Origin of the sequence: Lysinibacillus sp. NPDC097231 (assembly GCF_044761885.1) — a bacterium.
GTDB lineage: Bacteria > Bacillota > Bacilli > Bacillales_A > Planococcaceae > Lysinibacillus.
Genome location: NZ_JBIWDH010000034.1, coordinates 1 through 54809 on the forward strand (window position 1 = coordinate 1; position 54809 = coordinate 54809).

59 protein-coding genes and 1 other RNA gene are annotated in these 54809 nt (G+C 35.7%); 29 read left to right on the top strand and 31 right to left on the bottom strand.

All coding sequences use genetic code 11. The features are described 5' to 3' along the window. Positions 1 to 543 precede the first annotated feature (543 nt). Positions 544 to 969, top strand: a complete 426-nt coding sequence (locus tag ACIQXF_RS17835; RefSeq protein WP_402785425.1) for a hypothetical protein — start codon at positions 544 to 546, stop codon at positions 967 to 969. Positions 970 to 1021: 52 nt separating this feature from the next. Here ACIQXF_RS17835 and ACIQXF_RS17840 read toward each other — a convergent pair whose 3' ends face one another. After that, the gene (locus tag ACIQXF_RS17840) at positions 1022 to 2701 is read right to left on the bottom strand and encodes a hypothetical protein (RefSeq protein ID WP_402785428.1); all 1680 of its coding nucleotides are present in this window, start codon (positions 2699 to 2701) and stop codon (positions 1022 to 1024) included. 178 nt (positions 2702 to 2879) lie between these two features. Here ACIQXF_RS17840 and ACIQXF_RS17845 point away from each other — a divergent pair, with 178 nt between their 5' ends. The 3 genes from ACIQXF_RS17845 (at position 2880) to ACIQXF_RS17855 (ending at position 6037) form a co-directional block, all read left to right on the top strand. Continuing rightward, entirely contained in the window at positions 2880 to 3539 is a 660-nt protein-coding gene (locus ACIQXF_RS17845; RefSeq protein WP_402785431.1) for a lysoplasmalogenase, read from the top strand. A 160-nt stretch (positions 3540 to 3699) separates the two neighbouring features. Beyond that, positions 3700 to 4929, top strand: coding sequence for a peptidase T (gene pepT / locus ACIQXF_RS17850; RefSeq protein WP_402785434.1), 1230 nt, complete (start codon positions 3700 to 3702; stop codon positions 4927 to 4929). A 130-nt stretch (positions 4930 to 5059) separates the two neighbouring features. Then, positions 5060 to 6037, top strand: a complete 978-nt coding sequence (locus tag ACIQXF_RS17855; protein WP_402785436.1) for a DMT family transporter — start codon at positions 5060 to 5062, stop codon at positions 6035 to 6037. Between the two features lie 1034 nt (positions 6038 to 7071). Here the strand turns inward: ACIQXF_RS17855 and ACIQXF_RS17860 are convergent. Then, positions 7072 to 7503: a DUF4395 domain-containing protein gene (locus tag ACIQXF_RS17860; RefSeq protein ID WP_402785439.1), complete on the bottom strand. Its 432-nt coding sequence runs from the start codon at positions 7501 to 7503 to the stop codon at positions 7072 to 7074. 119 nt (positions 7504 to 7622) lie between these two features. Here ACIQXF_RS17860 and ACIQXF_RS17865 point away from each other — a divergent pair, with 119 nt between their 5' ends. From ACIQXF_RS17865 to ACIQXF_RS17885, 5 genes are all read left to right on the top strand, one after another. Beyond that, positions 7623 to 8330: a Fe-S oxidoreductase gene (locus ACIQXF_RS17865; protein WP_402785442.1), complete on the top strand. Its 708-nt coding sequence runs from the start codon at positions 7623 to 7625 to the stop codon at positions 8328 to 8330. A gap of 483 nt (positions 8331 to 8813) precedes the next feature. Next, a complete protein-coding gene (locus ACIQXF_RS17870; protein WP_402785445.1) occupies positions 8814 to 9116 on the top strand; it encodes an RNA polymerase sigma factor in 303 nt (100 codons plus the stop codon). A 50-nt stretch (positions 9117 to 9166) separates the two neighbouring features. Then, the gene (locus tag ACIQXF_RS17875) at positions 9167 to 9292 is read left to right on the top strand and encodes a sigma factor-like helix-turn-helix DNA-binding protein (protein WP_402785583.1); all 126 of its coding nucleotides are present in this window, start codon (positions 9167 to 9169) and stop codon (positions 9290 to 9292) included. 5 nt (positions 9293 to 9297) lie between these two features. Then, positions 9298 to 9783 carry a hypothetical protein gene (locus ACIQXF_RS17880; protein ID WP_402785448.1) on the top strand — a complete coding sequence of 162 codons (486 nt, stop codon included), beginning with the start codon at positions 9298 to 9300 and terminating at the stop codon, positions 9781 to 9783. Between the two features lie 33 nt (positions 9784 to 9816). Beyond that, a complete protein-coding gene (locus ACIQXF_RS17885; protein ID WP_402785586.1) occupies positions 9817 to 10461 on the top strand; it encodes a YesK family protein in 645 nt (214 codons plus the stop codon). Positions 10462 to 10878: 417 nt separating this feature from the next. On the opposite strand, the gene ACIQXF_RS17890 is transcribed toward ACIQXF_RS17885, so the two are convergent. After that, positions 10879 to 11559, bottom strand: coding sequence for a GNAT family N-acetyltransferase (locus ACIQXF_RS17890; RefSeq protein ID WP_402785451.1), 681 nt, complete (start codon positions 11557 to 11559; stop codon positions 10879 to 10881). Between the two features lie 12 nt (positions 11560 to 11571). Continuing rightward, complete coding sequence (locus ACIQXF_RS17895) at positions 11572 to 12684, bottom strand: mandelate racemase/muconate lactonizing enzyme family protein (protein WP_402785454.1); 1113 nt, start codon at positions 12682 to 12684, stop codon at positions 11572 to 11574. 81 nt (positions 12685 to 12765) lie between these two features. Between ACIQXF_RS17895 and ACIQXF_RS17900 the strand changes: the two genes are divergently transcribed. Further along, positions 12766 to 14007 carry a hypothetical protein gene (locus ACIQXF_RS17900; RefSeq protein WP_402785456.1) on the top strand — a complete coding sequence of 414 codons (1242 nt, stop codon included), beginning with the start codon at positions 12766 to 12768 and terminating at the stop codon, positions 14005 to 14007. Between the two features lie 51 nt (positions 14008 to 14058). On the opposite strand, the gene nhaC is transcribed toward ACIQXF_RS17900, so the two are convergent. The 8 genes from nhaC to ACIQXF_RS17940 form a co-directional block, all read right to left on the bottom strand. Continuing rightward, entirely contained in the window at positions 14059 to 15504 is a 1446-nt protein-coding gene (gene nhaC, locus ACIQXF_RS17905) for a Na+/H+ antiporter NhaC (RefSeq protein ID WP_402785588.1), read from the bottom strand. Positions 15505 to 15780: 276 nt separating this feature from the next. Next, a complete protein-coding gene (locus tag ACIQXF_RS17910) occupies positions 15781 to 16896 on the bottom strand; it encodes an amidohydrolase (protein WP_402785459.1) in 1116 nt (371 codons plus the stop codon). A gap of 227 nt (positions 16897 to 17123) precedes the next feature. Next, a complete protein-coding gene (locus tag ACIQXF_RS17915) occupies positions 17124 to 17267 on the bottom strand; it encodes a hypothetical protein (RefSeq protein ID WP_402785461.1) in 144 nt (47 codons plus the stop codon). A gap of 358 nt (positions 17268 to 17625) precedes the next feature. After that, positions 17626 to 19665, bottom strand: coding sequence for a TRAP transporter permease (locus ACIQXF_RS17920; RefSeq protein ID WP_402785464.1), 2040 nt, complete (start codon positions 19663 to 19665; stop codon positions 17626 to 17628). Then, positions 19662 to 20177 carry a DUF1850 domain-containing protein gene (locus ACIQXF_RS17925; protein ID WP_402785467.1) on the bottom strand — a complete coding sequence of 172 codons (516 nt, stop codon included), beginning with the start codon at positions 20175 to 20177 and terminating at the stop codon, positions 19662 to 19664. The genes ACIQXF_RS17920 and ACIQXF_RS17925 overlap by 4 nt, the downstream gene beginning before the upstream one ends. A 490-nt stretch (positions 20178 to 20667) precedes the next feature. Further along, the gene (locus tag ACIQXF_RS17930) at positions 20668 to 21666 is read right to left on the bottom strand and encodes a TAXI family TRAP transporter solute-binding subunit (protein WP_402785470.1); all 999 of its coding nucleotides are present in this window, start codon (positions 21664 to 21666) and stop codon (positions 20668 to 20670) included. Positions 21667 to 22057: 391 nt separating this feature from the next. Then, a complete protein-coding gene (locus ACIQXF_RS17935) occupies positions 22058 to 22609 on the bottom strand; it encodes a superoxide dismutase family protein (protein WP_402785473.1) in 552 nt (183 codons plus the stop codon). Between the two features lie 231 nt (positions 22610 to 22840). After that, on the bottom strand, positions 22841 to 23593 hold the full coding sequence (locus ACIQXF_RS17940; RefSeq protein WP_402785476.1) for a LysM peptidoglycan-binding and 3D domain-containing protein: 753 nt from the start codon (positions 23591 to 23593) through the stop codon (positions 22841 to 22843). Between the two features lie 292 nt (positions 23594 to 23885). Here ACIQXF_RS17940 and ACIQXF_RS17945 point away from each other — a divergent pair, with 292 nt between their 5' ends. After that, entirely contained in the window at positions 23886 to 24065 is a 180-nt protein-coding gene (locus ACIQXF_RS17945; RefSeq protein WP_402785479.1) for a putative motility protein, read from the top strand. An 85-nt stretch (positions 24066 to 24150) separates the two neighbouring features. Continuing rightward, positions 24151 to 25266 carry a response regulator gene (locus ACIQXF_RS17950; RefSeq protein WP_402785482.1) on the top strand — a complete coding sequence of 372 codons (1116 nt, stop codon included), beginning with the start codon at positions 24151 to 24153 and terminating at the stop codon, positions 25264 to 25266. Positions 25267 to 25406: 140 nt separating this feature from the next. Here the strand turns inward: ACIQXF_RS17950 and ACIQXF_RS17955 are convergent, their stop codons facing one another. Together ACIQXF_RS17955 and ACIQXF_RS17960 are read right to left on the bottom strand one after the other, a co-directional pair. Then, complete coding sequence (locus ACIQXF_RS17955; RefSeq protein ID WP_402785485.1) at positions 25407 to 26432, bottom strand: GGDEF domain-containing protein; 1026 nt, start codon at positions 26430 to 26432, stop codon at positions 25407 to 25409. Between the two features lie 379 nt (positions 26433 to 26811). Further along, positions 26812 to 27252 (bottom strand): hypothetical protein, encoded by a 441-nt coding sequence (locus tag ACIQXF_RS17960; protein WP_402785488.1) that lies wholly within the window; start codon positions 27250 to 27252, stop codon positions 26812 to 26814. A 171-nt stretch (positions 27253 to 27423) separates the two neighbouring features. On the opposite strand from ACIQXF_RS17960, the gene ACIQXF_RS17965 reads away from it, so the two are divergent. After that, positions 27424 to 28062 (top strand): YfbR-like 5'-deoxynucleotidase, encoded by a 639-nt coding sequence (locus ACIQXF_RS17965; protein WP_402785491.1) that lies wholly within the window; start codon positions 27424 to 27426, stop codon positions 28060 to 28062. A 104-nt stretch (positions 28063 to 28166) separates the two neighbouring features. Continuing rightward, positions 28167 to 28691: a zf-HC2 domain-containing protein gene (locus ACIQXF_RS17970; RefSeq protein ID WP_402785493.1), complete on the top strand. Its 525-nt coding sequence runs from the start codon at positions 28167 to 28169 to the stop codon at positions 28689 to 28691. Positions 28692 to 28734: 43 nt separating this feature from the next. Here the strand turns inward: ACIQXF_RS17970 and ACIQXF_RS17975 are convergent, their stop codons facing one another. The 3 genes from ACIQXF_RS17975 to ACIQXF_RS17985 form a co-directional block, all read right to left on the bottom strand. Further along, the gene (locus ACIQXF_RS17975) at positions 28735 to 29730 is read right to left on the bottom strand and encodes an anti-sigma factor (protein WP_402785496.1); all 996 of its coding nucleotides are present in this window, start codon (positions 29728 to 29730) and stop codon (positions 28735 to 28737) included. Continuing rightward, positions 29723 to 30253: a sigma-70 family RNA polymerase sigma factor gene (locus ACIQXF_RS17980; protein ID WP_402785499.1), complete on the bottom strand. Its 531-nt coding sequence runs from the start codon at positions 30251 to 30253 to the stop codon at positions 29723 to 29725. The genes ACIQXF_RS17975 and ACIQXF_RS17980 overlap by 8 nt, the downstream gene beginning before the upstream one ends. 158 nt (positions 30254 to 30411) lie before the next feature. Beyond that, a complete protein-coding gene (locus ACIQXF_RS17985; RefSeq protein WP_402785502.1) occupies positions 30412 to 30750 on the bottom strand; it encodes a zinc ribbon domain-containing protein YjdM in 339 nt (112 codons plus the stop codon). 247 nt (positions 30751 to 30997) lie between these two features. Here ACIQXF_RS17985 and ssrS point away from each other — a divergent pair. Beyond that, positions 30998 to 31190: non-coding RNA, 6S RNA (ssrS, locus tag ACIQXF_RS17990), on the top strand. Between the two features lie 165 nt (positions 31191 to 31355). Here the strand turns inward: ssrS and ACIQXF_RS17995 are convergent. After that, complete coding sequence (locus ACIQXF_RS17995; RefSeq protein ID WP_402785505.1) at positions 31356 to 32537, bottom strand: NupC/NupG family nucleoside CNT transporter; 1182 nt, start codon at positions 32535 to 32537, stop codon at positions 31356 to 31358. 317 nt (positions 32538 to 32854) lie between these two features. After that, positions 32855 to 33064, bottom strand: a complete 210-nt coding sequence (locus ACIQXF_RS18000; protein WP_402785591.1) for an S-layer homology domain-containing protein — start codon at positions 33062 to 33064, stop codon at positions 32855 to 32857. 245 nt (positions 33065 to 33309) lie between these two features. On the opposite strand from ACIQXF_RS18000, the gene ACIQXF_RS18005 reads away from it, so the two are divergent. Further along, complete coding sequence (locus ACIQXF_RS18005; RefSeq protein WP_402785508.1) at positions 33310 to 33765, top strand: hypothetical protein; 456 nt, start codon at positions 33310 to 33312, stop codon at positions 33763 to 33765. A 61-nt stretch (positions 33766 to 33826) separates the two neighbouring features. Here ACIQXF_RS18005 and ytxJ read toward each other — a convergent pair whose 3' ends face one another. The 3 genes from ytxJ to ACIQXF_RS18020 all read right to left on the bottom strand — a co-directional run bounded on the left by ytxJ (position 33827) and on the right by ACIQXF_RS18020 (position 35502). Continuing rightward, the gene (ytxJ, locus tag ACIQXF_RS18010) at positions 33827 to 34156 is read right to left on the bottom strand and encodes a bacillithiol system redox-active protein YtxJ (protein ID WP_402785511.1); all 330 of its coding nucleotides are present in this window, start codon (positions 34154 to 34156) and stop codon (positions 33827 to 33829) included. A 123-nt stretch (positions 34157 to 34279) separates the two neighbouring features. Then, on the bottom strand, positions 34280 to 34693 hold the full coding sequence (locus ACIQXF_RS18015; RefSeq protein ID WP_402785514.1) for a VOC family protein: 414 nt from the start codon (positions 34691 to 34693) through the stop codon (positions 34280 to 34282). Positions 34694 to 34875: 182 nt separating this feature from the next. Further along, positions 34876 to 35502, bottom strand: a complete 627-nt coding sequence (locus tag ACIQXF_RS18020; protein WP_402785517.1) for a kinase — start codon at positions 35500 to 35502, stop codon at positions 34876 to 34878. Positions 35503 to 35797: 295 nt separating this feature from the next. Here ACIQXF_RS18020 and ACIQXF_RS18025 point away from each other — a divergent pair, with 295 nt between their 5' ends. Further along, a complete protein-coding gene (locus ACIQXF_RS18025; protein ID WP_402785520.1) occupies positions 35798 to 36001 on the top strand; it encodes a hypothetical protein in 204 nt (67 codons plus the stop codon). Positions 36002 to 36041: 40 nt separating this feature from the next. Here the strand turns inward: ACIQXF_RS18025 and ACIQXF_RS18030 are convergent, their stop codons facing one another. The 3 genes from ACIQXF_RS18030 to ACIQXF_RS18040 all read right to left on the bottom strand — a co-directional run bounded on the left by ACIQXF_RS18030 (position 36042) and on the right by ACIQXF_RS18040 (position 38388). Then, the gene (locus tag ACIQXF_RS18030; protein ID WP_402785523.1) at positions 36042 to 36683 is read right to left on the bottom strand and encodes a 3-oxoacid CoA-transferase subunit B; all 642 of its coding nucleotides are present in this window, start codon (positions 36681 to 36683) and stop codon (positions 36042 to 36044) included. Continuing rightward, positions 36683 to 37390 carry a CoA transferase subunit A gene (locus ACIQXF_RS18035; RefSeq protein ID WP_402785526.1) on the bottom strand — a complete coding sequence of 236 codons (708 nt, stop codon included), beginning with the start codon at positions 37388 to 37390 and terminating at the stop codon, positions 36683 to 36685. Before ACIQXF_RS18035 ends, ACIQXF_RS18030 begins: the two co-directional genes overlap by 1 nt. Before the next feature lie 107 nt (positions 37391 to 37497). Beyond that, positions 37498 to 38388, bottom strand: coding sequence for a LysR family transcriptional regulator (locus ACIQXF_RS18040; protein WP_402785529.1), 891 nt, complete (start codon positions 38386 to 38388; stop codon positions 37498 to 37500). A 206-nt stretch (positions 38389 to 38594) separates the two neighbouring features. Here ACIQXF_RS18040 and ACIQXF_RS18045 point away from each other — a divergent pair, with 206 nt between their 5' ends. Next, a complete protein-coding gene (locus ACIQXF_RS18045) occupies positions 38595 to 39104 on the top strand; it encodes a VanZ family protein (protein ID WP_402785532.1) in 510 nt (169 codons plus the stop codon). A 31-nt stretch (positions 39105 to 39135) separates the two neighbouring features. Here ACIQXF_RS18045 and ACIQXF_RS18050 read toward each other — a convergent pair whose 3' ends face one another. Continuing rightward, positions 39136 to 39774 carry a LysE family translocator gene (locus ACIQXF_RS18050; RefSeq protein WP_402785535.1) on the bottom strand — a complete coding sequence of 213 codons (639 nt, stop codon included), beginning with the start codon at positions 39772 to 39774 and terminating at the stop codon, positions 39136 to 39138. 171 nt (positions 39775 to 39945) lie between these two features. Between ACIQXF_RS18050 and ACIQXF_RS18055 the strand changes: the two genes are divergently transcribed. After that, the gene (locus tag ACIQXF_RS18055) at positions 39946 to 40371 is read left to right on the top strand and encodes an SRPBCC family protein (RefSeq protein WP_402785538.1); all 426 of its coding nucleotides are present in this window, start codon (positions 39946 to 39948) and stop codon (positions 40369 to 40371) included. Beyond that, positions 40368 to 40688: an ArsR/SmtB family transcription factor gene (locus ACIQXF_RS18060; RefSeq protein WP_402785541.1), complete on the top strand. Its 321-nt coding sequence runs from the start codon at positions 40368 to 40370 to the stop codon at positions 40686 to 40688. Before ACIQXF_RS18055 ends, ACIQXF_RS18060 begins: the two co-directional genes overlap by 4 nt. Positions 40689 to 40730: 42 nt before the next feature. On the opposite strand, the gene ACIQXF_RS18065 is transcribed toward ACIQXF_RS18060, so the two are convergent. Then, positions 40731 to 41510 (bottom strand): YqhG family protein, encoded by a 780-nt coding sequence (locus tag ACIQXF_RS18065; RefSeq protein WP_402785544.1) that lies wholly within the window; start codon positions 41508 to 41510, stop codon positions 40731 to 40733. A 17-nt stretch (positions 41511 to 41527) separates the two neighbouring features. After that, positions 41528 to 43042, bottom strand: coding sequence for a DEAD/DEAH box helicase (locus ACIQXF_RS18070; protein WP_402785547.1), 1515 nt, complete (start codon positions 43040 to 43042; stop codon positions 41528 to 41530). 259 nt (positions 43043 to 43301) lie between these two features. Here ACIQXF_RS18070 and ACIQXF_RS18075 point away from each other — a divergent pair, with 259 nt between their 5' ends. The 5 genes from ACIQXF_RS18075 (at position 43302) to ACIQXF_RS18095 (ending at position 47635) form a co-directional block, all read left to right on the top strand. Continuing rightward, the gene (locus ACIQXF_RS18075) at positions 43302 to 44126 is read left to right on the top strand and encodes a methyl-accepting chemotaxis protein (RefSeq protein WP_402785549.1); all 825 of its coding nucleotides are present in this window, start codon (positions 43302 to 43304) and stop codon (positions 44124 to 44126) included. A gap of 261 nt (positions 44127 to 44387) precedes the next feature. Continuing rightward, positions 44388 to 44993, top strand: coding sequence for a dienelactone hydrolase family protein (locus ACIQXF_RS18080; RefSeq protein WP_402785552.1), 606 nt, complete (start codon positions 44388 to 44390; stop codon positions 44991 to 44993). Further along, the gene (locus tag ACIQXF_RS18085) at positions 44980 to 45936 is read left to right on the top strand and encodes a LytTR family transcriptional regulator DNA-binding domain-containing protein (RefSeq protein ID WP_402785555.1); all 957 of its coding nucleotides are present in this window, start codon (positions 44980 to 44982) and stop codon (positions 45934 to 45936) included. Before ACIQXF_RS18080 ends, ACIQXF_RS18085 begins: the two co-directional genes overlap by 14 nt. Before the next feature lie 146 nt (positions 45937 to 46082). Then, positions 46083 to 46931, top strand: a complete 849-nt coding sequence (locus ACIQXF_RS18090) for an ABC transporter ATP-binding protein (RefSeq protein ID WP_402785557.1) — start codon at positions 46083 to 46085, stop codon at positions 46929 to 46931. Further along, entirely contained in the window at positions 46928 to 47635 is a 708-nt protein-coding gene (locus ACIQXF_RS18095; protein WP_402785560.1) for an ABC transporter permease, read from the top strand. Before ACIQXF_RS18090 ends, ACIQXF_RS18095 begins: the two co-directional genes overlap by 4 nt. Before the next feature lie 18 nt (positions 47636 to 47653). Here ACIQXF_RS18095 and ACIQXF_RS18100 read toward each other — a convergent pair whose 3' ends face one another. Then, positions 47654 to 48256 (bottom strand): GNAT family N-acetyltransferase, encoded by a 603-nt coding sequence (locus ACIQXF_RS18100; RefSeq protein WP_402785563.1) that lies wholly within the window; start codon positions 48254 to 48256, stop codon positions 47654 to 47656. A 94-nt stretch (positions 48257 to 48350) separates the two neighbouring features. Between ACIQXF_RS18100 and pdxR the strand changes: the two genes are divergently transcribed. After that, positions 48351 to 49724, top strand: coding sequence for a MocR-like pyridoxine biosynthesis transcription factor PdxR (pdxR, locus tag ACIQXF_RS18105; protein WP_402785566.1), 1374 nt, complete (start codon positions 48351 to 48353; stop codon positions 49722 to 49724). A 191-nt stretch (positions 49725 to 49915) separates the two neighbouring features. On the opposite strand, the gene ACIQXF_RS18110 is transcribed toward pdxR, so the two are convergent. After that, a complete protein-coding gene (locus tag ACIQXF_RS18110) occupies positions 49916 to 50317 on the bottom strand; it encodes a DUF1492 domain-containing protein (RefSeq protein WP_402785569.1) in 402 nt (133 codons plus the stop codon). 310 nt (positions 50318 to 50627) lie between these two features. Here ACIQXF_RS18110 and ACIQXF_RS18115 point away from each other — a divergent pair, with 310 nt between their 5' ends. Beyond that, the gene (locus ACIQXF_RS18115) at positions 50628 to 51260 is read left to right on the top strand and encodes a LexA family protein (protein WP_402785572.1); all 633 of its coding nucleotides are present in this window, start codon (positions 50628 to 50630) and stop codon (positions 51258 to 51260) included. A 57-nt stretch (positions 51261 to 51317) separates the two neighbouring features. Here the strand turns inward: ACIQXF_RS18115 and ACIQXF_RS18120 are convergent, their stop codons facing one another. Then, positions 51318 to 52286 carry a quinone oxidoreductase family protein gene (locus tag ACIQXF_RS18120; protein ID WP_402785575.1) on the bottom strand — a complete coding sequence of 323 codons (969 nt, stop codon included), beginning with the start codon at positions 52284 to 52286 and terminating at the stop codon, positions 51318 to 51320. A gap of 64 nt (positions 52287 to 52350) precedes the next feature. On the opposite strand from ACIQXF_RS18120, the gene ACIQXF_RS18125 reads away from it, so the two are divergent. Further along, the gene (locus ACIQXF_RS18125; RefSeq protein ID WP_402785577.1) at positions 52351 to 52968 is read left to right on the top strand and encodes a hypothetical protein; all 618 of its coding nucleotides are present in this window, start codon (positions 52351 to 52353) and stop codon (positions 52966 to 52968) included. Positions 52969 to 54201: 1233 nt separating this feature from the next. Beyond that, the coding region (locus tag ACIQXF_RS18130; protein ID WP_402785580.1) for an IS110 family transposase at positions 54202 to 54809 on the top strand (608 nt) is incomplete at its 3' end.

A 54809-nucleotide genomic window follows, 5' to 3' on the forward strand; every position in this document is an offset into this window, starting at 1 on the left:
TCCAAAATTTGTTTTGTTCACTAACTCAAGGTTAGCTACTAAAAACTTTATTGATTACGTTTTGCTTGTTCAGTTTTCAAGGTTCATATCGCCGCCGTTTTCTCAGCAGCAACTCTTATATAATATCACATCATAAACTCCGTGTCAACAACTAATTTATTTAATTTAATTGTTTATCAGTAGTTATCTTAGCGACTTGTATAATACTACACTCATAATTCAAAAAGGTCAACACTTTTTCTAATAAAAAATTATTCTTTTTCATTTCAATGAAAAGCTTCCTATATAATATTTAACTAAACCATACTAAAATATTTAACTAAACCATACTAAGCGACGGGAATATCCTATCATTTTGATCAAACTTTACTCAAAAGGTGATTAATAGAGAAAGGACATTGTTTTTTCACGTATAGAAGTGAGAGATATTTTTTCGGAGGGAGGTTAAATTTAAGTATAAATTAAACAAAAAGACTCTTTCCTTTTCATATAATTCCATTAATATTAATAGATGACCATTATGTGGAAAGGAGTTATATATACATGGCCTATGTCGATAAAGATCTTGCTCGTACCTTAGAACAACAACATAAGCGAAGTGTGAGAGGTTTATTTATAAAAATTCAAGACTTAAATAGTGAGTGTACTTCACTAAGAAAACGACTTGAACCACATATCGACTTAACTGTTTATAAGAACGCTATTGATTATGTCAATCGATTCGTTGCCCATACCACCATCCTTAATTTAAAATTTATTACAAATACGCAAAACTTAGAAGTGGTAGTATTACACGCACTTTTATTAGCACATATTTTAGAAAATGAAGACCCTCATTCCTTCGAATATGAACAGAATTTACTGCAAGGCTACATTCATGAAATATATGCGTTAAATGATCATGCGAAGACTCTTTTTACGAATCATCAGGAAAAAATGCTTCGCTATATACATTCCCAACCTACATAAAAAGACGACCTCCGTGCATTAGCTGCAACTAGATCGTCTTTTTATTTAGCTTCTATTGTAGACCTTTGATAATCAGTGATTGAACTGGTAAGAACTGTTCACCTGTATCACCATACGAAAGAATTACTTCATCACCTGCTTGTAAGTAAATTGCAAGCGGCGCTGTTTCTGCACTTACTAAATAGTTTTCTCCGTTATTTAGTAAAAATGATACAACTGTATATTCCCCAAGACGTTCTTTGTATACACGAAGCACCTTTCCACTAGCATTTTTTTCTTCTGCATGTGAGCTACCATCGACCGTATTGCCACCACGATTTAGGGCAGTTTTATATAATTTTAATGCCTCTTTAGGAGTTGTAGCATAAACGGATATTTCAGGATTTACCGCAGACACAATGAAATAATGTTGCAAGAAACCATTTGAATCTAGCACCGCTGTTAACCAACTAGCTTCACCATAAAAGTTATACAATACTGGCATTTCTCCCGTCCATTTTTTCTCTATAAATTTCTTCTCAATAATTTGTAAATTCCCCTGTGAATCCATATATGAAGAATCTAAATTTCCTGTATAATAGGTTGCTTCACCTGTTCGAGCATTTGTTAATGAATAGCCAAGCATTGAATCGACACCTTCTTTAGGGCTCGTAAAATCAGTGAAATAATACATATCGCCCTTCTCGTCAAAAATTGGGCTGACATTTGATTCTGTTCCCTCATCAGAAGGAAGTTTTACATCTTTCTTACCAAACTTACTATTCCAAAATCCGTGAATATAATTACCGAAATAGCTATTTTGTAAGCTTACCGTTTCAGGCGATACCGCTCCATCAATAAACGCTGGGACATCCTTCAACTTAACAACTTCAGATTTCCCTGTTAGTGCGTCTACAAGTACAATCCCCTTAACGTCAAAGCCATTACGTGCTGAAACGAATTCACCGTATGAACGAATGTAATACGGCTTACCATCATCATCTACTTCAAGCTGTACATCCCCGTTAAAAATAAGGAATGGGTGTTGTAAACGTATATGACGCTCTAAATTATCATTTAAGTAAGCAGAAGGCACATATTTCATTTCTTGCTTAACAAATTTAGGGTTATCTGCTGAATCCGTCGCACTCATGATAAAGTATCCAGGTGTCGTACCACCGTTCATCCATTTAAAGAAGCTTGAAAACTCAACTGGTGCAATATAAACATACTCACCATTCACTTTTTGAATTTGCAGGTTTCCTAGCTCATAATAGCTTGTATTTGGCACTTGCCCGAATGCTTTTTTCATCTTATTACGTACAAATTTAGGAGGCACACTGGCCGGTGTTTGTGTTTCATCAAATGGCTTTATTTCAACCTCTTCCTTCATCTCAGCTGATTTGAATTTATCGTTAGCATTCCATATAGGAGCCGATAATACATATACTGCAACACCTAAACTTACTAAAAATAATAGACCTTTTATTTTCCTTTCAACACCACTTGCAAGGAACGCCCCACCTAAAGTTAATAGAATAATAGCAGGCCAAAAAGCAAGCCAGTTTACATCCATTTTTGTTACATATATTGCTATACCAGTAGCTAAAAATCCTAGTACAAAAACACCCACAAAAAAGTATCCAATTACCTTTTTAGATTTTCCGTCTTCTCGTTTTTTTGTTATTAGCGGTGTTAATAAAACACTCGCAATTAATGCAATGACTGTCGAAGCTATTAATAGCTTGGTCATTTCGTTCACCCTTTCTTAACTTGCTATCTATATTTACGGCTTCATATAAAAAAAGTTTCGTACATATGCTGAGTATAGTGCCGCATCCCTTCTTCATTTAAAATATCATTTTTCTAGTAAAAAAGGGATTTGGCTAAAGGAAATTTTAACATAGATAAAGAATTTCAAAGAAAAGGAGATGAGAGATTTGTCAAAAAAGATTTTCATTACATTCATTATTTTGTTTGGCCTTTATTATATTTTTTTCTTTTCCCATATTGCAGAAAGTCTGAAACTCGTCTTTAAAGTCATTCCGATGCTTTTAATCATTATCTTAGCTGCTACTCAAAAAACATCGGGAATTAAAAAGTATCAACTTTTAATAGTCATCGGGCTTGTATTTTGTATGATTGGGGATTATACACTGCAATGGTTCTTAATTGGGCTAACAAGCTTCTTAATTGGGCATATTTTTTATATCTTTGCCTTCTCTTCTACTTACGAACGACAAGTGCCAACTTGGGCGAAGATTGTATTACTTGTTTATGGCGTAAGCATGGCTATCTGGATTGCGGGTTCAGTGTTTACCTCAGGGAAGGTTGTACTGGGTATTGCAGTAATGGCCTATATCACCGTAATATTAACGATGGGTTGGACTGCGATTCGAACAGGTTCCACGCTTGCAACGATTGGAGCTTTGTTATTTATCGCATCAGATTCATACTTATCTATTAACAAATTTGTTATGCCATTATCCTTTTCACATGAGATTATTATGTTGACATATTACAGTGCTCAATTACTTATTGCTTTAAGCATCCTTCAATATTCCGAAATCCGAAGTAAAGTGTTACAATAATATCAATTATACCTCGGCATCATTGTGTCCGTAGGCTTTAAGCCAACAGATGTTTTTTGCGCGAAAGCGAAGCGTCAGCAAAATGGTTTTGTCTGTGCGAAAGCGTAGCGACAGCAACAGCATGAAGTTGGTCAAACAAACACATTAGGGGGCCATACTTATGAAAGAACAAGTAATCGAGCGATTAGTTCGCTATGCAAAAATTGATACACAATCTGATTTCACAAGCGAAACAACTCCTTCAACACAAAAACAATTTGACTTATTGCATGTACTAAAAGATGAACTTGCTGCAATTGGCTTAACTGACATTACATTAGACAAAAACGGATACTTATTTGCGACACTTGAAGCAAACACTGATAAAGAAGTGCCAACAATTGGCTTTTTAGCTCATGTAGACACTACAACAGATTTCACTGGAACAAATGTTAATCCACAGCGCATTGACAACTATGATGGCGGAGATATTCAACTGAATGAAAATTTAAGTATGTCACCAACAGATTTCCCTGAACTTAAAAATTATGTAGGTCAAACGTTAATTACGACGGATGGTACTACATTATTAGGTGCTGACGATAAAGCTGGTATCGCTGAAATTATAACTGCCATGGAATATCTAGTAAACAATCCTTCCATTAAACACGGCAAATTACGTGTAGCCTTTACGCCTGATGAAGAGATTGGCCGAGGTCCCCATAAATTTGATGTAGCTGCATTTGGTGCAGACTATGCTTATACCATGGATGGCGGACCACTTGGCGAGCTACAATTCGAAAGCTTTAATGCAGCAGGTGCAAAGGTTGTTACTAAAGGTACGAGTGTACACCCTGGTTCAGCGAAAAATAAAATGGTGAATGCTATCACAATGGCTATTGCCTTCCAAAATGAAATGCCTACTGATGCTGTACCAGAAAAGACTGAGGGCTACGAAGGCTTTATTCACTTAATGGACTTTAAAGGGGCAATTGAGCACACGGAACTTTCCTATATTGTACGTGACCATGACCGCCAAAAGTTCGAGGCAAAGAAACAATTAATGCTTAATGCAGCAGCGAAAATTAAGGCTCAATATGGTGAAGATGCTTTAAGCATTACCATGGAAGATCAATACTATAATATGGGTGAGAAAATCGAGCCAGTGAAGGAAATAGTCGACATTGCACGTGCGGCAATGGAAAAGCTAGATATTACGCCAATTACATTACCGATTCGTGGCGGCACTGATGGTTCACAGCTGTCTTACATGGGCTTACCAACTCCAAATATTTTTGCAGGTGGCGAAAATATGCACGGTAAATTCGAATATGTATCTGCGGAAACTATGGAAAAAGCAACACAAGTGATTATTGAAATCGTACAGCTATTTGAACAACAAGGAAAATAATTTTATCAATATATCTTTAATTACGAAGAAGGATTTGCTCCTTTCTTCGTAATTTTTCCAAAGAATAATACTGAATTTTCAAATATTACATAAAGGATTTGGGCTCAAAACTCAAATTGAGGTGACTTTCATGAAAGAAATTGCGTTAGGCATTTTAGCTTCACTTTTCTTCGCTGTTACTTTTATATTGAATCACGCAATGGAAATGCAAGGTGGTAGTTGGCTATGGAGTGCTTCTTTACGTTATTTTTTCATGCTACCATTTTTACTAGCTATTGTGCTTTATCGAAAAGGCTTTTCACAGCTTTCTGGTGAAATGAAATCACAGCCCGCAGCTTGGCTTCTTTGGAGCTTCGTCGGATTTGTCTTGTTTTATGCACCATTGACATTCGCAGCAGCATTCGGTCCAGGCTGGCTCGTTTCTGGAACATGGCAATTTACAATTGTCGCTGGAGTATTACTAGCTCCCCTCTTTGTTTCGGTAGTAGCTGGGAAAAAGGTGCGTCAAAAAATACCGTTAATTTCACTTCTTATTTCATGTGTCATTCTAATCGGTATTTTACTCATTCAATTACCACAGGCACGGTCTGCTTCATTTAATAGTTTAGTACTCGGCATCCTCCCTGTTGTTATTGCAGCATTTGCATACCCCCTTGGTAACCGCAAAATGATGGAAATCTGCGTGGGACGGATCGATACATTTCAACGTGTTCTAGGGATGACCATCGCCTCAATGCCCGCATGGATTATTATGGCCATTTACGCCATTGCAACGGTCGGGCTTCCTTCAATAAACCAAGTGATTCAATCACTACTTGTAGGTATAAGCTCAGGTGTCATCGCGACAACTTTATTTTTTATTGCAACCGACAGAGTGCGAGATCATCAAGGTAAGCTTGCAGCGGTTGAAGCAACACAATCAACTGAAATACTTTTTGTTATTATTGGTGAGGTATTATTACTCGGCATTGCATTCCCAGACCCAATTGCTCTAGCAGGCCTCGGAGTCATCATTGTTGGCATGCTGCTTCATAGCTACTATACGATGATATTAGGAAAAAAAAGTGCTATTCAACAATCTTCCTCTCATAACAGCTCTACTCTGTAATATTAAAAAAATGTACATTACTAAATTTACTTTTAGTTTTAGTAGTGTACATTTTTTATTCTAGAGAGCACTATAATTTGTAAATCATTGTTGTAAAAGTACCTACTACTTCATAACCCTGAAAGCCAAGTTTGTTATAAATATTAATGGCCGAGCTATTTTCAAGGTCTACACTAAGTGAAATAGTATTGTATCCTTCATCCTTTGCTTGTTAAATTATCTTACGCATCAGTAAAGCTCTTTTCCCTTTGCATCTTTTGAAACAGCGATCCCTATTTCAGGAGTAATGCAATCAATAAAACCATAGCCTTTATTATTTTCATCAAACAATCTGTACCAGACTGCACCAACAAGTTTGATTTTCTACGTCAAAGGCAATCAAAGCTTTATCTCCCTTTCTCCGCCTTCATGATATTTTCTTGTCTGAGGCGAGTTAAGTAAAACCGCTTTGGATGGTTTATTTACAGGAATATGCATAGACTCATATAACATTTCTTGAAAGAACTCAAACCCATTTTAATTTCCTTCAATATTGTTAAACATTCAAATTATCACACCAAATTTTACCCTACTATCAAATATATTCAGGAATACTATATATTAGATTGCAATTTTTGGCACAAGGTGAGTATATCAGTTGATTGGAGTGGAGACTGGGCGACACCTTGGGGGGAGATAACATAACTCATTTTATCGGAACAATTTGAGCTTTTATCGAAAAATAATGCCATTTTATCGAAACTTTTTGAGCTTTTATCGAAAAATAATACCATTTTATCGAAAAACTATCTCTTTTTATCAAAAAAAGACGACTCAATCACAACGGAGTGAGTCGTCTATAGATTTTACGTTCCCAAAAAATGAGGGGGGTTTTAGGAGCGTTATCATGAACTAGCAAACTTCTGGAGAAAAGTAGCTAAAGTTCATCCTCTCTACACTGTATTGTAGAAGAGGAATAATCTTTATACGATAATGATAATCATTATCAATTAAAAAGTCAACATTTATCAGAAAATTAATTTTTTATTTTTTAACTACAATACCTTATTCAACGAGCGGCGATATTGCCATTGCTTTAGCTGGAAATGTAAAAAACATCCTATACAAAAGCCTGCAAGAGCTATGGAAGAAGCTATAGCAACCATCCCTGTAAATATATAGCCTACTACCTGCCATTTCAGCAAGTAACTTAAAAAACCACCTGCCAAACAAAAGCTCGCAATACTGGCATTAAATTTTTGCTGCTGTGCGTCCTCTGGTATATAAGCAGAAGGAGCTTTTGTCAAAAACAGCTTACCTAATCGGATAATGGGATTAAAATTACATATAACACCAAGTAAATTTGCTACTAATGGAATTGCTACTATCCAAGTGATTCCTGTTACCCATGTCAAAATGACACTCAAAAGAATCGTCCATTGATTAAGTCGAACAAGTGGTCTTGGGATTGAATGTGACTGTGACATCTAAAACCCTACCTTTCAGATATGTTTAATGTATTTTACTATATTGCATACCATTTGTGAAGCCAAAACGATTAATTTATAATTGATATAGCAGAAGATTGAAAGAAAAGGTGATCACAATGCCAGCTTTAACGATGGATCAAGTTCGACAATTAAATTCCTATAGTATTTACACAACAGAGCCGAAGAGGACATTATTTACATTAGCTGATATACATAAAGACTTTTACCATCCTGATTTTTTAAATCTTATGATGGGTATTACTGACGCAGCAACGGAATCAGCAGCTATCTCTCATTTTGCACGCCGCTATGGTATGTTTTTTGCTATGCAGTTTTACATGCTTGCAGCCTATGACGAAGTGTGGGATGGTAAACCCATTGAACTTCGATTTGACGCAGCAAAAGAATTCAACAGTTTTACAGTCGCAATGTTTGTTAACCCAAACGATTGGCGTTATGTCGATGAAGATGAGCGTCAAGCAGTGATTGAGAAGATCCTCTATGATGGGCATATTATCGTTCAACAACTTCGCAAAGTTACGTCTATTTCCCCCCTTACTATTTGGGAGAATTTCTTTGGATATCTACTTTGGCACTATCATATGTTGTTATCTAATCCTGGCCTAGCTGACCAAGCAATGGAGGATATTGAAATTTTGGAAGATCCTAAAACTTGGGCTCGATTTTCTAACAAATCGTGGTGGGCACAATATACCGGAGGTCAAAGCCCAACTGATTTAGTAAACGTTCCTGTACGAAAATCATGTTGTTTTTCTAAAGATATACCTGGATTAATGGCTTGTGGCTTTTGCCCAATGAAATAAAATCCCCTTAACAAAAAAAGCCTTACCTCTCATAATAAATAAAAGGTAAGGCTCAGACTGTAGACAAACGATACTCCTGATTGCGTTAAGCTATATGGCGTTTTAATCGTGAAGCATCGATATTCAAACATACCCCATTCAAATGTTTAAAGAATGCGAGTCATTCTACTCAACAATCTAGCAAGATTTGTTGGGCAATCCGGTTAAGAATATATAAAGTAGAAACCTAAATTTTAATGAAAAAGAATCCAATTTGATTAATATTTTATTCAAATTGGATTCTTTTTATATATCATAAAATATGGGTTTGTGATGTATTTTGATTAAACATTCCAATATACAGATGTTTGGCAATTCCACTTTGACGTATGTTTTCCCCTTTTTGCTAGCTAGTATTAACTTTTTTACTATTACTAAAAAAAGTTAAAACTTTTTCCAATTTGAGTCGTCTCTTTAGTGCGCGATATCTTACGGAGGATAAAAATGATTAATCAAAATCCATTTGAGGTGATTGAAGAGATTTATGAGGAGCATTACACATATTTACGGAACTTTTTAATTGGATTAACTAAAAGTTATGACATAGCCGATGACATCATTCAAGAGTTATTTGCAAAAATCTTAACAGATCCATCAAGAGTTCAACAAGTTACTTATATGAAAAGTTGGTTAGTGAAAGCAGCTAAAAATACACTCCTCGATCATTACAAAAAAAGAAAACCAGCGCTGTTTCATGATGAAAGTGTAATTGAAAGCTTATTAATTGAGAATCAAAGGCAATTATAAATTCCCAAATTATAACTACCTTAGGTTATCTATCTACGCATGATAAGGCTATTTTTTTAGCTAAGTTTCATTATGGTTATGATTATCAAGAAATAAGTACACTTTTGGATATACCTATCCCTACATTAAAATCCAAGATATTTAGGATGAGAAAGCAGATGGCTAGAAAGAGGTGAAAAAGATGGAGGATTCCCAAAAGATTCATATTCTTTCACGGGAGTTAATCTCTGTATTTGATGAGCTAGAACAGGAAACAAAAGAAGTGGTTTTGGAACATATTCAAGACTGTAATGAGTGTAGGCAATTATTTAATGAATTAGCTGAGGGAAATTATCCGATGTTAGAACGAAGTGCGGAAGTAGAAATAAAGCCATTAAAGAAATTAGTTCAGTTTAATCATGGCCTTAAATGGTTGTTTATTTCCGTTAGAGCCTTCATTTTATTTTATATCATATATTCTTCTTTTCACTTTTATAACTGGGAACTGTCTGCCGATGCGGCCATTGAATATATCAAAAGTGTCACTTTCATGTTCTATTTCCCAGCAGCTATTTTTTTATCAGTATTCACGATGACCTTTTTTACCAAAAGGTGGACTATACTCTCAATTCTTTTTGATTTGGGAATCATATTTTTTTTAGACACATTTATGTCAATTTTCAATTAATACATTAATATGTTGGGGGTGAATAAATTGGTAATGATAAGTTTAGTTGGTTTCATTATTGGGGCATGTATCTTCCTTTTCACTTTAATTGCTTTGAAAAAAACAGGAAAGTTCCACTTGTCTCCGATTGTGACATTTTTAATTGCTGTGTTCATCGTGCTATACGGATTGTTCAAAGTGAGAGGCTTTGAAGGGATGGGTTTTGGAATTCTTGGAGTAGGCATTTTGATAGCTGCCATAGTTGGGACGTGGTTTCTTCCTTTTACGAAAGGCCTAAAACAGTCTGAATTTAACAGAGTAGATAAATCAATTTTATTTATAGTCCCAGTCCTTATTTTTGCTATTATTGGTTGGACTATTATTTTAGATAAAGGTTATTGGATCAATGAAGAAGGCGTTATAGTGGCTGGAAAAGATACTCCCTCCTACTACGATGTATTTACGATTTCTGAAGGAAAGAAACTAATTTATATTCAATTAGGCGAGAAATATGAAGGAAAGCATATAGAAGTAAAAGATGTAAAGACCATAGGGAACACTGAAGTCACAGTTAAGGTTGTCGATAAAGGAAAACCAGAGGGAATCCCATTTATAAAGATAGGTCTAGACAAAATTGTTGAGCCGTTAGTGGTCCAAACAACTGATGGAGAGATAATCAATTCTAAATTTAATAACTAAAAAACTACTTCAATGTAAATTGTAACTGTACACCCTTATTAAACAATCGGACGCTATTATTGAAAAAAACTTATATTTTATCAACGACTTTATATATAGTTAAATACCTTACATTTTAACCCCGTCCTATATTTAGGACGGGGTTGTGCCTATGCTTGTTTGAGTTTTTTACATCAATAGCTTAATTCTATTTGTTTCAGCTTGTCGACTCAAACTAGTGAAAAGGAACCGTTGATTTTTTCACGGAGAGTGGCGACTCCTGCGGGATGGGCTTGCGCTGAAAGCCCCGCAGGAACGTAGTGACGAGAAGATTGAAGCCAAGCCCGCGGAAAGCACCAACTCGGAGTGAAAATCAACCTTTGTTTATTGACACTTAATTTAATCTTTTGTCGACAAGGTAAGGCTTTTTGCTGTTATTTATTTTTCATAAACGACGAACCAATCATTTTGATCTTCATACATAGAAGTACCTATATAACCCTGTTTTAAAAGCTGTTGCTGACCAACTGTATCGGCCATCGAAATCGATTTTTTTTCTGTAAAGATTGGCAGCTCTTGTCGCAAGTCTTTATAGAAAATATAGCGCAGCTTATCCACATACTTAATTTTCAATCCCTTTACCACTAAATCTTGAGAAAATTTATCTTTTAAGCTAGGGATATTATATGGCTTCACCGTAGAGCATACATAATCATATTTTTCTAAATCAATCTGATTCATGACAACTTTTGCTAATGTTTTTTGTAAGCCGTAGCCACGATATGTTGGTGATACATTCGAGATTTCTTGATATAACACTCGGTGTAGTTCATCTTCAGCAATTCCACAATCATAGCCAAGGTGCTCCTCATCAATAGGTGGGTTTAATAATGCCCGAAAAGCAATTAACTTATTCTCTACGTAAGCACCTATCATCAGGCCATTTCCATTTAAAATATATTCAAACTCCTCTGTGCTTAATGGTTGTAATATACTTTGATCTGTTAACGATTCATAAACCTTAAGTTGCAATTTCTCAATTTCCGGTAAATGTTGACGATTTAATGTTGTCACATAAAACGGCGTTCCACCGAGCATACCTTCGTAAATTTTTTCCATTTCGCTGCCTCCTCAAGCTGTTACAATTGTTGAGAATTTGCATAATTCTTTTAGAATCTCTTCGTCTACTTCTACCCCTAATCCTGGTTTTTCATTTAAACAGATAAACGGTACATCGTAGTGTAAGTTTCCAACATCCTTAGAGAATTTTAGCGGACCTGTTAATTCTACACTTGTCATTATTTTTTTAGAGAATGCTACATGGAAGCCAGCTGCTGAACCAACAGATGATTCTACCATTGATCCAATTTGACATTCAATTCCTGCCATTTCAGCCATAACTGCTAATTTCATAGCAGGATAAATTCCACCGCATTTCATTAATTTAATATTTACTTTATCCGCAGCACGTTTTGCAATAATCTCACGCATTTCACGTACACCGCGAAGTCCTTCATCAATCATTAATGGTACATCTGATTTTGACTTAACTTCTACCATTCCATCGATATCCTCACTATCAACCGGCTGCTCTAACCAATCAATATTTAAATCTTTCATTGCACGTAAGCCCTGTAATGTAGTTGAAGCATTTCCCCATCCTTGGTTTACATCCACTCGAATTGCGATATCTTCACCTACACGTTCACGTACTGCCTTGATACGAGCAACATCACGTGCAACTTCTGTTCCTACCTTCATTTTAAATGACTGATAGCCCATTTCTACTCGCTTAGCCGCCTCATCAGCCATAGCTTCTGATGTTCCAATACTCAATACATGTGTAATAGGGAATTTCTCATGATAGCGTCCCCCTATAAGTTGGTATACTGGGACCTGTAGTGCTTTACCAGTTATATCGAAACAAGCAATATCAATCGCTGCTTTCGCTGCTGGCACATCCTTCACAATTTTGTTCATTTTATCGTGAATTTTTTCAAATGACATTGGATTTTCTCCAATAATTGCAGGGACAAGCTGATTTTTTAATACAGCATATGTGCTTTCCCATGTCTCCCCTGTTACGTGCTCATCTGGCACTGCCTCACCATAGCCGATAATACCTGTGTCTGTCGTAACTTTTAAAATAATGGAAGGCATTGTATCATATGTAGCATAACTAATGATAAATGGATCAATAAGTGGTAAATGAATTGCAAAAATTTCTACCTGTTGGATTTTCATATTTATCAGTCTCCTGCATAATTTAATTGTCGCTAATATGTCGCTAATTATTGAAAAAATAATAGAAAAGGAACGTTGCCTATGTCTACTAAAATAGCGGTTATTTGCTCTAAAGCTTTTATAAAACGTATCATTAGTATCGCACAGAACATAGAGAATATTCAATTAGAATTTTATCCTTACAACCAACCTGCTGAGGCACCTGCGTTATTAAAGCAAATTAAGCCATGTGATGCATTGTTGCTTGGAGGTACATTACCCTATTTACATGCCCAGTCCTCCTTGTCAGAAATACCAATACCTTGGAATTATATAAAACAAGATGAGACTGCAATTTCTACAACATTATTGTCCTTGATAGCAAATCACGGAATACCTTTAAATAGAGTTTCTATCGATGTTATGAATCCAGCTTTTGTGGAAAACGTTCTAACAGAAATAGAGTATTCAGGTACAAAACCATATATTCAACCTATTTCTATTACCAAGCCTACTTCCTCTATATTGCAACAGCATATAGCTTTATGGAATGCCAAAAGCATTGACTTTGTCATAACGAGTATTCATAGTGTGTTTGATGAATTACAGGCTCTTCAAATACCTGCAATGCGCATGCTGGATGCAACGAATTCAATTATTCAGTGCCTAGAAGAAACAAAATCACAATCACTTCTAATTAAGTCTGAATCTTTTAAGGCTGTCGTTGGACTATTAGAGATTCCTGAAAACAATCCTTTAGACAACTACATTTTAACGAAAATCACTGCAGCTACACATTCAACTTATAAACAAGTTACACCATACTCTTTTGAGCTCTATACGACAGCTGGGCATTTGCAAAAAGCCCTGGAAAAAGAGAATTTGCACAATTTAATACAGCAAATTGAAAAGCCATTTAAGCTAGCATTTGGTTATGGTCACTCGATTTTTGAGGCTAGCCAAAATGCAAAGAACGCATTAACGTTTGCTAAATCTTGTGAAATTTATATTCTAGATGAGCATAAAAACTTGCTAGGTCCATTCCCAAATTCAGAAGTAAAGTTAGCGTTAAAAACTGATGATCCTTACGTTTTACAAATGGCGAAGCAAACCGGCTTGAGTCCATTAAACATTTCAAAAATCATCCATTTTAGTCATGAGCGACAATCGGCTCAATTTACATCACATAATCTATCGGAATACTTACAAGTTACCCGCCGTACAACAGAGCGCATTATCAAAAAATTAGTGGATAACAGCTATGTAAAAAAAGTTGGTGAAGAAATGACTCATCAGCAAGGTCGTCCACGTACGATATATGAGTTAAACTTTGCAACCTATTAGAACGAAAAGCTCTCGCAGATACTTTTGCATCTGCGAGACTTGCAGTTGCTTTTAGTCTGCCATTACCATATTAGCATCATTTATTTCTTGCTCCTTTTTGCGCTTCTCTTCTGCTGCCATTTCTTCAGGAGTTAGTTTAACAATCGCAAATCCGACATATGCATAAATAATTGAAATAATAGGTACCACGAAGTTAATAATTGCATATGGCGCATATTCCATTGCACCCACACCTAATGTTGCTAAAATAAAGACTCCACAAGTATTCCATGGAAAGAATACAGAAGTTAGTGTTCCCCCATCCTCTAACGCGCGAGATAAGTTTTTCGAATGCAGACCTCGCTCTTGGTACACATTTGCAAACATACGTGATGGAACAACAATTGAAATATATTGCTCAGAACATGTAGCATTTGTTGTAATACATGCAGCAATCGTTGAAGCAACTAGGCTTCCTGTAGATTTAGCAAATTTCACAATGACATTCATAAGCGCTTTCAACATACCAGAATATTCTAATACCCCGCCAAATGTCATAGCCACAATTGTCATTGAAACTGTATTCATCATCGAGTCTAAGCCACCACGGTTAAATAACTCGTCCACCATTTCATTGCCAGTTGAAATAACAAATCCTTCTTGTAAAGCATGTACAGCCATCGCAGGTGTGCCACCTTGCACGAAAATTTGTAGTAAGAATCCTGAGATAATTCCGATAATTAAAGCTGGAATTGCAGGCACTTTTTTCGCTACTAATACAATTACACCAACTGGTACAAGCAATAGCCAAGGAGAAATAACAAAACTTTCCTCCATTACTTTTAATGTTGTCAAAATGCTTTCTGATTTCATTGAGATATCTGCGAAGCTTCTCCCCATAATTCCAAATACAACGATTGCAATGACTAAAGCCGGAATTGTCGTATAGAGCATGTGCTTAATATGATCAAATAAGTTGGTACCTGTTAAACCTGCTGCGAGATTAGTCGTATCCGATAACGGTGACATTTTATCACCAAAATACGAACCCGAAATAACTGCTCCAGCAATCATTGCTGCAGGGATTCCCATACTTAAACCAATACCCATACCAGCTACACCGATTGTTGCCATCGTCGACCATGAGCTACCAATTGCCAGTGATACAATAGCACATAACAGCATGATTGTTACTAAAAACCAAGCTGGAGAAATTAATTTTAAACCAAAATAAATCATTGTCGCTACGACACCGCCGCCAATCCATGCGCCAATTGTCAAACCTACTAAAATAATAATAACAATTGCTGGTAAAGCTAGGCGTATACCCTTATACATCATTTCTTCAATTTCCATCCACTTAAATCCATGCATCTTGGCAACAACTGCTGCTACAGTTGTTCCAATAATAAGTGGTACGTGAGGACTTTGCTCCAGTACTACTACTGTAATAAGCATAGCTATAATCATAATTGCAAAAGTTAGAAGCGCCCAACTAGCACTAATTTCCTTCTTCATCATTCCATCCCCTTTTTTGCACCTATCCCCTTTATGACTTCTCTAAGACGCAAATATTTTTTTACTTTTTTTAGCTTAATATTCAAAAAATTAATAGTCAACGCAAAAAAATTATGCTTCTCGAGAAATTTCGACTATTTTAGCGTAATAAAACGCTTTCAAGTAGCGATTAAAAACAATGCAAATCCTTGTATATCCATACATTCCGGCAAATTCCCATACAAAAAGAGCTACATCAAAAGAAATTTAATCTTTCGATGTAGCTCCAAAATTTCATTAATCGTATTCGGGTTTTTTCTCGAGTACACAAGCAAGTACTTTCGCAGCATCGATTAATGCACTGCGTTCAAAAGTCATTTTAGGATGATGTAATCCCGGTGCCAGATTGGCTCCAATACCTATCATTGTCGCTTTTAATTCTGGCTTTTTAACCGTGTAAAAATGGAAATCATCACTTCCAGGTGTTGTAATTTCTTCCGATAAATGTTCTACACCAAGCGTTTCAATAATGGCATCTTTAGCCATACGCGCTGCAACTGGTGAAACCTCAGCACCAGGTGTAAAATCAACCCATTTCCAGTCCATGGCAATCTCAAATTGCTGTTGTATGGACTTTAAGCCAAACTCAATACGGCTACGAAGTAATTCTAATTGGTCATTGCGCTGTGCTCGAATATCCATCGAGAAGCTAGCAGTACCTGGAATAATATTTGTACTACCACCATCCGCAATAATTTTTGTTAATTTCGCAGAGTAAGGTTCAAATGGCGATAAATGAATACTGTGTAGCATTTGTTGTACCGCCATAATAACATCTATTGCATTTTTCCCTTGATGAGGTCTAGCACCGTGGGCATCAATACCGCGAATTGTTCCATCTAAAAAATAAGCAGCTCCATGATGGATAGCAGGAGAAACCTTGCCAAGTGGTAGCTCTTCTATCGGTCTTAAATGAACACCAAATAAATGAGATACTCCCTCAACGGCCCCTCGCTCATAGGCAGCGCAAGCTCCATTCCCAAGTTCTTCAGCAGGTTGAAAAATAAAACGAACGCGATGTTGTAATGATCGATCTTTTAACTGCAATAGAGCACCAAGTACCATAGTTATATTGGCATCATGCCCACATGAGTGATTAGCTTGCCATTTCCCATCCACTTCCTGCCACAAAGCATCTATATCTGCGCGAACTGCAACAATTTCATCACCTGTACCAATTTCAGCAATTAACCCCGGAACATCACCTAACAGACGGTAAGATATATTTAACTCCTCTAATATTGACGCAATCTTTTTAGTAGTTTCAAATTCCTTCCAGCTTACCTCAGGGAATTTATGAAAATGGTCAAACCATTGATAAACTGTTTCTTCTAATGTCACTGCATTTGACATAACTACACCTCAATACTTATTTTTGTTTCCCATTATACATGAAACTATTTCATAAAAGCACTTATGAAATTAGACCTATAGAAATGAAAAATCAGATTATATTAATAATATGTCTTCACACAGTAATTTGTTATAAGTCAATAATTTTGTAATTAAAATATGTAAAAAATTATTAAGGACTGTGTTAAAAGCTTTTTACGCCTTCAGCACAGTCCATCAAAAAAACATTATAAACTTGTAAAAAAACCTTCTGGATATTCTTCATAATGCATCGGTGTTATTTGCTCCTCAAATTTTTCTTCGTCTATTTTTAACTCCAGTTCCTGATCCATTAAATACGTTTCAAATTTTGAGTTTAAATATTTTTTCATATAATCACCTCCTATTTAATTGAATTTTCTGATAATTAAATTATACAGTACCATTTTGCTAAAAAGCAACAAATAATGCTCATTATGCATAAAAAGTATAAAAACAATCTATTTTTTAGATTGAAATTCAGATGCCTAAAAAGCAGAAAAAGAGATGTATCAATTACGATACATCTCCCTTATAGATCATTTGCTCCGTACATAATCGCCGTAAAATGTGCGCTAAGTTTTCATTCGGTCTAAAATTACATTTTTCATTACCATACAGTCATACAAAGGATACACTTGATAACTTAGAAAATGAGCAAATTCTCATTATTTAATATTACGTCAGTCCTAAGCCCTTTTTACTTCTTACTTAAGCTGTAACACTTGTTTTGCTATTTTGATTGTCATCACCGTTGCCTTTATGCTTTGTTACATATTGAATAACAAACATAACAATAAAGATTGCTAAGCCAGCCCAGTCCGAGAATTTTTCAGGATAGATAAGAAGTAAACCAGTTGCAATGGCAAAAATGCGTTCAATCCAAAGCATTTTGCGATACCAGTAACCTATTACTCCCGCACCTATAGCTACCATTCCTGTAATGGCGGTGAATACTACCCATATAATTTCAGGTATAGTTGTATCAATCATTAGCAATGCCGGTGAAAATACAATCATATACGGAATAATAAACGCTGCAATAGCAAGTTTCGCTGAGTTTACACCTGTTTTAATCGGGTCTCCACCTGATATTCCTGAAGCCGCAAAAGCAGCAAGTGCGACAGGTGGTGTTATATCAGCAATAATACCAAAGTAGAAAACAAAGAAGTGCGCCGATAATAAAACCACTACTGGTACTAATTCCTGTGGAGTATTCGGTGATAGTAATGCTACGATTGCAGGAGCAGCAATTGTAGACGTTATTACGTAGTTTGCTGTTGTCGGAGCCCCCATCCCAAGAATTAGGGAAGCAATCATAACAAAAATCAGTGTTAAAATAATACTACCACCAGCTAATGCTACTAAACTATTAGCTAAGCTTAAGCCTAGACCCGTTTTCACAACAACACCTACGATAATACCTGCACAAGCTGTTGCCGCTACAACACCAAGTGCTGTACGAGCCCCGTCAACTAATGCATCAATAATATCCTTAGGTTTTAAACGTGTCTCCTTATTAAACATAGCAACACCAATAGAAATAAGAATACCGTAAAGCGCTGCACGCATTACTGGTGTACCTGTTAACATTAAAACGATGATAGAGATTATCGGTAATAGAAGGTAAATTTTCTTAAATACCTCTCGACGATTTGGCATTTGATCATCACGTAAGCCTTTTAAACCTACACGTTTCGCTTCAAAGTGAGTCATAATCCAAATACCTGTAAAATAAAGCAATGCGGGTATCGCCGCCGCCTTCGCAATATCCCAATACGATATTCCGCGACCGATAAATTCAACCATTAAAAACGCTGCCGCACCCATAATTGGAGGCATTAACTGCCCACCTGTAGACGCTGCTGCCTCTACTGCACCCGCGAACTCTTTACGGTACCCAAGCTTTTTCATCATTGGAATCGTATATGATCCAGATGTTACAACATTCGCTACAGAGCTTCCCGAAATCGTACCTTGGAGTGCACTTGAAAATACCGCTACTTTTGCAGGACCACCAATTAATTTACCTGCAAGAGATACCGCTAAATCATTAAAGTATTGACCAACACCTGTTTTGACAAGGAATGCCCCAAAGAGTAAAAATACAAAAATAAATGTGGCTGAAACACTGATTGGTGTTCCAAAAATTCCATCAGTCGTAAAGTACATGAGATTAACAATACTCTCTATATCTTGCCCTCTGTGTGCCATAAAATCTGGGAAGTACGGTCCGAAATAGGCATAAATTAAGAAACATATAGCAATGATTGTAATCGGTAAACCTACTGCACGACGAGCTGCCTCTAGCACCAATAGGACAGCTATTAAACCTACGATAAAATCAGCTTGTGTTATGGTACCATTACTATTTACAAGCTCTTTATAATTCATCGTCCAATAAGAACCTACTACAATAGATAATACCGCTAAAATATAATCGAACCATGCAATTTTATTCTTCGCTGCTTTTTTTCGAGCAGGGAATAGTAAGAAAATTAGGGTCAAACCAAAACCTAAATGTATAGTACGCTGGATTTGCGCAGGAAATTGGCCGAAAATTGCTGTGTAAAGCTGGAACAATGAAAATGCTAGTAGCCCAAAGAAAATGACATGCTTCATAATTCCGGATATCGTTCGGACATTGGATTCAATATCATATTTCTCAAGTATCGCCTGTTGCTCTTCAGCTGATATTTGTTCGAATTCTTCTTTTTTTACTTCGTCGTTTGATTTAGGCCGTGTCGTCATTTCATCCTTGCTCCCTTCCATTGTTCATAAAGCGATAAATGCTTCACCTCAAATAAATATGATTTCCCCCTCTGTAAATCTTTTTTTAAATCGTATTCATAATCCTCGTAATCTAATACAAGATCTAAATCCAAATCGCCAATATATATTGTAAAATTTTCTATAAATTCGTTGTCAAACTCGAGGTAATATTTACCATTACGTTTTGTTAATGTTTGATTTTCCTCAGCATAGCTTGGCATACCGATTGCTAAGCTTTCGTACTCCATCCCTAACATTTGTATACTTGTTCCGTCTACACATTTATAATGTTCAAGCACATCCGTTTTATGGATAGAGTGAGTGTATCTAATTTCAAATGTATCCTCAGGTGTAAGTGGTATAAAATGCACTACCGGATCATTTACACGTGTTTCCGTAAATGCGAATACCTTTTGAAAAGGAAGAAAAATGACTACACTAAAGCAAATACTTAAAAAAGCTAAAACAATTATTAATTTCCTCTTTCGCACTACATCTGTTCCCCCACATCAATTACGCCCTGCATAATTGCGTCCGTAATCGGCTTTGTGCTTATGCGCCTGCACGAGGGCCGACAAGATGTCGGTCATTTCGGTAATGCCACAGGACGTGGCGTTTTTACCGATGCAGGTCAGTTAGCCGTTATCGCATGGACGCGATGATTTTAGGCTAACACCCTATATTGAACTCCTTTCTGATTCCGCGACATCCGCCGGAGGCTTTAGGCCAACGTGATATTGGCCACCCAGGCATTTTCACAGGATGTGAAGTTCTTAGCCTGTGTTCCTCTATTTCAGCGGGTGTTTGGATACCTACTGAAAAAAGTTAAAGCTATTCACTATTACTCACGACTTAGACTTAACGGAAGAAAAGAGACTCGAAGCTTTACGCAACCCGAGCCTCTTCGTATTTAAGAAATAATTTTTCACTCGCCATAAATTATAGTTTGATAAAATCTAAATTTGAAATCCAAATATTATGTTATTTCTTTTCATCAAAGTATTTTTGAGCCCCTGGATGAACGTCAATACTAATACCCTGTAAACCCGTCTCAGCTTTGATAAATGCCCCTTTAGCGTGGGAAATTTTATCTGTGTTATCATAAATAGCTTTCGTCATTGAATAAACAACATCTTCTGGAAGATCTTTTTTAACCGCCAGCATTGCAAGTACCGAAACTGTTTCAGTATCATTTGCAATACCATACGTACCAGCTTTTACTGTATCTTTTGCATAGTAAGGGTATTTAGCAATTAACTCATCTGCTTTACCAGCATCCATACCGATAATATTTACTTTAGTAGTTGCATTTAATGCCTCAACAGCACCTGTTGGCGTACCCGCAGTAATAAACGCTGCATCGATTTGACCAGATTGAAGACCATCAGCAGACTCACCAAAATCAAGGTTTTGTGCTTTGATATCATCCATTGCTAAACCGTGAATTTCAAGTAATTGTTCAGCATTTGCGTAAGTTCCAGAACCTGGAGCACCTACAGAAACCTTTTTCCCTTTTAAATCAGCGTATGTTTTAATGCCTGATGCTTCAGTCGTTACTAATTGGACTGTTTCTGGATAAAGTGCACCTAGAGCAGCAATCGAATCGATTTTTTTACCATCAAACATCTCTGTTCCTTCAGTGGCATAATAAGCAATATCTGATTGTACAAAGGCAATTTCACCTTTACCATCTTGCAAAGCCGTCATGTTAGCAGCAGACGCTTGAGATACTTCTGCAGTTGTTTTGACGCCTGTTTCTTTAGAAATTAAATCAGCAAACGTCCCACCTAATGCATAGTAAGTACCTTGTGTTCCACCTGTTAATAGGTTCAAAAAGTCTAGCTTATCAGATGATGCTGAATCTGAATCTCCCTTATTCGAGTCCTTTGAACCTGTTCCACTATCAGCACCACATGCAGCTAAAATCAATAGCGCAAAGGCACTTAATAGTATTAATAGCCTGAATTGTTTTTTCTTCATAGTACTTCCCCCTTTGATTGTAAATAATCATCTATTTAAAATTATCAAATATAGTATAATAATGTCAATCTATTTATAGTAAATTCAGTCTTTTATAATTATACTATTTATCTCAATAGTAAATTATTTTCATATATCACAATACACTACCTTATTCTAAATTTATCTACATCAACCTTCAAAATACTTCTTTCAAAAAAAAAACAAACACAGTTTTAATATGTATAAAAATTGTATAAACAGATTATACAAACAATCCCTTAATTCCCTCTTTTTATAGAAAATAGATATTTTTAAGAGAGGTGATTCTATTACTGGTTCTTACCCTCAAAATAAAAAAACACTGTATCCAAAGTGATTCATCACTTCAGATACAGTCCACTCATACTACTTAATTAATAACGCCACAAGCAATTCTAGCACCAGAATTACCGGAAGGATCTGTTTTATAATCATCCTCTGACTCATGAATGATTAATGTAGTCCCTTCTCCACGTAACAATGAGTTGGCAGCGTCCTTTTCTAAGGTTAGACCTTCAGCTAAGAAAGTCAAATCCACTTTACCATCTTCTCCAACTACTAAATTCGGAAGATCTCCTAAATGATAGCCTTTAGGATTAAGCTTCCCATGTTCTTTTGAGGTTGGATTAAAATGTGGACCTGCAGATTCAAATGTTGGTGGTTCGCACTTTCCAACTGAATGAATATGAATGCCGTGTGTTCCGGATGGCAATCCTGATAGTGCGAGTGTCATCTTAACCCCATTATCTTCTTCCTCAAAATATGCATTGCCGTAGCTTTCATTATTTTTACCAATTACTTTCGCGGTTGCTGTTGGTCCTGAATTTGCGTTAACTGCCACTTTTTGCTCCTTCTTTTCAAAGAGACCACAACCACCGACAAATACTAATAAAGATATAATTATTAAGCTCATTTTTTTCATAAAAATACCTCCTCTATTTCTGATGGTTGCCAACAATCCTCCCACTTATGCAATTTCTATTATAATTTCGTGAATTAATCACTTAATAGGCATTTTACTCTATAAAGAAGCCACAATTGACTAGTTTACGAAGGAGGAAGTCACTTTTAACTCGTACTGTATTTTTTCACAAAGAAGAATTTCGATAAATCAAAAAGGATACCTCTAAATGAGATACCCTTTTCACTTACATTATTCCAAAATTTTAACAGTTACGTGTTTAACACCCCACTGACGGGCTTGTCCCTCAGTAGGAATAAATACATCAATTTTATTGCCTTTTATTGCTCCGCCAGTATCTGCAGCAACTGCTTCGCCATAGCCTTCAACCCAAACCTTAGTCCCAAGAGGAATAACGCGTGGATCTACAGCAATTACCTTTAAGTTTGGATTAGATCTAATATCTGTCCCATTCGCCGTTATCCCCGAACATCCTTCACAATATGCTGTGTAGGCAGTAGCTCGCATCGTTAATGTTTTGCCTGTCCCATTTGTTGGAGCACTTGCTGTTCTTGATGTTGTCACTGGTTTTTTAGCTATGTTTACAGGTTTTTTCACCTTTGCCGCTGATGCCTTGATTGCCAAAAACTCACCCGCAAAAATCAAGTCAGATGTAAGATTGTTCCATTCTTTCAATTCTGCTACTGTTATATTATTTATTCGTGCAATATTAAATAATGTATCTCCATGTTCAATACGATAAGTGTCCTCCGACGAATTCTCCTCTATAGCCTTCTCTTCGCTCAAAACATCTTCTGGATAAAACCAAAATGAGTCTGTCTCGTTCAGTGGCTGTATTTCTCCTAAAGTCAAATTATAAATTTTAGGGATTCCCCACAATGTGTCGCTTGGTTTAACTGTGTACACTTCAGCAGAAGACGTACTCGCAAACGCACTTAAGCCAAAGGTCAATGCTACAGCTAAAGCTAATGCTTGTTTCTTCATATTAAGTAATACCTCCATATTTTATTATTTTTTGCAATCTGCTACTAGCACACTAGAGTTGGGTACCAATCTGCAAGCATCGCTAGAGAATGCAATTAATAACTCAGGACATCGAACCTGATATTAGGAATTATTACTATAAAAGCAGAAAAATATACAATACCAATCATATTTTTAGTAAATTAAAACAATTTAATGGAAAAATAATTAAAACTAGTAATAAGATTTGCATCTTTTATATCTTGGAAAATCAATGTTTTTGAACGATAATATGGTAAAGGAGGTATGTAAGATGGAGATTAATTCAATCATGACTTCGCAGCTTATGGAGTTACAACAAACTGTACAAATGAGTATTATGCAAAGTGCACTCAATTTAAATGCGTCAGCTGCTGTCGAATTATTAAATGATATGCCTCAACAAATTGCTACACATCCATTTAAAGGGTCAGTTATTGATATTTCAATTTAATTAGGACTATTTTTACTTTTAAATTTCTTCATCCTAGGATAATTAACAATTGAAAGTTGGTGCCCTTTTGATTCGAGTGATAATAATGGACGATGAGCCATTAGCTCTTCTAAACATGGAAAAAAAGTTAAATGGATTTGATTCAATAGAGGTCGTTAAAGCTTTTACAACTGTAAAAGAATTGCTTGCAGAGGGGCCAAATTTAGATTTTCAGGTAGCATTTTTAGATGTTGAAATGCCTGGCATGAACGGTTTAGAGGTTGCACAGTTATTAAAAGAATGGAACAAAAATATCTATATCGTATTTGTCACTGCGTATCGAGATTACGCTGTTCAAGCATTTGAAATTTACTCCCTCGACTATTTATTAAAGCCCATTTCTAAAGCTCGTCTAGAAACAACTATTAATAGAATTCAAGAACTCTTCCACCCAGAAAGAGAATCGCTTCCTATTCTAAACAAATCTTCCATTACAATTCAGTGTTTTGGAGGATTTGTGGTCTCATGTGGTGACAAAGCTGTCCATTGGAGAACGGTTAAAACAAAAGAATTATTTGCCTTTCTTTTTTCCAATCTTAATAATCATATACCTCGTGATACACTCATCGATGCTTTATGGGGTGAGACCGATTATAAAAAGGCAAGAGTTCATTTACATACAACGGTTTCGTATTTACGCACAACACTTTCAACATTAGGCTATTCAGAGGTAATTCAATATGCGAATGGCTGCTATATTTTACAACTTGGGAATTTCCAATGTGATGCTCACGACTTAGAGCAGATTTTAAATAATAAAATGGAAACTAGAAAGCTTGATGTCGAGAAAGCTGAGGCATTAATACAAAGTTATCAAGGTGAATATATGGCAACATTAGATTATCCTTGGATTACTAGTAAAGCAAATTTCATGAATAACCAATTTACTCTTTTACTTCATGATTTAGTAGAGCATTATACAGCAATACATGATGTAAAAAAACGGGAGCACATCTTACTCTTAGCGTTAGAACATAATCCTTATTCAGATAAAACTATCCAGAAGTTAATACAACACTATATCGATGAGGATAATCGAGCAAGTGCAGTAAAGGTTTACAATAAATTTAAAGGTACTTTGTTATCTGATCTTGGCATTTTACCAAATCAAGAAACAACTGAGCTATTTAATGCTATATCAAAGGAATTAAAAATACAGTGAAGTTTCATCTTAACAACATTTTTCATAATCACCGGAATCGCTTATCGTAATCTAGAGATAAGTAAATATATCTAAGACAAAAAAGTATGCCAGCACTGCTGGCATACTTTTTATTGGGTTAGCCCTATTATCAAGATTATTTATTTGATTATTTTTTCTGAACATTCATTAATGACACAGGTACAGTTCCTACCTGATTGCTTTGCTTTATATAGTGCCTGATCTGCAATTGTTATTAATTGATTAGAGGTCTTAATATTTGCAGCAAAAGCTGTGACTCCAGCAGACAAAGTAACTGGCCTTCCACAAGCAGTATCTAACAAAGCCTGCTTTATACGTAAATTCTCTGCTAATTCTATAGCTACATCTATTGTAGTGGATGGTAATATAACCATAAACTCTTCCCCACCATATCGAAAGCACATTCCTCGCTTATCAATATTTACTTGCATATGATTTGCAAAGGCTTTTAAAACCTCATCACCTATAGTATGTCCATATGTATCATTTATACTTTTAAAGTCATCTAAATCTATTAAGACTATCGAATGTGGTACTCTATTTAAGATTAACTCATTTAAAATTTGATCCATCCCTCTACGGTTTGGAATTCCTGTTAAAGAGTCTAAATTCAGTTGATTAGTTAAATCAGATATTTTACTTTCTGAACAAGTGATCATATTTTGTATTACATTTTTTAAAGAATGTGCTTCATCATACCAATCATTAATGTCTTCAAGCTCTCTTACCGCTTCTCCCTCCTCAAAATCAGTAGAAATTTTTTTTAATGGTTGCACAATTTTTAAAGCTATCCATACAGCAAATGCCATTACTGTTATAAACAATATTAGTAGAGGAACTGTTATACTCTTTATAAACGCACTAAATGGAATTGACATTTCATCTAGTAATTTATCTGCCACTTGCTCCATATAAGGTTCTATTGCCTTATCCATATCTGGTTCCTGAAATTTCTCCTGTACATAGATTTTCGTAATTGCTGAAATTTCCTTCACATAATTCTCCCGTACAGCTATTTTATTGTGCATAAGAATGTCGTTAAAATTCTGATAGCTGCTCCAAATACTAACACTGGTTGTCGCGAGTACAACAATTATCGTCATACTAACAATAACAAACGATAATTTTAACTTAAATTTACCCACAATAGATCATTTCTCCCATTGAGATGATTTTTTCGTTAAATCTTATCTATGTTTCAACTCACAAATTATATATAATTATTCAATTATCATACGTTACATCTCTTAAAAAAAACTTAACAAATTCAAAAAGAACTAAATATTATATTTGTTTCTTTTAATTTAGTCTTAAAGTATTCTTTTAAAATATACCCATTTCTATTTTCCCAATTTCATGGCATGGTTAATGTGGGCCTTTTAAGTACTAGGGGGCAATTTAGGGGGCTTAATGTCTTTATTAGTTACTTATTTATTTGTAAAAGCTATTTCAAACGGTTGCATAGTCTTTAATATAAAAAAAATTCGCATTCCTCTAAGGATGCGAATTTTTTGGTGAAACCCTCTACCATAGTACAGGCTTTGCTACCATTAGCCATAACATTATTAATAATAACAAAATGTAAATCCATGCCTTCCGATATAACAAGGAAGCAAATCTTTGCTGCTCATAGGCAGGTGTATTAAATGTCTGTAAAGTGGGTTTGAACGCTCTTGCCAAAAATACAATGGATGCAAACATTACAAGAAATGTGAGAACAATCCACGAAGTACTCCAATGATAACCTACGTACCACATTAATAAAATACCGGAAGCAACAAGAACGTGTCCTGAGTGCTTTACAAGCGTTATTGCTCCCTTAAAAGCCTCAATATAAGGTAGCATCTCAACATGTGATGCTGTCCGCATTTTCTTAATAATAGATAAAACAACGAACAAAGGCCCAATCGAAAGAATAGCACTTAAAATATGTATATAAAGAAGAAGTGTAAAGATCGAAATCACGGTGCTTACTCCCCTTTTCATCAGTCTCCCTCATTATAGCATTCTAGAATGCATGCTTTATCGTCAATTGTGAATCCTTTGTAAACGCAACTTGAATCATTGTTAATTTGTTTGAAATCTACACAAAAAGGGTAAGGATTATAGTAACATGCACTTATAAAACAATAAGGAGTGATTTTTATAGGAATTCATCAATTTTTTACAAGTCTTAATGACCTAGAACGCATTATTCGTTGCCCAGGCCGCTTCAAATTTGAAGAGCATAATGTAGCAGCCCATTCTTGGAAGGTATCACAGTACGCCATGTTCTTTGCTACACTTGAGGAGATGAATGGAGCTACGGTAGATTGGAAATCGTTATATGAGAAAACCATCAATCACGACTTTGCAGAAGTATTCATCGGTGATATTAAGACCCCAGTAAAACATGCCAGTCCCGAGCTTAAACAAATGCTTGCACATGTGGAAGAAAAAATGATGGAGAAATTTATTATTGATGAGATCCCACAAGAGTTTCAAGCTGTGTTCTTTAAGCGCATGAAAGAAGGTAAGGATAGCACTATAGAAGGTCGCCTACTTGAGTTTGCTGATAAGCTTGACCAATTTTATGAAGCCTTTGCTGAATTAAAGCGCGGAAACACAGATAAAGAATTTGTGCATATGTATCAATCAGCCCTTTCTAAGATTTTAGTTATTCCTCTTGAAACTTCGGTTCATTATTTCCGTACTGAGATTCTAAAGGATGCTGTGAAGGAAAAAACACATATTGATATTCAAGCATTGACAGATGAAGTATTAACATCAAATTAATAGGTGCATGTACAAGTTTTCCGATTGAATTAAATCACGGAAGGCTTTTTTTATTTTCTCCAAAAAGTCGTATAATGAGAGGAGATCGATTGGGGGGAAAGCATGTGCCACAGGAATGTTCAATTGTAGAGGATTTATTGCCTTTGTATAAAAAACAAGCGCTCCAAACAACTACCATAGAGTTTGTCGAACAACATTTAGCTGATTGTGAGCATTGCCGTCAAAAGCTCGCCACTTCAAAGCAATCACTGGGACACCATTTACCAATGAAAAGAACATTAACATTTTTCCATCTTATTTTTATTGTGTTATCTTTTATGTTTGCCATTAACTCATCCTTAGTTGGCAATCAAAAAAGCTTTGTTGTATCATATGCAATTTTTGGCTGTCTTACTTATTTCTTTTACAAAAACATTTGGATCGTTTTTGCCATTAGCTCTGTACCTGTTTTTGTATGGGCCATCATTAATAATATTAATAATCCTCTCTATGTCACCGACTACACCTTTACGGATATAGGAACACTGTTGATCGGTGCTTGTTACATAGCCCTTTTACATACTATTTTCGCACTACTTGGCGCTGCTTTTGCTATTATTTTGCGCAGATTTACAAAAGTATTTAGATAAACAAAGGAGTTGTCTCAAAAAATATCAGAGACAACTTCCCTTATTACCTATTATCCCAATTCCAAAGCTCGACGTTCCCAAGCGCCTCATTAGAAATCCCTTCTACATTTTTTAACTTTAATAATTCCTTAGTTGGTCCTGTCACAACAGCACCATAAGCTTGAAAGCCGTTAGTTTTCAAATAATCATAGCGTTCTTGCAAATGAGATACACCAAGAAATTCCTCGATGTAGCTTTTCTTTTCATTGTCCAACAGCTTTTCCATATTTTCTAACATAAAGTGCTGGCTTTTTTTAACATCCATCGATAAATTTTGCGCTGTCCAAATGGATAAAAAATCATCACTAACTTTCATGCCCCCCGATAAACCGAAACTATCATAAATTGTTATCGAACCACTGCCTTCACTATACGATAATGGATCAAAATATTTAATCTCACCTGTATATAAAGGCATCCAAACGATTTCTACATCGTACGGAGCAAGCATTTTCACTAACTTTATAGGCTCCATAAACGTTGAAGTGGAAAATGCCATTTCTGCAACAGTTCCTTCGGGTAATTTATCTAATGTTGTCCAGACATTATTGTTAATTCGAGAAGAGGTTGCTTTCCCTGTTTGAGGGTTTTCGGGTAAATTAAAACTAAATTTTTCAGATGGATCTGTCGTTGTTAAAATAGATGAAGATGAATTTAATATTTTTTTATCCATATTCATTTCTCCTACAATTACGCTCTCTTTACCTACTTGCTTCACAAGAGGATAGCTAAATTTTTGTGTCAAAAATGGTGTTATTTCAGCAGATAAACCTGGGACATATTGTCCTTTAATATTTGGTTGCTGCCATTCTAAAACGATTAATGAATTATAAATATGTTTAAGATCTGGGCGCGTTTTTTCAAAAACTATAGACACGCTTATAATATAAAGACCATAAATAATACAGCATATTAGCAATATACGTAATACACGAAATGTTAACGTAAAACGGTATTTCCGTAAAATCTTTTTTTCCATCTCCTGCGACCATTCAGTCATCTTGAAGCCCTCCATTCTTCTTAGCTATTTCTGCTAATCGTTTACGTGCCCGATGTAAAAGTACTTTTACCTGTCCCTCTGATAGATCAAGTGCCTCTTGTAATTCATGATAAGTAAATTGTTCGTATTCGCGTAAATATAGTATCATTCGATAATTCTCAGGCAAAAAATTGAATAATGACTGGATATCTTCTGTCACTTCCTGCATTAGAATATCCGCCTCTGGCAGCCCATAAGGACTGAGCAATTCATCTTTCCAAAATAAATGTGCAAAAGGGATTGTCCTTCGCCTCTTTTGCTTACGCCATTCGTCTAAATATGTGTTCCTCGCTACTTTAAATAACCATGCTCTCACATCCTCTTCTTTGTAAAATGACAGCGATATCGTAGCTCGTACAAATGTTTCTTGTACTAAATCTTCCGCTATATGTACTGACCCAGACATCTTCAGCAGAAAATAATATAATGATTTCGCGTATTTCTCATAAAGTTGCTCAAGCTCATTTTTCCGCTGCCTGTCCATGCAATCCCCCTCGCTTTGTTATTTCACAAGTAAAACGTATGTCTTTTCTAAATGTTACAGTAATTACTAATTTTTTATAAAAAAGAAAAAAGAGTCGATTTTGATTAGCATCCCAATATCCTTTGGGAGCTTTCATCTCTCGACTCTTTTGATCGTTGTTAGGCTTTTTTTACGAACTCTGACTTTAATTTCATTGCACCAAAGCCATCGATCTTACAATCAATATTATGGTCTCCTTCAACCAGACGGATACTTTTTACCTTTGTACCAATTTTTAATGTTGAAGAACTTCCCTTAACCTTTAAATCCTTAATAATTGTTACTGAATCTCCATCAGCAAGTAGTTTGCCGTTTGCATCCTTCACAATTAGTGTATCCGATTCCTCCTCCGTTACAGTAGTGCTCCATTCATGTGCACATTCTGGGCACACAAAGTTCGCTCCATCCTCATACGTATATTCGGAATTACATTTTGGACAATTTGGATATGCTGCCACTTCCGCTTCCTCCTTTTACTTATTTGCTAGGTAAACCTTATATATGCTCCTATCTTTACATACTCCCTCCTATTAAGCAAAGGTTGTTCGTATTTTTTGTTCGTATTTGTGAATAAAATATGAATCTGATTCATGTACTTTGGGCTATTTTCATTCTGAATTTGTATGAATTGGAACACCCGCCCATTGACTTTTTTGCACGTACCATCTTACTTGCATCTTTGTTTATCATGCCTTATTATATCCTTAAAGGCTGCATTGTTCGTATAATATTAAGTTTTAACCTTTAAGCTGTAAAAGGGAGTTTTATTATTGGAGTTGGAATGACGGGCCTCACACCAAGGTGCATGAGGATAAGCAGGAAAGCTTCTGCGAACACCCACTTTGAGGAGTGGTGGTTTAAAACTTTCTATAATAACTACGGCATACGCGGCTTTTTAATTTGATCTTACAGCCACAAGGCTTTTGAGCGAATCACCCTTCATTATTGGAGGGTGATTTTTTTATGTGATTTTCTATGTCCTAAAAAAACTGCACTCCAATAGATGTGTCTAACAATTGGAGTGCAGTTCAAATTATTTAGCAATAACTACTACTTTTCTTAATTAAATTACAAAACCAACAATTGTAGCCGTTAAGATACTAACGAGTGTTGCTCCATACAATAACTTTAAGCCAAAACGAGCAACTATATTCCCTTGCCTTTCATTCAAACCTTTTACTGCCCCAGCAATAATACCGATAGATGCAAAGTTAGCAAAGGATACAAGAAAGACAGAAATAATACCCAGTGTATGTTCACTCATAGACTTAGCTGCTTCTCCAAGGCTTACCATTGCAACAAATTCATTCGTTACTAATTTGGTTGCCATAATTCCTCCGGCAGTAATAGCATCTGCCCACGGTACACCCATTAAGAAAGCTATTGGTGCAAAGATATAACCTAAAATATCTTGGAAGGATATACCGAAAATCATATCAAATAGTGAATTGATTAAATCCATTAATGCTACGAAACCGATAAGCATAGCTCCAACAATAATGGCTACTTTAAATCCATCCATGATATATTCTCCAAGCATTTGGAAGAAAGATTGCTTATGTTCATCTTCAATCGTTAAGATATCTTCACTTTCATCTACTGTATATGGATTAATGATTGAAACAATAATAAATCCACCAAACAAGTTCAACACTATCGCCGTTACAACATATTTTGGTTCAATCATCGTCATATATGCTCCAACAACTGACATAGAAACGGTGGACATTGCTGATGCACATAATGTATACATTCGCTGTGGACTAATCTTATCTAATTGTTTTTTTACAGTAATGAATACTTCAGACTGACCTACCATTGCGGAAGCAACAGCATTATATGATTCCAATTTCCCCATACCACTTACTTTACTTAAAAGTAAACCTATCCATTTCATGATGAGAGGGAGAATTTTAAAATGCTGTAAGATCCCTATCAAGACAGATATAAAAATAATCGGCAATAACACATTTAGGAAGAACGAATACTCTCCTTCATTAGCTAAACCACCAAAAACAAAGGATATGCCAGTACTTGCGTAAGACAATAAATGATCAAATACTTTTGTTATTCCTTTGATTAGAACATAACCAAACTTTGTATTAAGCAGTAGTGCAGCCAATAGAAATTGGATGATTAACATGATAATTATGTTTTTATATTTTATTTCTTTCTTGTTTTTACTCATTAAAAGAGCTAAACCAAAAACAAGTAACAATCCACAAAAGGATATTAAGTACCTCATAAGTTCCTCCATACATAAATAATTTGAGCGTTAGATATCTGAAAATACAAAGCCATTCTTTCACTTAGTATGTTCCAATATCGAAACTCGAATAACAGCCATAGATCTTCGTAAAAAGAGTCAGACGTCAGACAAATAATTTTACTATAACAGTTTTTCTACTAGTATTTCAATAGTTAGTATAAAAACTAATGCAAAAATACATATGAGTTTAAAACCTTTTGCCGCTTTTTCATTTTTATGCTAGATATGACAACATGTTTTACTTCAAAAACCAAAAAGACGATGACAAATTATTTCTGTCATCGTCTCTTCTTCTATTTCTCTGTTAATTGTAATATGCGATATAATAACGCAGCAAATTGGGCACGTGTTAATGGGGCATTCGGTTTAATATAATCATAATTCCCTAGTACGAAGCCTTTTGTGGCTAACGCATTTACATATGGAGGTTTAATAAGTTTATGTAATTGTTTAAACCTTCTATCAACAATGGAGATAAGAACCTTAACAAGAAAATCCTCGATTAGCTATATTTCGAGAACAATACAGCTACTATGATATCGCTTTTCCAATATAAAATCGTATTGCTGCTCGAAACGCTTGGTTAATGCCCTAGTGCTATATTTTGATTTATCTTATTTAATTTCTAAAAAGTATTATTCTCTATCAGCTTGAATTGAGGAAGAAAAAAGAATTGATAACCTTCCTTCATCTTGTATAATTCACCTCCATTTTGCGCATATATGGTAGTACAAGGGAGGTCATTACATTGAAAAAGTTATTTTATCTGTTTTTACTAGCCACACTATTATTATCAGCTTGTGGGAAAAATAATGCTCCAAAGGAAGTAGCTGTCGATAATAACACTTCCATTGAAGATATAGTGGGAGTTTTCATCAAGAATAAATTCACTGTTGAAGAAACGAAGGGAATCGTAACAATCTCCATTCAAGATACAGATGTAAAAAAAGGTTCAAAAAGTCAAATGTTGAAAGACTCCACGAAAATATTTGCAGAGCTTTCGAAACTAGAAAAAGTCAAAACACCAGCTATTATCTGGAATGCTCCTTTAACAGAACCTAAAGGGAATGACAATATGACTGAGGTATTAGGTATTTATTTTAGTGAGGAAGATTTTAGAAAGGTTAATTGGGCAAACTATGCACAGCTCGATATTGAGTCGATTGCTACTCATTATCAGGAAAGTGATGCTTTAGGACATTAGAAAGCTCCAGCAAAAGATACCCCTTCGTGTATAAGGAAGGAGTATCTTTTTTATAATTTATTCATTTAACATACATACTAATTGCTTCAGACAATAGGGATCGTTTTATCTTGTAATGCGTTGCTTGCCAGATACCTTTTCCGTCTTTTAATATGAATAGCTGCGGTGACTCATGCCTTACTTTAAGTTCTTTTTCAATGGCGTTTGAAACATGTCTTTCCTTCTGAACAATTACTAGATACTTTGGCAAATTCGTTTCCAATGCTTTAAATTCTTTCATTGCAGAAATACTACTAAAGCATGTCAAACTGTATTTTAACACTAGACAGGGTTCGTGCTTCGATTGCTGTAAGATATCTCTCCATTCTTCAGTCGTTTTAATTCGTTGCATACTCTGAACCTCCAACTAATAATCCTTCACTCCTATTATACCATATAGGGTATTTAAATCATTTTAATAAGAAAACACGAGCCTTACAATAGATGTAACAGCTCGTATCTCTTATCACATTATTTAAATACCTTCCGTGTTCATCAATACTAGACACCAGCCATCTGGATCTTCAATTGTGACACCTTTTTCAGCCCAATATGTATTTTCTGGTTCCACTTCTGGATAGCCCATTTGCAATAGGCGATTGGCAATATGCTGAATGGTTTCATGTTTTGGAATATACAGTACAAGAAGATTGTCCCTTGTCGGTGCCGGGCAAGGACTTCCCTCAATATGCTCTGTAAATTCTAAATGATAGTTAGCATTTGGGAGACCAATCATGATACCGGTATAGCCTCTATGTCCTGTAAAAGAGCCGATTTTTTCTAACCCTACGCCTTCGCAATAAAATCTTTCAATTTCCTTTATTTTATCTGTTGGTCTTGCAACGCGTACCTGTGCCACCTGCAATTCTTCTGACCATTGTTGTTTCATAGTTATTCTCTCCTTTTCGATCATTGTACAATTGAAAAATAGAGCTTGAGAACAGACATTAGTCTGAAAAATCACAATCAAACTTGACGCTCGTCTGAAATACCCGCGATGTTGGTTGAAATACCCGCGAATCGGAGAGAAATACCCGCGCAATCCATGTAAATACCCGCGAAGCGACAATACTACTTTAGAAAATCACATATTATATCTGCAACTGCTAACGGTTTTTCTTTCTCTAAATAATAGTCCTCTGCTGGCCAATACCGTCTTTCATATTTACTTAATCGTGCCTCAGAATCTCCTATATAGACATCCCGTTGCAATACTCTTTCTTCTCTAACTTGCCGGGGTATATCTATAAATAAACGATAGTCATAAAAGTTTCTCCATTCATGCCTCAATAGGAATACTCCCTCAATAATAAGAATACTATTAGAATCTAATATTATTTTCCTATTGCTAACCATATCTGCTGATTGATTATAGAATGGAAGCACAAGTTGTAAATTATTATTATGTAAGGGTAACAGTATATTCTTTTTAATAAACTCAATATCCCATTGTAAATAATAGTATTCATACCATTCATCGAAGCCAGTGTCATAGCGTTTACTTCTTTCAACGATAAGATAATCTATATGAATTAATTCTATAGCACAAATAGATTGTAGCTCCTCCGCCAATTCGTTAGCTATAGTGGACTTGCCTGCGCCACCTAGTCCATCAATTGCTATAATGAACGGCCTATTCTTAGTAGATCTCGCTTTATATCGTTTAATAATATCACTCTTTAGTTCATGAATATCCATTGATTAAACACTCCTATTGAAAAAACCAGCTCCTCTAAAGAACTGGTTACATTCCATTTATCCCGCGTTAACGGGCAGTAATTTATCTATACCAAAAGTGATGCTAAAAACTGCCCGTAAACGCCCGTTTGGTGAAGACTAACAATCAGTGGGCACGAAGCCCCACACTGATTGAAGCTTCACTTTATCCCGCATTAACGGGCAGTAATTCATCTATACCGAAAGTGATACTAAAAACTGCCATAAACGCCCGTTTGGTGAAGGGCAACAAATATTTTCTGCGCGACAGCGACAAATGTTTTCTGTGCGAAAGCGTAGCGACAGCAACAAATGTTTTCTGTGCGAAAGCGCAGCGACAGCAACAAATGTTTTCTGTGCGAAAGCGCAGCGACAGCAACAAATGTTTTCTGTGCGAAAGCGTAGCGACAGCAACAACAGGATGTTGGTTACACAAGCGTTTTCACAGGATGTGAAGGTTTTAGCTTGTGTTCCTCTATAATCAGTGGGGATGAAGAAAACCCCACTGATTAAGTTTCACTTTATACTGCTAGGGCAACACTAAAAGAAGCAGCTGTCTTCTCTTTTACTTCATCTAAAGTGACACCCTCTGCTAATTCTATTAGCTGCATCCCCTCTTCTGTAAAATCGAAAACAGCTAAATCTGTAATTAATCTATGAACAACGCCCTTTCCTGTTAACGGTAGCTCACATTGTTTTTTAATTTTCGACTCACCATTTTTATTCACATGCTCCATCACGACGACTACTCTTTTCGCACCGACTACAAGGTCCATGGCGCCCCCCATGCCTTTGACCATTTTCCCTGGGATCATCCAGTTTGCAAGGTCACCAGTCTCAGATACTTCCATGCCACCTAGAATAGCCAGATCAATATGCCCACCTCGAATCATCGCAAACGATTCAGCACTATCAAAGAAGGAAGCTCCATGAACAGCAGTTACCGTTTCTTTACCTGCATTAATTAAATCAGGATCGACTACTTCTTCTGCTGGGTAAGGCCCGATGCCAAGAAGTCCGTTTTCAGATTGCAAAAGTACGTCATAATCAGCTGGAATAGCATTGGCAACTAGCGTTGGGATGCCAATACCTAAATTGACGTTCATGCCATTTTGTATTTCTTTTACCGCTCTATTTACGATTCTTTGTCTTGTATCAGCCATCACGCTTCCCCCTTTTTCACCGTTAAACGCTCTATTCGCTTCTCATAGTTTTCTCCTAGTAAAACCCGTTGTACGAAAACCCCAGGCGTGTGAATATGATCTGGGTCAAGTTCGCCTACTTCCACAATTTCCTCTACTTCTGCAATCGTAATTTTGCCTGACATTGCAGCAAGAGGATTAAAGTTACGTGATGTTTTTCGATAAACTAAATTACCTAGCTTGTCTGCCTTCCATGCTTTGACAAGTGCAAAATCTGCAATAATTCCTTTTTCTAAAATATATTCTTTATCATCAAAAACCTTTACTTCTTTTCCTTCAGCGATTGGCGTTCCAACCCCAGTAGCCGTGTAAAAGCCGGGAATTCCAGCCCCACCAGCTCGCATACGTTCAGCCAAAGTGCCTTGTGGTGTTAATTCTACTTCAAGTTCACCACTTAAAAATTGTTGCTCAAAAATTTTATTTTCACCTACATAGGAGGCAATCATTTTTTTAATTTGTTTATTTGCTAGTAAAAGCCCTAAGCCCCAATCATCTACACCACAGTTATTGCTTACGACTGTTAAATCCTTTGTTCCCTTTTGCTCTAGTGCTGCAATTGCTTTTTCAGGAATGCCACATAGCCCGAAGCCCCCAACAGCTAACGTATCTCCATCTTTAATATCTGCAACAGCTTCTACAAACGAATTCCACACTTTCCCGTTCCCCATATCGAAACCCCCTAAAATTGCTCGTTTATTAAGGAAAATTCTACCTCAATATCATTTTACAAGTAAAGGTATTAATTAGAATATTATTTATTCTAAAAATGCATAAATCATTTTTCATCGTCCTCTTTAGAACTAATTGTCTTTAGTAGTTGCTTTAATGCAAAAGATTGATATGTATTCTTCTTGGTAATAACCCCTAAACGCCACGGCATCTCAAATTCATGTAACGGAATAATTTTCACATTTTGATTTGTTTGCTTTGCGGCGATTGAATATGGTAAAAGTGTCACTCCCAGGTTCGAGGAGACTAGTTCAACGATTAAATCCCACTGTGAGCTTTTATAGCCGATTATAGGTGTAAATCCTACGCTTTTACATGATTTAATAACATAATCATGTAGTGTGAATTCCTCTGTAAAGATAATGAACGTTTCATTTCTTAAATCTTGTAATAAAATATGCTCTTGCTGTGCCAATGGATGTGTGTCATTTATAAAAACATAAAATTGATCTTCCACAAATGATTGGACAGAGAATTTCCTTTCATCTGTAGGTAAAACAACAATTCCCATATCAACATCACCATTTTCTACTAACGTTCCAATCATTTTAGCTCCGCGCTCTACAAGCTCTAAATGTACCTCTGGATACTGCTTATGAAACTTTCTAGCGATTTTAGGAAAAAATAATGTCCCAATTAACGGTGGAATCCCTAATTTTATAGAGCCTGTTTTTATGTTCAATAAATCATCCAATAAAATATGCAATTCATGTACTGAACGCATTATTTTTTGACCTTGTTTATAGACAATACTACCTGCATCTGTTAATTCTACATTGCGAGTGGAACGATTTAGTAATTCCACTTGAAGAGTGTCCTCCAACTTTTTAATGCTTTTGCTTAATGAAGGCTGTGAAACAAAGGTTTCGTTAGCTGCCTTAGTAAAACTCCGATGTTCGACAACAGCCATAAATGCTTGTAAATCTCGTAATTCCATATACATACCCCCTATTTATTCTAATTAGTAAAAAAATCTTATAGATTTACTTTTCTTGTATCCGAAAATTGTACATTTAAACTTCAGTTTCATACTTACAAGGGTCATCCAAATACTCAGAATTTCTTAACTAATTGAATTCATAAATCTTAAGATTTTTTTGTTATTATTTATGAATTCAAATGTGGAAAGTAGGAGGGATGAAAGTGGCGAAATTATTGAAAGGACTATATTGGTTAGTATTATTGTTCTATGCTTACCTTGTAATAGAAACAGTGTTTATTTCTCGTGATTATTCACGAAGTATCAACTTAATTCCCTTTAATTCCATTAGGGAGTTTATCATGGTCGATAACGGGATTGGTGGTTATCGGATAGTTGATATAAATATTTGGGGAAATATTTTAATGTTTGTCCCAGCAGGTATTTATATCATGCTTCATTACCGAAATATAACTTTGTTAAATAATCTCTTCAAGTTAATAGGTATTAGTATTTTTATTGAGCTTATGCAATATATTTTTTCTTTAGGAGCTACAGATATTGATGATGTAATTTTAAATGCTCTAGGTGGGTTGATAGGTATTTCAATTTACAAAGTGTTTATGAAAATATTTAAAGAAGAAATTAAAATTCAAAAAGCTATTTCGATTTTATCTTCCATCATCGGAGTTCCAATATTTATTTTGTTTTTGATTTTAGTGATTTTCACATAACATTTTAAATATTAGTCTTAAAAAAAGCCCTTTAGTGGGCTCTTTCTAATGCTAACTTTATGCCAAAGCCGATTAACACTGTACCTGTTAATCCTTCTATAACAGCCTTGGTCGTTGGTTTTTTCATAAATACGCTAATTCTATCTAATAAATAAACATAGAACACAAACCAAAGTCCTGTTAAAGCGGTATAAATGAGCCCCATTATAAGAAACGGCATAAATGTACCGCTAGTGCCATCTACAAACTGGGGTAAGAATGTTAGGAAAAAGACAGCAACCTTTGGGTTTGTCACATTCGTTAAGAAACCTTGCTTAAAGCATGATTGGTGCGAATATTTGTGATCTATTTGAGTCTCATCTTCTACAACAGGCGACTGTGTGCGTATTGATCGTAGTGTCCATAACGTTTTTACACCTAAATAGCATAAATAGACCGCTCCAATGTATTTTAAAATGGTAAATACATATGCTGATTTTACAATAATCGCGGAAAGCCCAATTACCGCCGCTAAAGTATGAATCAATAATCCACAACATGAACCAAGTAAAGTCTGTAAGCCGCCCTTTCTGCTTACTGTAAGGGTATTTTTCGTCGCAATCGCTGTATCTGGACCAGGCAAAATAATTAATAGAATACACATTAATAAAAAAACAGATATATTCACCATTTTTATGCCTCCTTTTTCGTCAGAAAATTATAAAAACAATTTTAACATATGTAAAGCAACACAAAAAGATGTAATTTATCCAAGGTATTTTCGATTGACATATAACCCTAAGGTGTTATATATTTTTAACACCTTAGGGTTATATATTTTATGCAAAGGAGTTCATTTTAAATGACTGAAAAACTTGAGAATATTGTTAAAATAATTACACTTAATGCATCAATTGAGAAAGTATGGGAAACAGTGACGAATGCTGAAAAAATTGCTTCCTGGCTTATGCCCAATGATTTTAAAGCAATTGAAGGTCACGAATTTACGATACAATCACCGTTTGGCCCATCACCATGTCGAGTAGAACAAGTGGATGCCCCTCATTTTGTTCGTTTTGCATGGGATACAGATGGATGGTTTGTCACTTTTGAACTAAAAGAAGTTGGTGAACAAACAGAATTTACGTTAACACATGGTGGCTGGAAAGAAGCATCACATATCATTCCTAAAGCTAACATGTCTGCTGAAGCTGTTCACAAAAATATGGATGGCGGTTGGACGATGATCGTCGGTCAAAAATTCAAAGAAGTTGTGGAATCACAATGACTCAGCCCGCTGTAAAGTATGATGTTTTTCAAGCAATTGCTGATCCAACAAGACGTCATGTCCTACAGCTACTTGCCGCAAGTGATAAGCCCATCTCAATGATTTCCGAGAATTTTTCTATCAGCCGAACTGCTGTCGTTAAGCATCTAAAAATTTTAGAACAGGCTGAGTTAGTTTCCGCTCAGAAAAAGGGTCGGGAAAAAATATATACATTACATGAGGAAAAACTAAAAGAAATTGAGGACTGGCTACAGTACTTTGATTTATTTTGGGATAATAAATTGGCAAAACTACAAAGTATTATTGAAGAAGATTAACATTACAAGAAGCTGTCCTCATCTGTATGGACAGCTTCTTGTTTAATAAAGGTAAAATAATCCACCATTAATAATTTCTATTTTTATCTTTGTATCATATTGTTCCTCTAATGCCTTTTTTTCAATGTCGTAGCATTCTGGTTTGTCATCTACATCCTCATAAAAATAATCTAATACGCGTTGATCCCGTTGCCATCGCTTTTTTGCTTCAGCAGCCCACGAATGATCATCTTGTGCAACGATTGCTTCAATTGCCGCATCTAATCTTTGAAGTGCTCGGTTAGGCTTAATAATGAATTGTACATGAAAGACATTATCTGCTGGAACCGTGTCTAGCTCAACTGCCTGTAAGGTCTCATAAAAATCCTCTTTAATGATCCCTGTCAATAGATTTATACCAAAAGAATAGAGCATTTCTTTCGTTCGATCGCAGCAATATGATATTTTATAATTCACCCCTAGCCAAGGCGTTAAGATTACCTGACCTCTAGCTGCATCAACCTTTTCAAACATTTGAACATAAGCTCCAAGTTCCCTTGTTGCTTGAAAAAGCTGGTTCAGCCTCGGAGAACCGAAATGAATAATCTCGCCATAAAGGTTGCCAGGGGTTGCTGTTTGATTTGTAATAAATGTAACTTGCGCAGGGTTTGGCTCACTATTAGTAGCTTCTACATATTGCCAATAGAATGGTCGATTCATTATTTTTTTATCAATCTCAACTGTTAATTGCACTGTAAGATAATGATCGTCTTCCCCTAAAATATAGCAATCATTTTCTGTGAAAAAATCTCGTAAATAGCTATGAACTTGCCGTGGATACATGGCACTTCTCCCTTACCTTATACAGATTCTTTAAAATTAGTTAGAATCGCATCTAAATCGCCTACTACTTTTTCAAAAACATCAATTTTCGTGTGAAGTAATGCCAATATGTTTTCTTCAATAGTGTTTTCAATAGCAAGATTATAAATATGAACATCATGCTCTTGCCCTAAACGATGTACACGACCAATACGTTGCTCTAGCTTCATCGGATTCCAAGGCAAATCATAGTTAATGACATGATGACAGAATTGAAGGTTTATCCCTTCCCCGCCTGCCTCTGTTGCAATTAAAACCTGTGCCTTTTCCTTAAAAAGATGCTTCATATAATCACGTTTGCTTTTATTGAATTTACCGTTAAATAGAACGCTCGTTATACCTTTAGAATGTAAATACCATTGTAAATACAGTTGAGTAGCTCTATATTCTGTAAAGATAATCACCTTATCCTTTGCCTGTTCGATAATTTCAAGCGTCTTTTCCGCCTTGGAATTCACCTCTAAAGCCATTAATTTTGCTAAGATTTCCTCAATTTCTGATGTCTCCGAATGATCTTCAAGCATTTTCGATAACGTTAAGGCTGTCGCTTCTTTGCTACTACACATTTCCTTTTGTAAGGTAATTAATGAAAAAGAGCCTGTATTTTGAAGCGTTCTAAGCAGATCATAAACTTCCTTCTCTGCCTCCGTAAATTGGATGGGCACAATTTGAACACGACGATTTGTCCATTCAATTCCTGTATCCTCTCTACGATTTCTTACCATTACCTGATTTACTAACTCTTTTAAATAATCATCATGCTCTAAATCATGCTTACTAGCTGAAAATGCAGATTGGAATGTATCAAAATTGCCAAGATGACCAGGCTTAAGTAAGGAAATAAGATAAAATAATTCAAAGACATCGTTTTGAATCGGTGTGGCTGTTAATAATAAGCAAAACTTCTTCTTTAAGCCCTGTACAAATTCATAAATTTGCGTTTTATGATTCTTTAATTTATGAGCCTCATCGATAATAATCATGTCATAATCTTGCTCATAAATCCGCTCTTTGTGGGGACTCTTCTTTGCTGTATCTATACTCATAATAAGGACGTCATAGCGTTCAATTGGGCAATTTTTTTTATAAGCTACAGCTGGAATATGGAATTTTATATTTAATTCTTCAATCCACTGATTAATAAGAGATGCTGGCGCCAATATTAATGCCCTTTTGACAAGCCCACGAATAAGATATTCCTTTAAAATCAAACCCGCTTCTATAGTTTTACCGAGACCCACCTCATCCGCTAAAATGGCTTTTCCATTCATACGTTCAATTACCGTTTCTGCTGCCTCCAACTGATGAGTAAGCGGCTCTAAATTTGGTAAATATTTTGTTGCCTGTAGACCTGTGAAATCAGTAATTAACTTCATTTTCACAATTTCATAACTCATCTTGTACAATGTCCAACTATCCCATTTTTCAAGATGATCTAGTCTATTTAGAAAACCTTCTTCCCATTCTGACGACCTATCTATTTTCATGATCATCACCTCATGCCATTATTTCTAGCTTAGGTTGTCCCAAAAAAAAAAAGCTATGACCATGAGTTATAATAAGAGTAAATAGTTAGAACCTAGTATCTTATATTTTTAAGGAAAAATAGCCCTAAGTGGGGCTTTTTATCATCTTCATTTTTTCATACAATTAAAGAAGTGTTACATTGTCGAAAAATGCCATTTTTAAGAGACAGGCGATGTAATGCCTTAATGTTGATTTGACAAAGCCTATTAACTAAGGGGGGTAACTATGAATATTATTGAAGCATTATCAGTGGCAATGCCTTACATTCATCAAGCAATGAAGGGACAAGCCATGATGGCATTGGTGGATAAAGAGAGCGAGAGCATTGTTATATATTTATCTGGAAAGCGATTAGATGCTGGTTATAAAACTGGGCAGAAAATTCATCCAGATGATGCAAATCTCCATCTCCCACTTAAAGGACAAAACACTAATTTAACTGTACCAAAAGAAGTTTATGGTGTGGAATTCAACGCATATTCTTTTCCTGTTCGTGAAAAAGGAAATATCGTAGGCGCACTGGCATTTGGATTACCTATTGATGATTCTCTTCAAATGGAAAAATATATCCTAACTATGAATGATATTATCCAGAATCTACAGGATAAAGTACATACAATTGCCTCCCATTCAGAGGAACTTGCTGCGACTAGTGAGGAAATAAATAAACAGGCCCAGTTTGCTTTGGAAGATGCTGAAAAAACAAATGGAGTTACAGATTTAATAAAAAGTATCTCTCGTCAAACAAATTTACTTGGTTTAAATGCATCGATTGAAGCAGCACGAGCTGGCCAGCATGGTGCCGGGTTTAATATAGTAGCACAAGAAGTTCGTAAGCTATCTACAGAAACAACAACTGCTACTGATAATATTGAATCCTCGCTACAAAGCATCAATCGAAATCTAGAGAATTTAAAGCAAAATATGACTCAAATAAATAGTGCCACGAATGAACAGGCACATCTCGTTCAAGACTTTAGTGAAATTATTGATGAACTTAGTACGCTTAGCATAGAAATGAAGAATTTTATGTCTAAAATGATAAAATAATTTCGGTTTATTGGTTAATGTTCTTCTATTAATTTCTCTTTATACGTAAAAATGATAAAAATCCGCTTGGCTTCCCTCAAGAATCTGGGCGGATTTTTACCTATTCGAAAAATAGACAACACCTCTTTTTTCACTACATCATATAAATCAGTTACATCAGCATTCGGATTTTGAAACACCAAAATACAACCCACTAATTTCCATAATATATGCTATGATTATTTTTTGTTACACTATTGAAAAAGCGAAGATGAGGTCAGAATGAACAGAAAAGTATTTATATTACATGAAATATATGGAATCAATAATTTTATAAAAGTGCAAGCTGATACATATAGTGATGCTAGCACTACTGTTGAGTGCATTTCTTTATATTCAGGGAATAAAATGTTTCCATATGAGCAAGAACAAGAAGCCTATGAATATTTCATAAATGAAGTTGGCTTTGATGCTCCTCTTGAAAAACTAACTCAAAAACTGCTAGAAGCTAAAAAACAATATGATGAGGTCATGCTAATAGGATTTAGTGTAGGTGCAACATTAGCTTGGAGACTGTCTATACTTCCATTACAACGCATCATTTGCATCTATGGCTCACGTATTCGCCAGTATCTAAATGTCATACCTGCTTGTCCAACCCTAGTCATTTTACCTAGTCTTGAGAAAAGCTTTAGTGTACATGAATTAAAGGAAGCACTTGATGTATTACCAATAGTTCAAACCAAACAATTTACTGGTCTTCATGGTTTTATGGATTGTCATAATTCGAATTATTGTCATGAAAGCTATTTGCAAGCACATTTTGAAATCTTACAATTCTTGCAAACTGAAAAATATCAAGGAGGACATAGTAGTGGACCAAAATGAAAAATTGATGATAGATCCTTATATTGAAGGAGGAAATGTCATTTATCCGAGCTTTCAATTATCATTACAGCCGGGCAATATCACCGGTATTTATACAGATGTTTCCAAAATACATACTTTAATGCATTGGTTTGTGAAACAAAATAATACATTTACATATTTTCGTGAAAGTGCTTTATATGAGCGACTTACGGTTCGAGAATATATCAAGTTTTGCTTAAAGCTCTTCAAGGCTTCTTCCGAAAATATGGAAGATTTAGTGAAGTTGTTTGCATTAACGGAACAAAAAGCGATTAAAATCAGCAAGCTTTCAAATGGAGAAAAACAGCGTTTAAAATTGATTCATACATATCTCAATCAAGCACAAATACAAGTATTAGAAGAGCCATTTCAAAATATGGATGAATTCTCCAAACAAAAGGTTCTTGAGCTATTGAATGCACTTCAGCAGCAAGATAAAAAAATTATCCTACTTTCTAATAATATGGAGGATTTAATTATTTCAAGTACAGCCATTCATAGATTGGATACAATGGGCTTACATGCACTAGATGTAAAAGAGGATGAGACAGAAATCACTCCTCCTTTACTTGAAAATGCACCAATCAGACTTGATAAAATTCCAACGAAGAAAAATGATAAGATCATTTTATTTAATCCACCAGAAATTGATTACATCGAAAGCGTCGAAGGTGTTGTCTCTGTATATGTTGCGGGTGAAGCTTATCCATGTGCATTATCCCTCAATGAGCTTGAGCAAAAATTGACACCTTTCGGCTTTTTTAGAAGTCATCGCTCCTATATCGTTAACTTACAAAAGGTACGGGAAATCATTACATGGACCCGCAATAGCTACAGCTTAGCTTTAAATAGCAATGAAAAGAACGTAGTACCCTTGTCGAAAAATAAGCTCACCGATTTAAAGGAAATACTCGGAATTTAGTAGATTTCCCAGGAAATAAACGACTCCTGTCAGTTGAATTATTTCTCCATTGAAGGTCGTTTTTATGCCTTTCATCTGTAAGTTAATGTTGTGTTCTCCATTGTCCCTTATAGTGAAGACATCAACAACATATGGGAGGTTTTCAAATGAACGCAGTGATTGATGTTCAGCATTTGAAAAAAACATTTAATAAGGAAGCAGCATTACAGGATGTTTCATTTACAATTCAAAGAGGGGAAATATTTGGCTTTCTTGGGCCAAGCGGTTCTGGAAAAACTACTACTATTAAAATATTAACCGCACAAACTGAAAAAACTGCTGGCGATGTTTTATTGTTCGGCTGCCCAGCAAATGAAATGAAACAAAGTGAAAATCGTAAACGCTTTGGTATTTTAACAGATAATAGTGGACTATATACAAGACTTTCAATCGAGGAGAACTTATCGCTATACGGAAAATTATACCAATTACCTACTTCAGCCGTGAAAGAGGCATTAGATTTTGTTAACTTATACGGCGATCGTAAAAAGAAAATTAGTCAGCTTTCTAAAGGGATGATTCAACGTGTTACACTTGCACGTGCCATCATGCATAAACCAGAACTATTATTTTTAGATGAGCCAACCTCTGCACTTGATCCTGTGAATACACAGCATATTTATAATGGCTTGCGTAAATTAAATGACATGGGTACAACGATATTTTTAACAACACATGATATGGGTGAGGCAGAAATACTTTGTGATCGTGTAGCCTTCTTACATAAAGGGGAAATTCGAGCAATTGGTTCACCAAAAGAATTAAAAAAGGAATTCGGCGATGAATCTATTACAGTTGAATTAAAAAATGGTGCTTGTGAAACCATTCAAAATGGAGAACAGGATGCACAAAAACTGTTTCAATGGATGCAATTGAACGAAGTTTCTCGCATTTATACAAACGAGCCAACACTAGGTGATATTTTTATGCAAATAACAGGGAGTGATTTAGTATGAACATTTCAATGACACGTATTCAAGCTATTCTTATGAAGGATTATAAAGAATTTTCACGTAACTATGCAGTATCCATTATGGCATTAATGCCACTTATTTTAGCATTCTTGTACAATAAGTTGGGTACAGTCAATATAAACGCCTATTTTCTTACGATTAATATGACATTTTCTTTGGTGACTGCCTATGTACAATGCTGTTTAATCGCTGAGGAGAAAGAAAAGAATACGCTTCGTAATCTCTTGCTTTCCCCTGCTTCACTTGGAGATATTTTAATCGGTAAAAGCTTGTTTGTCTTTATCGTTACAATGATAGTTGTAGCAATGACTATTTTTCTTTCCGGCTACAGACCTGCTAATCTTTTCATCTTAGCTATTGCATTAATACTTTCAGCTGTGTTCTATATTGCACTAGGGACATTATGTGGATTATTTGCTAAATCGGTTATGGAAGGATCTATTATCGTTCTACCTGTTATTATTATTTTCTCATTAGGTCCTCTTGCTCTACAGTTATCTGCTGCCTACCCTATCTTAAAAATTGCCGAATGGTTACCAAGCTCTCAATTGATACTATTGGCTGAGGCTTTGGAAGGAAAATACACAACAATGGACGTTATTATTCCAATGGCTACAATCATTGCATGGTCGCTAGTAACTTGGATTGTCACAGGATTTATCTACAAAAAAAGAATGGTCGACTAATGACCATTCTTTTTCGCTTTATTTCTTTTCTAATCTTTTAGTAGCATCAACTAACAGCTTCCGCAAATGTTTTTTTACCTCAGGCCATTCTTGTAGAGTAATACTGTACATCACGGTATGCCGCGTTGTACCATCCTTACGTATCATATGATTACGTAAAACCCCTTCCTTTGTTGCTCCTATACGTTCAATCGCCTTTTGGGAACGTAAATTTTCATGATCGGTTTTAATTTGTACACGCTGTAAATTTAACACCTCAAAGCAGTATTGTAATAATAAATATTTACAATTTGTATTGATGGCCGTTCGCCAAAATGCAGGTGTCATCCATGTAGTACCTATTTCAAGGCGCTTATGCTTTTCATCAATATCCATAAAGCGAGTCGAACCGATGATTTGCCCAGATTTTTTATCCACAATAACGAACGGAAATTCTGTTTGTGCATGCTTTGTAGCTAGCGCTTTTTCCACAAAGTTATTCACATCCTCCATGTTTTCTATTGTTGAGGGCGTATGTGACCAAATCTCTGGATAACTTCCAGCCTTTAATATCCCTTGCTTATCTTCTTGTTCTAATGGTTTCAGTACTACCACTTCATTTTCCAATACGATAAAATCCATTACACTTCACTCCTTTTTACTATTTAACGGTAATTTTGATATGATGGATATAACCAATTTTTAAAAACTACACCATACCAGGAGATGCGCAATCTTGGAGCTTTCTATTACATTCACAAACCAATCTTTAAAATATGTGCAAATATATGAAGAAATAAAACAAGCAATTTTAAGCAAGAGGTTACAGCCACATGAGCAATTACCGTCCAAACGAACACTTGCTAAAACACTCGATGTTAGTGTTCATACGATTAAGGAAGCTTATGAGCAATTACTCGCAGAAGGCTATATTTATAGTAAAGAGCGATCGGGTTATTTCATAGCACCCTTTGAATTCGAATGGGAACAGCAGCTAAAAAAGCAGAAGCATACAACTTCCCATGCAATACCAGCTACTTATGATATAAAATTTGATTTTAATAACGGACATGTGGATAAGGAGGCTTTTCCATTTTCGATCTGGCATAAGCTATTAAAAAAGCATTTCAATATGAATAGTTTAACGACAAGTCCTTGGCAAGGGGAGGATGTATTACGGAAGGAAATCGCTCATTATGTTGAACGTTCAAGAGGCGTTATTTGTGAAACATCGCAGGTTTTTGTTTATAGTGGTACACAAAGTCAGCTACAGGCTCTATGTCATTTTTTTGGCACGAAGATACATGTGGGCTTAGAGGAACCAGGCTTTAAACGAGTACGTGCAACATTTCAACAATGTGGATTAACCACTCAGGCTATCCCTGTTGATGACTTAGGGATTACAATTCCGAAAAAATCTATCCACATGCTATACACAACACCCGCACACCAATTTCCGCTCGGTATGGTCATGGCTATTGAACGGCGTGCGGCTCTTCTGCAATGGGCTACATCTGGGGCTACCTATATTATAGAAGATGATTATGATTCGGAATTTCGCTTTAAGGGACTCCCTATCCCCTCTTTAGCAAAAATGGATCAGCTTCAACGTGTTATTTATTTTGGCACATTTTCTAAAACACTTATCCCATCGCTACGCATAAGTTACATGATTTTACCTAAATCGTTAGTCGAAGATTTTGTTCTTTTTAACCAAGACCAAAAGTCTGTAGTCTCGAAAATAGATCAGCTTGTGTTAGCCGATTTTATTGCTCAGGGCTTTTTCGATAAGCATTTAGTCAAAATGCGTACTATTTATCGTAAAAAGCAACAGACATTACTAACAGCTATTAACACCCATTTCTCTGAGGAATTCCAAGTCATTGGGGAGAAATCTGGGCTACATATTGTTGTGAAGTTACCAACATGGCTTTCTGAACAACAAGCCATTCAGCTTGCACAAGAGGTAGGAATCAATGTCTATCCATGTTCAACCTCATATCAACAAGATTCTAAGGATGCAATGGTTATTCTAGGTTATGGCGGGCTGTCTCTTGGGCAAATCGAAGAAGGTATTGAATTACTAGCAGCAGTATGGCAATCCGTTTGATTTTTGGTTTGCCAAAAAGTATATAGGGGAAGATCTATTAGCCGTATTTTAAAATAGACCAAAATGGATATAGTTAATAAAAGGTCAACCTCTAAAATTGCTTTGTCGATATTACTTGAAAATCTATCTACCATTAGAAAAGACCGCTCTTTTTTCGAGGCGGTCTCTCTTTGTCCGGCATACTTCAATGCTTAACAATGTGTAAGCTTTATTTCGTGAGCAAATTTTATCATTTTCGCAATTTCCGCATGCTTCTTATAGATATAACTTGCACTATAATTCAACTCCTCTGCAATATCTTCTAAGGTCATGCCATCTATATACTTTAATTTTAAAATTTTGTGATCCAGCCCATTAAACTTGTTAATAAGTCCCATAAAGCTCTTTTGTTCATCAAGCTTAATTTGCAGCTCCTTTGCTATTCGCTCAATACGTTCCTCTAACTTGGCTCCATCGGAATCTGCCATAAGTTTTACCCCGGCTAAATCACCATTAACCCAACGACGCAATTCCTTTTGTGATCTCTCTAGATTATATTCTAAATAAGCAATTTCATCTTCAATTTGCTGATAATCTCTTAACCATTCGTACATTTATATAGCACCCTCTCTTTTTTTCTTCTTAATATAGTTCCTCTTTACTCTATAAACAAAAATACCTTTAAACGGTATTGCTATTTATAAAAATTCCCCAAATTGAATATCACTAGTTTACTTTATATAATTTCTACACCACTTTTCATATAACCCCTATCTTTTTATTTTATAGACTAATAATTTTACTGGATATATTTACTATACTACCTTTAAAAGGTACAGTCAATTGAAATACCTTAAAAAGATACCTAAATCTTTACAAGAATACTGATTAACGGTATTATAGTGGTTAACGGAGGTGCTTAACATGGAACAAACAGATAACTTAAAGGTAGTTTTTTCAACAAACTTGAAGAAACAGTTAGATAAAAGGGGTTTAAATCAAACCGATATGGCTAGAGATTTAAATATTCCTGAAACAACAGTTTCTAATTGGATGAAAGCCAGCACTTACCCTAGACCAGATAAAATTAAATTAATGGCAGATTATTTTAATATAAAGCGTTCTGATCTAACAGAAGAACAACCAACTAATTTAATTGAAGTTCAGCCAAATTACGTGAAAATTCCTATATTAGGGGCAATTGCTTGTGGAGAGCCTATTCTAGCAGAGCAAAATGTTGAAGGATATATGTATGAATTCTCTGAGTTATTACCGCCAGGAAATCTTTTTGCTTTAGTAGCCAAGGGTGATTCTATGGAACCCACCATTCCAAACGGTTCCAAAGTTTTAATAAGAGAACAAAGTGAAGTTGAATATGGAGAGATAGCTGCTGTACTTGTCAACGGAGATACAGAGGCAACACTTAAACGTGTAAAAAAACAAGGTGATACCATTTTTCTTATGCCAGATAATCCCAAGCACGAACCTTATATTGTTGATGAAAATAATCCTGCAAAAATCATTGGTAAGGCTATTAGTTTTAAAGTTACACTATAAATCTGGGGGACATCTGTTAAGATTCAGACCCTTAAAAGAAAATCCCCCAAGTAGGTTTTATATTTTAATTAATATTTTCCCTTGATGTTGACGACTTTCCATTAACTCATGGGCTTTTTGCATATCTTCTAAAGCAAAAATAGCAGCAATCGGTACTTGAAAGCTTTCATCTTTTAATAACATAAAAATATCCTGCGCCACTTGTTGGAGCATTTCGGGCTTGGATGCTCTAGTTGTACCCAAGCTAAATCCTTTAACATTGCGACAGCTACTATGCAAATCAGCTGTTTTAATATTACCTACCTTGCCGCCACTATTGCCAAATTGCACAAGCGTGCCATATGGCGCTAAACAGTTAAAACTTTCTTCTGTTATACGTCCCGCGATGGAATCAAAAATGATATTTACACCTTGTCCATCTGTAAATTCATTGACTTGATTACTAAAATTATCATATGTCAGTATATGATGTGCACCTAGCGTATAAGCAATGTCTGCTTTCTCCATTTTACTAACCGTACCTATAATCTTTTTAGCACCTAGCTTTTTTGCCATTTGAATAAGCATTGTCCCTACTCCACCAGATGCAGCATGAATTAATACGCTTTCGTCTGTACTAATTGGTGCAATTTGATGCGTCAATAGATAGGATAAAAATGAAACTGTTGGCACAGCAGCTACTTTTTCCAGAGGTACATCATTTGGAATTTTAAAGACAAGCTGTTCTTTTACCACTACATATTCCGCATACGATCCATTTTTAGGAAATGCAATTACTCGGTCCCCCTTTTTAAAAACACTGTTCTCATCAAAAACCTCTTCAACAACACCAGCAACATCTAAACCTAGGATCATAGGAAAATTTGCTTTTGCTTTATTTCCTGTTCTGTTTTTAAGATCGGCAAAATTTACACTCGTATATGTCGTGCGTATTAATACTTCCCCTTCAGAAATAGTTGGTTTTGGACAATCAACGTACGTTAAAACTTCTGATGTGCCAAACTTATTGATGATAACAGCCTTCATAAATATCTCCCTCCTTGTTATAGTAAGATTATATAATGAAAGGAAATGAAAAGGAGGACTTTCCATGAAAATCAAGCTTAGAAAAGAACAACACAATAGCATTACATATAATTTTTTTGATAGCACAAGTGATAAAGTATGCTTTATGTTCTCTGGCACAGGCTATACCTATGAAAAACCCCTACTTTATTATTCTACTGAATTAATGCTTGAGCTTGGCTATGATGTCGTACAAGTATGTTATGCATTTGAGCAACAACAGTTTGAACAGAAGCCAGAGGCTATTTCAGAGATGGTTTATCAAGCCGGGAATCCTATCGTAGAATATATTTTACGTACAAAATCTTATCAGGAAGCTGTGTACATAGGAAAATCTCTTGGAACATTGCCTATTATCGATTTTTATATGCAACAGGTTCCTTCTGTTTCTTCCCGTTATGTGCTTTTAACACCGTTGTTATCACTTGAACATGTCATGCAAAACTTACTAGAGAAACATGCTTTTCTTGCAATCGGTACAGCTGATCCACATTACTACAAAGAAAGATTAGAGCAACTTTCTTCATATACGCTTGCTATTGTAAAAAATGCTGACCATTCACTTGAACTAGCAAATAATACATTAGAGTCAGTTACCATTTGTCAGTCATTGTTAGCCGAGCTTAAAGCATATCTTCAATAATAATTCTATCTACATTTTATCGGAGACCTTTACCAAAATTACGAATATATTTTACGCTATCAAAAATACAGTGAAGAACAGAGTAAATATGGCTGTTCTTCCCAAGAGAGCTCGGGTTGCTGAAACGAGTAAGAACGAATTATTGAAACAAGTCTCGGAGTAGCGCATTGGATATCTGCTGGAATGATGGTGCGACAGGAGCTCCCGTTACAGAGTAACAGTATAAGCATAAACATTATGCTGCACTGAAAAGGCTATTAGGGCGACATAATAGTGAACTAGGGTGGCACCACGTGAATATAAATTCCACAATCTCGTCCCTAAAGCAAATCGTCTTGGGGATGGAATTTTTTTATTTAGTTACTTGTCATAACTACTAGGAGGAATTTATATGGAAATTCAATAAATTGATAGCAACATGGCGTTATCCAGCTATATTATTGTCTAGTATTGGTGTTTCAAGCGTTGGAGGTTGGATCTATAATGGTATTCTACCGTTATATAGTATAGCTCTATTCGTCGCTTTGACTCTTCTTTCCTTCGCTTTGGCTCTTCTTTCCGTCACTCTGATTTCTTTCTGTCACTCTGGCTTTGCTATCTGTCGCTCTGGCTCTTCTTTCCTTCGCTCAGATTTCTTTCCGTCACTCTGGCTTTGCTATCCGTCGCTCTGACTCTTCTTTCCGTCGCTCTGATTTCTTTCCGTCACTCTGGCTCTTCTTTCCGTCGCTCTGGCTTTGCTATCCGTCACTCTGATTTCTTTCCGTCACTCTGGCTTTTCTTTCCTTCGCTTTGGCTCTTCTTTCCTTCGCTTTGGCTCTTCTTTCCGTCACTCTGATTTCTTTCTGTCACTCTGGCTTTGCTATCTGTCGCTCTGGCTCTTCTTTCCTTCGCTCTGATTTCTTTCCGTCACTCCGATTCTCCTATCCATTTTTATGGCTGAATGGTCGAGCATTCACTTCCCTTAGATGTATACCCTAATAAAACTAAAAAACATACTAACATTAGTAGTACAAACCAAGGCCATGGTTTGTGCTACTATTTTTTTATAGTAGAAGTGAAGAAAAGCCGACCAGCCTCTGGGACCATTTGTGAGTCCGTATATAAAACCGGCTAACTTCATGCCCTTATATGAATCAGTTTAGTATGTTGGGTCCAAAGAGATCGTGTATAAGAAAGTGGAATCGATAAGGTACTGTGAAGGCTTCTATGATTGGTCAAAAGGAGAAGAATGAGATGAAACATGTCATTGCGTTAGATGTCAGTAAAGGAAAAAGTACCGTTGCGATTTATAATGGTCACCGCCAATGTGAGTTTGAAGGTGTGCTACATCATACACGTGGTGATTTTGAGCGATTACGCGAACGAATGGAAGAGATGACAAAGCGAGATGGACAAGCGCCAGATATCGTATTTGAAGCAACAGGCATCTATTCAAAACCTGTCGAAGCATTTTTCAAAGATTACGGCTATGCATACTGCCGCATGAATCCACTTGAAGCTAATTTACAGATGGCAACGCTGCGTCGCAATAAAACCGATATCAGTGATGCCCATGAACTCGCGAAGACACATTTCAAAATGGAACGCGAAACAACGTACATACAAGACGATTATTATGAACAGATGCGTGCACTTACTCGTTATTACGATGAAATTGACGAAGAAATCATTTTACTCAAAAGTAGAATGCATGCCATTTTACAGCTAAGTTTTCCAGAATTAGAAAAGCTGATTACACCAAGTTCCGCACTATTTTTAAATATTGTACAACTATATCCGCACCCCGCACTTTTACAGGCCCATTCAAAAACGATTATTAAAAATCGTTTAAAGGTCAATAC

Coding starts and splice junctions, on each gene's coding strand:
- ACIQXF_RS18120 (WP_402785575.1), bottom strand. CDS start 52,286: ATGAAGGCTGTTATCATCAATAAGTTTGGCACATCAGAAGTTTTAACG.
- ACIQXF_RS17975 (WP_402785496.1), bottom strand. CDS start 29,730: ATGACTGAATGGTCGCAGGAGATGGAAAAAAAGATTTTACGGAAATAC.
- ACIQXF_RS18070 (WP_402785547.1), bottom strand. CDS start 43,042: ATGATCATGAAAATAGATAGGTCGTCAGAATGGGAAGAAGGTTTTCTA.
- ACIQXF_RS17890 (WP_402785451.1), bottom strand. CDS start 11,559: ATGGAAAAAATTTACGAAGGTATGCTCGGTGGAACGCCGTTTTATGTG.
- pepT (WP_402785434.1), top strand. CDS start 3,700: ATGAAAGAACAAGTAATCGAGCGATTAGTTCGCTATGCAAAAATTGAT.
- ACIQXF_RS18015 (WP_402785514.1), bottom strand. CDS start 34,693: ATGAAACAACAATGGTCAGAAGAATTGCAGGTGGCACAGGTACGCGTT.
- ACIQXF_RS17940 (WP_402785476.1), bottom strand. CDS start 23,593: ATGAAGAAACAAGCATTAGCTTTAGCTGTAGCATTGACCTTTGGCTTA.
- ACIQXF_RS17880 (WP_402785448.1), top strand. CDS start 9,298: ATGGAGGATTCCCAAAAGATTCATATTCTTTCACGGGAGTTAATCTCT.
- ACIQXF_RS18090 (WP_402785557.1), top strand. CDS start 46,083: ATGAACGCAGTGATTGATGTTCAGCATTTGAAAAAAACATTTAATAAG.
- ACIQXF_RS17870 (WP_402785445.1), top strand. CDS start 8,814: ATGATTAATCAAAATCCATTTGAGGTGATTGAAGAGATTTATGAGGAG.
- ACIQXF_RS17865 (WP_402785442.1), top strand. CDS start 7,623: ATGCCAGCTTTAACGATGGATCAAGTTCGACAATTAAATTCCTATAGT.
- ACIQXF_RS18050 (WP_402785535.1), bottom strand. CDS start 39,774: ATGGTGAATATATCTGTTTTTTTATTAATGTGTATTCTATTAATTATT.
- ACIQXF_RS17895 (WP_402785454.1), bottom strand. CDS start 12,684: ATGAAAATCCAACAGGTAGAAATTTTTGCAATTCATTTACCACTTATT.
- ACIQXF_RS17930 (WP_402785470.1), bottom strand. CDS start 21,666: ATGAAGAAAAAACAATTCAGGCTATTAATACTATTAAGTGCCTTTGCG.
- ACIQXF_RS17855 (WP_402785436.1), top strand. CDS start 5,060: ATGAAAGAAATTGCGTTAGGCATTTTAGCTTCACTTTTCTTCGCTGTT.
- ACIQXF_RS17835 (WP_402785425.1), top strand. CDS start 544: ATGGCCTATGTCGATAAAGATCTTGCTCGTACCTTAGAACAACAACAT.
- ACIQXF_RS17860 (WP_402785439.1), bottom strand. CDS start 7,503: ATGTCACAGTCACATTCAATCCCAAGACCACTTGTTCGACTTAATCAA.
- ACIQXF_RS18030 (WP_402785523.1), bottom strand. CDS start 36,683: ATGGCTGATACAAGACAAAGAATCGTAAATAGAGCGGTAAAAGAAATA.
- ACIQXF_RS17995 (WP_402785505.1), bottom strand. CDS start 32,537: ATGAGGTACTTAATATCCTTTTGTGGATTGTTACTTGTTTTTGGTTTA.
- ACIQXF_RS18060 (WP_402785541.1), top strand. CDS start 40,368: ATGACTCAGCCCGCTGTAAAGTATGATGTTTTTCAAGCAATTGCTGAT.
- ACIQXF_RS18025 (WP_402785520.1), top strand. CDS start 35,798: ATGTTTTCTGTGCGAAAGCGTAGCGACAGCAACAAATGTTTTCTGTGC.
- ACIQXF_RS18080 (WP_402785552.1), top strand. CDS start 44,388: ATGAACAGAAAAGTATTTATATTACATGAAATATATGGAATCAATAAT.
- ACIQXF_RS17920 (WP_402785464.1), bottom strand. CDS start 19,665: ATGACGACACGGCCTAAATCAAACGACGAAGTAAAAAAAGAAGAATTC.
- ACIQXF_RS17885 (WP_402785586.1), top strand. CDS start 9,817: ATGATAAGTTTAGTTGGTTTCATTATTGGGGCATGTATCTTCCTTTTC.
- ACIQXF_RS18055 (WP_402785538.1), top strand. CDS start 39,946: ATGACTGAAAAACTTGAGAATATTGTTAAAATAATTACACTTAATGCA.
- ACIQXF_RS17935 (WP_402785473.1), bottom strand. CDS start 22,609: ATGAAAAAAATGAGCTTAATAATTATATCTTTATTAGTATTTGTCGGT.
- ACIQXF_RS18095 (WP_402785560.1), top strand. CDS start 46,928: ATGAACATTTCAATGACACGTATTCAAGCTATTCTTATGAAGGATTAT.
- ACIQXF_RS17900 (WP_402785456.1), top strand. CDS start 12,766: ATGTCTACTAAAATAGCGGTTATTTGCTCTAAAGCTTTTATAAAACGT.
- ACIQXF_RS18100 (WP_402785563.1), bottom strand. CDS start 48,256: ATGGATTTTATCGTATTGGAAAATGAAGTGGTAGTACTGAAACCATTA.
- ACIQXF_RS17840 (WP_402785428.1), bottom strand. CDS start 2,701: ATGACCAAGCTATTAATAGCTTCGACAGTCATTGCATTAATTGCGAGT.
- ACIQXF_RS17950 (WP_402785482.1), top strand. CDS start 24,151: ATGGACGATGAGCCATTAGCTCTTCTAAACATGGAAAAAAAGTTAAAT.
- ACIQXF_RS17915 (WP_402785461.1), bottom strand. CDS start 17,267: ATGAAAAAATATTTAAACTCAAAATTTGAAACGTATTTAATGGATCAG.
- ACIQXF_RS18075 (WP_402785549.1), top strand. CDS start 43,302: ATGAATATTATTGAAGCATTATCAGTGGCAATGCCTTACATTCATCAA.
- ACIQXF_RS18020 (WP_402785517.1), bottom strand. CDS start 35,502: ATGGATATTCATGAACTAAAGAGTGATATTATTAAACGATATAAAGCG.
- ACIQXF_RS17945 (WP_402785479.1), top strand. CDS start 23,886: ATGGAGATTAATTCAATCATGACTTCGCAGCTTATGGAGTTACAACAA.
- ACIQXF_RS18115 (WP_402785572.1), top strand. CDS start 50,628: ATGGAACAAACAGATAACTTAAAGGTAGTTTTTTCAACAAACTTGAAG.
- ACIQXF_RS18040 (WP_402785529.1), bottom strand. CDS start 38,388: ATGGAATTACGAGATTTACAAGCATTTATGGCTGTTGTCGAACATCGG.
- ACIQXF_RS18125 (WP_402785577.1), top strand. CDS start 52,351: ATGAAAATCAAGCTTAGAAAAGAACAACACAATAGCATTACATATAAT.
- ACIQXF_RS18035 (WP_402785526.1), bottom strand. CDS start 37,390: ATGGGGAACGGGAAAGTGTGGAATTCGTTTGTAGAAGCTGTTGCAGAT.
- ACIQXF_RS18110 (WP_402785569.1), bottom strand. CDS start 50,317: ATGTACGAATGGTTAAGAGATTATCAGCAAATTGAAGATGAAATTGCT.
- ACIQXF_RS17980 (WP_402785499.1), bottom strand. CDS start 30,253: ATGGACAGGCAGCGGAAAAATGAGCTTGAGCAACTTTATGAGAAATAC.
- ACIQXF_RS17845 (WP_402785431.1), top strand. CDS start 2,880: ATGAGAGATTTGTCAAAAAAGATTTTCATTACATTCATTATTTTGTTT.
- nhaC (WP_402785588.1), bottom strand. CDS start 15,504: ATGAAGAAGGAAATTAGTGCTAGTTGGGCGCTTCTAACTTTTGCAATT.
- ACIQXF_RS18065 (WP_402785544.1), bottom strand. CDS start 41,510: ATGTATCCACGGCAAGTTCATAGCTATTTACGAGATTTTTTCACAGAA.
- ACIQXF_RS17910 (WP_402785459.1), bottom strand. CDS start 16,896: ATGTCAAATGCAGTGACATTAGAAGAAACAGTTTATCAATGGTTTGAC.
- ytxJ (WP_402785511.1), bottom strand. CDS start 34,156: ATGCAACGAATTAAAACGACTGAAGAATGGAGAGATATCTTACAGCAA.